Here is a 57,671-nt window from a genome sequence, read left to right as displayed (position 1 = left end):
TAGACCACGTCGGCACCGGCCGCGCGGATCTTGGTGACCACGGCGCTGAAGTCTTTCTCGCCGCGGGTCAGGCCTTCGTACAGCACTGGGGTCACGCCGCGCTTGGCCAACTGGGCCTTGGTGGCATCCGCCAGGCCTTGGCCGTAGGTGTCCTTGTCATGCAGTACCACGACTTTCTTGCCCTTGAGCACGTCGACGATGTAGTCCCCGGCGACAACGCCCTGCTGGTCGTCACGACCGCACATACGGAACATCGCGTTCAAGCCACGCTCGGTGACAGCCGGGTTGGTGGAACCCGGGGTGATGGCCATGATGTCGGCGTCACCATAGACTTCGGAGGCAGGGATGGTCGACGAAGAACAGAAGTGACCGACCACGGCGTTCACCTTGTCCTGGTCGACAAAGCGGTTGGCCACGGCCACGGCCTGCTTCGGCTCGCACGCGTCGTCGCCTTTCACCAGGACGATCTTCTCGCCGTTCACGCCGCCCTTGGCGTTGATTTCGTCCGCTGCCGCCTGCGCCCCTTTCATGTACTGCTCGCCGAATGCTGCGTTGGCGCCAGTCATGGGACCCGCTACACCGATCTTGAAGTCTGCATGGGCAAACGCGGAAACACCCATTGCCGCTGTAACGGCAAGGGCCAGAAAGCCTTTCTTGTAAAACGTCTGGGACATGAGGTGGTGCTCCAAGGTTTTTTTTAGTTGGCACTGCGACTTCACTGAAAAGCTCAGAGCAAGGGCCGTGCCAGCGGTTTTTTATTCTGAAAAAAGTCGCTGCTTTATTGTTATTTCGACTGTTTCGGGCCCTTTTTCATAGGGCGTGCAACCGTCTAAACCGCACAAGGTGCAACCCGTCGCTTAAATCAGTACAACCTTCCTTGAGCCATCATTGCAACCATCGCACGAAACGGCGTGCAACCAGCCTGTAACAACCTGCGTCACCGAACTGCACACTGCCGGTGCACAACTGCTACAACCCGCACCATAAGAGGCTAGACCCTACGCCGGAAAACGCCGGTTCCGGCAACACTTTTCAACACTCAAATGACGATGCGCAGGCACTGGCCCGCGTGATACAGCGAGAATCCCGCCTCATACAGGCAACTGCGTACGCCCGCCCCGGCCACTGGCTGCATCGGCGCAAAGGGAATCGGTAACGCTTTCGCGTCGCCATGGCACAGGTAATCGGCAAAGGCCTTGCCCACCACCGTCCCGGTGGTCACGCCCCTTCCGTTGTAACCGGTGACCGCCACCAATCCAGGCGCCGGCTCGAACAGGCGCATCAGATGGTCCGGAGTGAAGGCAATGCAGCCGGTCCAGGTGGACTCCCACTCCACAGACTTGAGATACGGGAAGTAGTGCTGCTGCACCCGGTCCGCCCAGGCCTTGAGGAACCAGATGGGCTTGCGGTTGCCATTGCCCAGGCTGCCGAGCAACAGGCGACCATCCTTGTCGCGGCGAATGCTGCTCAATACCTGACGCGTATCCCACGACCCCTGGCCGCCCGGCAGGATGCGTTGCGCCGCCTCGCCGGACAACGGGACGGACGCTACCTGGTAGTAATAGCCGGGGAAGAAATTGCGCCGCAGTTCAGTCCATTCACCTTCGGTGTAGGCATTGGAGGCGATGACCACCTGCTCGGCCAGTACCGAACCCTGGGCCGTCTGTACCGACCAGCGCTGCCCCTGGCGTTCCAGGCGTGTCACGGGGGAGTGGTCAAAAAGCTGTCCACCCAGGTCCGACGCTGCCTTGGCCAATCCGCTGACATAGGCCATCGGATTGAGCGTGCCGGCGCGTCGGTCCAGCAAGGCCGCGGCGATTTTCGACGTGCCCGTAGCTTCGACACAGGCCTGGCCGGTGAGCAGCTCCACCGGCGCGCCGCGGCGCTTCCATTGTTCTTCGCGGCTGCGCAGGTCTGCCTCGCCCCGGGCGTTATGGGCCATGTGCAGCGTGCCTTCGCGGCGTAACTGGCAATCGATGTTGTATTTGTCGACGAGACTGAACACCAGCGCCGGTGCCGCGCCCAGCATGCGGTTGAGCTGGCTGCCGACAGCTTCGCCGAAACCGGCCTCTATCTCGTCCGGTGGGATCCACAAGCCCGCGTTCACCAGCCCGACATTGCGCCCCGAGCCGCCATGTCCGGTTCGATGGGCCTCCAGCACCGCGACGCGCTTGCCTTGCTCCAGCAAATGCACCGCCGCCGACAACCCGGTGAAGCCAGCGCCGATCACGCAGACGTCTACCGTGACTTCACCCGTGAGCGCTAGATTTTCAGGCCTTTGCGGCGTCAGTTTTTCCCACAGACATTCTTCGCGTAACGGCATTGCCAGCTCCTGGTCAGGAGCAGCTGCAAGCTTCAAGCCTCAAGCTGCAAGCAGGGATCGCTTGCAGCTTGGAGCTTGTGGCTTGAAGCTGCTTAATCAAAGGTAATCCCCTGGGCCAACGGCAACTCCAGTGAGTAGTTCACGGTGTTGGTCTGGCGACGCATGTAGGCGCGCCACGAGTCGGAGCCGGATTCGCGTCCGCCGCCGGTTTCTTTTTCGCCACCGAAAGCGCCGCCGATTTCCGCGCCGCTCGGGCCGATGTTGACGTTGGCGATGCCGCAGTCACTGCCCACCGCAGACATGAACTGCTCGGCCTCACGCACATCGGTGGTGAAGATGCAGGAAGACAGGCCTTGCGGCACGGCGTTGTTCAGGTGCAGGGCTTCTGCGAAGTCCTTGTAGCCGACCACATACAGGATCGGTGCGAAGGTCTCGTGGCGGACCACGTCGCTCTGCTCCGGCATCTCGACGATGGCCGGCGACACGTAGTAGGCATTCGGGAACTGGTCTTCGAGCTGACGCTGGCCGCCGAATACGCGACCGCCTTCGCTCAAGGCCTGTTCGAGGGCGTCCTGCATGTTGTCGAAGCTGTGCTTGTCGATCAACGGCCCTACCAGGTTGCCTTCCAGCGGATGACCGATGCGTACTTTCGAATAGGCAGCCTTGAGACGAGTGACGATTTCTTCTTTCACCGACTCATGGGCGATCAGGCGGCGCAGGGTGGTGCAACGCTGGCCAGCGGTACCGACGGCGCTGAACAGGATGGCGCGCACGGCCATGTCCAGGTCGGCACTCGGCGCCAGGATCATCGCGTTGTTGCCACCCAGTTCGAGGATGCTGCGGGCAAAGCGCGCGGCGACTTTCGGCGCCACTTCCCGGCCCATGCGGGTGCTGCCGGTGGCGCTGATCAACGCTACGCGCGGGTCATCCACCAAGGCTTCACCGGCATCGCGACCGCCGATGATCACTTGGCACAGATACTCAGGCGCGTCGCCGAAATTCTTCAACGCCCGCTCGAACAGCGCCTGGCACGCCAGGGCGGTGAGCGGGGTCTTTTCCGAAGGCTTCCAGATCACCGAATCGCCGCACACCAGGGCCAGCGCGGTGTTCCAGGCCCAGACCGCGACAGGGAAGTTGAACGCACTGATCACCCCGACCACGCCCAGCGGGTGCCAGGTTTCACGCATATGGTGGCCCGGACGCTCGGAGGCAATGGTCAGGCCGTACAGTTGACGGGACAGGCCGACGGCGAAATCGCAGATGTCGATCATCTCCTGCACTTCACCCAGACCTTCCTGGGTAATCTTGCCGGCTTCCCACGACACCAGCTCGCCGAGATCGGCCTTGTATTCACGCAGCAGGTCGCCAAACTGACGCACCAGCTCGCCGCGACGCGGGGCCGGGACCTGGCGCCACAGATCGAAGGCACGCTGGGCGCGGCTGACCTGCTGCTCGACTTCGGCGGCGCCTTCCCAGTTCACCGCGCCGATACGACTGCCGTCGATGGGCGAGTGCACCGGCTGTGTGCCGTTCTGGTACAGGGCCGGGTCGACACCCAGACGATCAAGCAATGCAGCAACCATGGTCAATTCCTCAAGCGAAAGACGAAAATCGGCAGCCGGACGAACACGGCTGATCAGGACTGTAGTTGTAGCTGGCCCGAGTCTTGCCAACAAACGACCTTTAAGCGAGATATCATTCCGTTTATTCATGCTGCCCCATGAACGGATATGACGAGTCACCGCAAATAGGCCTCAGGATGCTCAATAAACGCTATTTACCATCGATTACGGCACTGCAATGTTTCGAAGCGGTGACCCGCCACCTGAGCTTCACCCGTGCGGCCGAAGAGTTGCACCTGACCCAGAGCGCCGTCAGCAAGCAGGTCGCGCAGCTCGAGGAGCTGTTGCAGCACTTGCTGTTCCGCCGCGTGCGTCGGCGCTTGCAGTTGACGCCGGCCGGCGACTTATACCTGGGTGAAGTCCGGAAAATCCTCTCCCAGGTCGAAATGTCCACCCACTACCTGCGCTCCTACGGTGGCGACACCGAAGTCCTGCGCGTCTCTACCCCACCGACCTTCGGTGCACGCTGGCTGGTGCCGCGCCTCAAAGGCTGGCGCCTGCGGCATCCGAAGATCCATCTGGACCTGTGCAGCGAACAGGAGCCTGACGACTTGCTGCAAGGGCGCAGCGACATGGCGTTCTACTTCGGCCAGGGCTCTCGGCCTGGCACCGAATCCCTGGAACTGTTCGGCGAAGAATTGGTGCCGGTCTGCGCGCCGGGCTGCCTGCCGGAGACCCCCTTTACCGACCCGACGCAACTGGCCGACCTGGTGCTGTTGCAGAACGCATCACGCCCCCAGGCATGGCATGACTGGTTCGCCGACCAGGGTTTGCATACCGAACACAGCTACCACGGACCTCGCTTCGAAACGTTCTACATGTGCATCCGTGCCGCCCAGGTCGGCTGCGGCGTCGCCCTGTTGCCGCGTTTCCTGGTGGAAGAAGAACTGGCAGATGGCAAACTGGTCATTGCGTGGCAGCACGCCATGCCCAGTACCAATGCCTATTACATGGCTTATCCTGAACACGCGGCAGAGGTGCCCAAGGTGAAACTGTTTGTGGAGTGGATGTTGGAGCAGATGGCTAATCCTGATGCACCACAGTAAGAGCTACCGCCACAGAAGAATGCTCTTGTCACAGGTAAAACTCCTGCCATCAGGAACGCTGCGACCAAAAAACACTGGCAATCACCCCAAGGGGTATGCGCCACTAGCACCACAAACCGCTGTCCGACGCTGCCCGCTGCAGCGAACTGTCTGGAGATATCCCTCATGAGCGAGAGTGTGTTTGCCGATCGCATCGTGCAGAACCTGCTCGACACCGACTTCTACAAGTTGACGATGATGCAGGCGGTCCTGCACAACTACCCCAACGTCGAAGTCGAATGGGAGTTTCGTTGCCGCAACAGCGAAGACCTGCGCCCCTATCTGGCGGAGATCCGCTTCCAGATCGAGCGCCTGGCCGAGCTCAACCTGAGCGCCGATCAGCTGGGTTTCCTGGAGCGCATCAGCTTCCTGAAACCGGATTTCCTGCGCTTTTTGGGCCTGTTTCGTTTCAACCTGCGCTACGTGTACACCGGCATCGAAAATGGCGAGCTGTTCATCCGCCTGCGCGGGCCGTGGCTGCATGTGATCCTGTTCGAAGTGCCGCTGCTGGCCATCGTCAGCGAAGTGCGCAATCGCTATCGCTACCGTGAGGTCATCCTGGAGCAGGCACGGGAGCAGTTGTATCGCAAGTTCGACTGGCTGACCGCCAACGCCAGCCGCGAGGAATTGTCCGACTTGCAAGTGGCGGACTTCGGTACCCGTCGGCGGTTTTCCTACCGCACCCAGGAAGAAGTGGTAAACGTGCTCAAGCACGATTTCCCCGGGCGCTTCGTCGGCACCAGCAATGTGCACCTGTCCCGGGAGCTGGACATGAAACCCTTGGGCACCATGGCCCATGAGTGGATCATGGCCCATCAGCAACTGGGCCCGCGGCTGATCGACAGCCAGATCGCCGCCCTCGACTGCTGGGTGCGCGAGTACCGCGGCCTGCTGGGGATCGCGCTGACCGACTGCATCACCATGGATGCCTTCCTGACCGACTTCGATCTGTTCTTCGCCAAGCTGTTCGATGGTCTGCGCCATGATTCGGGTGACCCGGTGGCCTGGGCCGAGAAAGCCATCGCCCACTATCACAAGCTGGGGATCGATCCGATGAGCAAGACCCTGGTGTTCTCCGACAGTCTGACCTTGCCCAAATGCCTGGAGATTTTCCGTGCATTGCGTGGTCGCATTAATGTCAGCTTCGGTATTGGCACCAACCTGACCTGCGACATCCCGGGCGTCGAACCCATGAGCATCGTGCTTAAAATGATCAGCTGTGACGGGCAGCCCGTCGCCAAGATTTCAGACGAGCCCGGCAAGACCCACTGCAAGGATCCGAATTTCGTCGCCTACATGCGACATGTTTTCCAAGTACCTGCCGCCCTTTCTGACATATCAAGCAAGGAGTGAATTCATGCAAGCCGTACAGCGTGAGATTGCTGAACAGCTCAAGGTCCAGCCACCGTTTGCCGATGACGCCGCTCTCAAGGCCGAAATCGCTCGCCGGGTCAGCTTCATCCAGGACTGTCTCGTCAACTCCGGGCTCAAGAGCCTGGTGCTGGGGATCAGTGGCGGAGTCGATTCGTTGACGGCCGGCCTGCTGGCCCAGCGCGCCATGCGCGAGTTGCGGGAGAAAACCGGTAACCCGGCCTACAAGTTCATCGCCGTGCGCCTGCCGTACGAAACCCAGTTCGATGAGCACGAAGCACAGGCCTGCGTGGACTTCATCACACCGGACGAACGCCACACCGTCAACATCGGCCCGGCGGTCAAGGCCTTGGCCAAGGAAGTCCTGGCATTCGAAGGCAAGACGCCAGGCGCGCGGGATTTCGTGCTGGGCAACTCCAAGGCGCGGATGCGCATGGTGGCGCAATATGCCATCGCCGGTGCCGAGCAAGGCCTGGTGGTCGGTACCGACCACGCAGCTGAAGCCGTGATGGGTTTCTTCACCAAGTTCGGTGACGGCGCCTGTGACCTGGCGCCCCTGAGCGGCCTGGTGAAAAATCAGGTCCGGGCCATCGCCCGCGACTTCGGAGCCCCGGAATCGCTGGTGGAAAAAGTCCCCACCGCCGACCTCGAGGACCTGTCCCCGGGCAAGCCCGACGAAGCCGCTCATGGGGTGACCTATGGGGAAATCGATGCCTTCTTGCACGGCCAGACCATTCGCGAAGAAGCCGCCCGGATCATCTGCGAGACCTATCGCAAGACCGAGCACAAGCGAGTGTTGCCGTACGCCCCTTGATTCTAAGGCGGCTGGACTGACGTCTTCGCGAGCAAGCCCGCTCCCACAAAGGATCTGCGTCAAACACCAGTGTGGGAGCGGGCTTGCTCGCGAAGAACGATGACTCGGTGATTTGCCGGACACAAAAAAGCGCCCTTGCAACGGGCGCTTTTTATGCCTGAAGATTACTTCAGGGTCACGGTGCCTTTCATCATCGAGATATGGCCCGGGAACGAGCAGAAGAAGCCGTACTTCTCAGCGGCATTGAGCTTCGACACGTCAAAGGTCACCGAGTCTTTCTCACCAGCACCGATGATTTTGGTGTGGGCAATGACGCGCTCATCACCTTCCTTCAGGTAGTTCTTGTCGATACCAGCGGTCAGGCCATCGGTCGCGATCGGCTGCATGTCAGCCTCTTTGCTCAGCACCCAGTTATGGCCCATGACGCTCTTCTGCGAGGTGCCCGAATGAGTCAGCTCAACGGTAAAAGTCTTGCAGCTCTTATCGATCTCGATGGCCTTGGTACTGAAGGTCATCTGATCGGTCGAGTCGATGGTGGTCTTGCACTCCGCTGCCATCAGTTGGCTGCTAGCCAGTGTCAACAGGGATACTGCTACAAGTTTGGCAAACATCATGAATCTCCAAGGCATGGTTAGAAAATCCCTTCAAAGGGGAAGACTGCCCTAATTTCAGACAAGTTCCTATGACCTGAATCAAAAAGTGTATACAACTTAAGGCTATCAGCCTGATGGACACAATCAACCGGCCAGAGGCACAAGGTCCGCCTATGATCGGCCCCATCAACCCAATGGAGTGCCAGTCATGAACCTCAACAGCCTGTTGTGCAGCCTGCTCGCCGCCTACGCCTGCGGCGCCAGCGGTACCTACGAAAAACCTGCGCGAGAGGTCTGATGCCTGCGCGCCCTTTGCACACGACAGCGGCCAGGCTTTACTCTGCAGCGGTTACCGACTCTGGAGAAAAGCATGGCCATCGCGTCTGTGTGTGTATTTTGCGGCGCCAGCATCGGCGCCAACCCCGCTTACCGTGAAGCGGCGCAAGCGCTGGGACGAGCATTGGCCGAACGCAAGCTCACCCTGGTCTATGGCGGCGGCGCCGTCGGCCTGATGGGCATCGTTGCCGACGCGGCCCTGGCGGCCGGGGGCGAAGTCATCGGCATCATTCCGCAAAGCCTGAAAGACAAGGAGATCGGCCATAGCGGCCTGACCCGCCTGGAAGTGGTGGACGGCATGCATGCCCGCAAGGCGCGCATGGCCGAACTCAGCGACGCCTTCATCGCCCTGCCCGGTGGCCTCGGCACCCTGGAAGAATTGTTCGAAGTCTGGACCTGGGGCCAGCTCGGCTACCACGGCAAACCGCTGGGCCTGCTGGAAGTGAATGGTTTCTACAGCAAACTCACCGGTTTCCTCGACCATATCGTCGACGAAGGTTTTGTCCGCGCAGCCCATCGCGACATGCTGCAAGTAAGCGCGTCAGCCCATGACCTGCTCGATGCGCTGGATGAATGGCAACCCTCGGTACAGCCCAAATGGGCCGAGCAAAAAGCCCCATGAGAAGCGGCGTGAGGGCTCTGGGCCCTCACGCTTGCAGGGCCTTGGCAATCGAGGCGCGATAACCTTCCGGCAGCTTGGCCGGTAAGCGGCCTGGCTCGAAGAGCCCGATCTCCTTGTGTTCATGGCTCACCGTCGGCACGAAGCCGCCCACCAACTGGCAGCGGTAAGTGGATATGAACACATGTTTGCCAGGGATGACTTCGAACAGGTAGGAATCCAGCGGCTCCCCCACGCTCACCTCCACCGCGAGTTCCTCGGTGATTTCCCGGGCCAGGCATTGCGCTGCCGTTTCGCCCAATTCGATTCGTCCGCCGGGCAATTCCCACTCGTCCCGCTCGTTGAGCATGAGCACGACCAGGCCTTCGGGGGATTGCAGCACGCCTTTGATGGAAACCGGGAACATATCACCCTCCAATGAAACACAGCGCCTATGAACCCACAGCCGTCCCTCAGAGCAAACCCTGAATCATTCCAGCGGCATCACGGTCACCCGAACCTCGGGATCGTGATTACCGCCCCCCAGGATCACCCCGCGTAACGGCGACACATCGGAAAAATCCCGGCCCCAGGCCAGGGTGATGTGCTCCAGGGCTGGCTGTACGTTGTTGGTCGGGTCGAAATCCACCCAGCCCAGTGCCGGACAGAACACCGAGATCCAGGCGTGGGACGCATCGGCGCCAATCAACCGGGGCTGGCCGGGCGGTGGCTGGGTCAGCAGGTAACCGCTGACGTAACGCGCCGCCAGCCCACGGGAACGTATGCAGGCCAGCATCAGATGGGCAAAGTCCTGGCATACGCCCCGCCGCCGTTCCAGCACCTCCACCAACGGCGTCGCCACCTGCGTCGCCTCGGCATCGAACGTAAACTCGTCGAAAATCTTCTCCATCAGCGCCCGGACACACCACATCAATGGGCGCCCCGGCGCAAAGCAGCTTTCGGAAAATTCGACGAAGCTGCGCTTGAGGTGCACATAAGGAGACTCGAAACGGTAGCGACACGCGTCCAGCAATGCCTCGGACAGCGGCCGGCTGCTGTAGGTCAGCGCCTGGCAGGTCGACTCCCAGGCTGGCGACAGGTTGAAATCAGGTTCAGGGCGAGCCAGCACTTCGATACTCAGGCGGGCATTGACCAGCAACTCATCATGGGGCCGTTCGAAAGCCAGGCGGGTCAGTGGATTACCGAAGACATCCAGCTCATCCCGACGGGTCGTCGGCTCGGGGCTGATCACCAACTGCTGGTCGGTGCAACGCTGCCACTCACAGGGCCGCGGCCACAGGTGGGCAAGCTGCTGGGCCAGGGATACCGGGCTGTCATAGTGGTAATGGGTGTCGTGGAGAATCTGGTAGCGGGCGCTCATCATACGGACACCGTGCGTTGGCTGACGTCATCGACGTGGGCAAAATGACGCAGGGCCAGGCGATCCGACACCTGGCCGCTGACATCGGCCACTTCCTGCAACAGGTCGGCCAGGCCATCGAGCGCGGCGCGCAGGCTGGCTTCGCCGAACAACGGATTTTCCAGGCATCGCAGGTCAAAGCGCGACAGGCGCGTCACCAACTCCGGCAACGCGGTTTCCCTCGGCGCGCCAAAGTCATCGTTCAGGCGCTTGAGGGTACGGGCCACCAGTTTCAACTGGAAGAGCACTGCATGGGGGTTCTGCTCGTCCAGCAGCAACAGGTCGAGCACCGGGATCAACTGGGCGACCGCCAGGTAACGCGAGCGGTAGGTGATGCTGCTGTTACCCAGCTCCAGCAGCCATTCCAGCCCGGCCTGATCGAACACCGCCTCCCCCCGCAGGAACGCGGCCAGGCTGCTGCTGAGAAACTGCAGGCGTTCCAGGCGCCGACCGATCATCAGGAAGCGCCAGCCCTCGTCGCGGGTCATGTCGTCCAGGGCGAATCCGGAAAGCGCCGCCAGAGACATCACCAATCGGTTGAGGAAATCCAGCAGCTCGCCGAAATCCGCTTCGCCGGTTTCCAGCTCCAGGGCCTCGCGCTGCAACTCCACCAGCGCCTGCCAGTTCTCCCGGGACAACTTGCCACGCACCTGCGAGGCCGCCCACTGCAGGCGCTGCAGGTTGGAGCGCAGGCTGAACGACCAATCGTCGCCCAGCAATGCCGCCAGCAGACGCTCAGGCAGTTCGCCCTCTTCGGGCAGCAGCATCAGGCTCTCACCCAGGGACACCGCCGATTGCAATGCCTGCGGATCATCGCCATCGACATAACGCGCCAGCATGATCCGCAGCAGCCGCGCACTGTCATCGCAACGTTCGCAATAACGACCAAACCAGAACAGGTTCTCCACCACCCGGGACGGCAGGTACGGATCCCGTCGAACCAGGTCATGAACGCCCACGGTGCGCTGGGCCTTCCACTGTTCGCTGCCAGGCGCCAGCTCTCCCAGCACCCAAGTGTCCTTGCTCGCGCCGCCACGTTGCATCGACACCACTTCGGCATCGGCCTCGGCCGCCACGCGGGTCAAGCCGCCCGGCAGCACCCGATAATCGTCCTTACCGGACACCGCGTACACACGCATGCCGATGGCCCGCGGCTGCAACAGGCCGTCCTCGGCCTGCCAGACCGGGGCCTGGGACAACTGCGCCAACTCCTGAGCCACGTAGGCGTAAGGCCGTGCCTGGATCCGCGCCGCCAGACGGTCGCGCTGCTCCTCGCTCAGGTCACGGCCGAACGCCGGCTTGAAGCTCTGGGAAGGGAAGGCCGGCCTGATCAACAGCTGAGGCAGCTTTTCCAGGGCCTGGGCCAGCACCGGCGGCTCGCCGCACCACCAAGTGGCGATGGAAGGCAGCAGCAGGTCTTCGCCGAACAGGAACTGGCAGATCTTCGGCAGGAACCCCAACAGGCCTGGCGATTCCAGCACGCCGCTACCCAAGGCGTTGCCCACCAGCACCCGCCCCTGGCGTACCGCCTCGAGCAGCCCCGGCACACCCAGGGCCGAATCGGTACGCAACTCCAGCGGATCGCAAAAGTCATCGTCGAGCCGACGCATGATCGCATGGACCCGACGCAACCCGCTGAGGGTCTTGAGGTAGACCGTGGCGTCGCGAACGGTCAGGTCGCCCCCCTCTACCAGCGGATAGCCAAGCTGGCGCGCCAGGTACAGGTGTTCGAAATAGCTTTCGTTGAAGCGCCCCGGCGTCAACAGCACCACCAGGGGCGGCTCACCCTCGCTGGGGGCTTGGCGGGCAAGGGTTTCCTGTAAGGTGCGGAAGAAACCGGACAGATGCTGGACCTTCAAGTCGCGGTACAGATCGGGAAAGGCGCGGGAGACGATCATGCGGTTTTCCAGCGCATAACCGGCCCCGGAGGGTGCCTGGGTCCGATCCGCCGTGACCCACCAGCGCCCATCGGGCGTGCGCGCCAGGTCCACGGCATACAAATGCAGGAAAATCCCTTCCGGAGGGCTGATGCCCTGGCAAGGCCAGAGGAAGTTGTTGTGCCCGAACACCAGTTCCGCCGGCAGCAGGCCTTCGCTGATCAACCGTTGCGGCCCGTAGAGGTCAGCCAGCACCGCGTTGAGCAACCGTGCACGTTGGGCAATACCGGCCGACAGCTGCTTCCATTCCTGCGCATCGATGACATGGGGCAGCAGGTCCAGCTCCCATGGCCGGTCGGCGCCCTTCGGATCGGCATAGACGTTATAGGTGACGCCGTTTTCCTGGATCTGCCGCGCCAGCAACGCCTGACGCTGCATCAGTTGGGCCGGCGTGCTGCGCTGCAACTGGTCGAACAGCCGCCGCCAGTGCGGACGCACCGCACCATGGTCGTCCAGCAATTCGTGATAAGTGCCCGTTGTCAGCGGGTAACGGTCAAGCAGGTCAGGCATGGAAAGCTCGGCAGGCGGCAGTGAAAGGTGAGACTAGCGCAAGGGCATGATGCGCGAATAGATACAATCTGTGCAGACTGCAACCTGATGTGGCCCCGCTGGGCTGCATAGCAGCCCCATACCAAACGCATCAATCACCCCGAAATAACCCATTGTCTTATTTTGGGGGCCGCTACGCGGGCCCAGCGGGGATAAATCCCCTCGCCACAGGATGTGATTACATGTTTTTCACCCCTGAAAAACGCCGCAGATCGAGCGTCAGAGGAAACTCGTCATCCACCGCCAGACTGGGTATCGGCAGTTTTCCAGGTGTATGCCCCAGACGGAAGAACCGCGCCATCCGCCGGCTCTCCGCCTCATTGGCGTTCACCGGCAGGCTCTCATAATTGCGCCCGCCCGGGTGAGCCACATGGTACTGACAGCCGCCCACGGAACGCTGCATCCAGGTGTCGAGCAGATCGAAAACCAGCGGCGCGTGGACCGCAATGGTGGGCTGCAGGCAACTGGCCGGCTGCCAGGCACGGAAACGTACCCCGGCGACGAATTCCCCGACCCGGCCAGTGGGTTGCAACGGCACCGGCACACCGTTGCACGTCAGCAGATACCGTTGCGGGGCCAGGCCATTGAGCTTGACCTGCAAGCGCTCCAGGGATGAATCCACATAACGCACGGTGCCACCGACTGAGCCCTCCTCGCCCAGTACATGCCAGGGTTCCAGGGCCTGGCGCAACTGCAACTCGATACCGCCTGCCGCATAGTCGCCCACTTTCGGAAAGCGGAACTCCATATGCGCGGCGAACCACTCAGCCCGCAGCGGGTAACCGGCGGCGTTCAGTTCTTCGATGACGTCGGCGAAGTCCTGTTCAATGAAGTGGGGCAACAGGAACCGGTCATGCAGTTCGGTGCCCCAACGCGCCAGTTTGGCCGGCGCATAGGGGTCGCGCCAGAACCGCGCCACCAGCGCTCGCAACAGTAATTGCTGAGCCAGGCTCATGCGGGCGTGGGGAGGCATTTCAAAGGCACGCAGTTCCAGCAGGCCAAGACGCCCTGTCGCGCCGTCCGGCGAATACAGCTTGTCGATGCAGAATTCAGCGCGGTGGGTGTTGCCGGTCACGTCGATCAGCAGGTTGCGCAACAACCGGTCGACCAGCCAGGGCGGGCATTCCTCGCCGGGCTCCGGCATTTGCGCAAAGGCGATTTCCAGTTCGTACAGCGCATCGTTACGCGCTTCGTCCACCCGGGGTGCCTGGGACGTCGGGCCGATGAACAATCCGGAAAACAGGTAGGACAGCGACGGATGGTTATGCCAGTAGCTGATCAGGCTGCGCAGCAGATCGGGGCGACGCAGAAACGGTGAGTCAGCCGGTGTCGCACCGCCGAGGACGAAATGGTTACCGCCGCCCGTGCCGGTGTGCCGGCCGTCGATCATGAACTTCTCGGTAGTCAGCCGGGTTTGCCGGGCCTGCTCGTAGAGGAATTCGGTGCGCTCGACCAATTCATCCCAAGACGCCGAAGGTTGCACATTCACTTCAATCACCCCCGGATCGGGCGTGATGCGAAAGTTGCCCAGGCGTGGATCGCTCGGCGGCTCATAGCCTTCCAACAACACCGGGCATTGCAGCTCCTCGGCGGTGGCCTCGATGGCGCTGACCAGTTCAAGGTAATCTTCGACGCGTTCCAGGGGCGGCATGAACAGATACAGCCGCCCCTCGCGGGCCTCAGCGCAGAAGGCGGTGCGGGTCAGCCAGTCGGCGGACACGTCGATTTCCGGTACGCGATCCTCTTCGACCAACGCCTCGCCGTGACGGGCCAGTTGTTCGGCGTCGGGCAACCCGGGTAAATCCTGGTTCGGATCGGTGGGGTGGATGAATGGATATTCGGCTGCCGTCACCCACGGCTGGGACGCCAGCGGCAAGCGATAGCCCAGGGGCGAATCCCCCGGCACCAACCGGCAGTGGTTGTCCCGCAGATACCAGCGACCGCTCTGCCATTGATCGCCCTTGGCGGTACGGGCCAGTGGCAGGACCTGGCCGATGACTTTGTTCAGGCCCTGGCTGAAGACCTTGCGCAAGCGCGCCCGCTCCATGGCATCGTCCAGGCGTGGGTCCTGGGCGCTGACATTCGAGGGCAACGCGCCTTCGCGCCAGAGGTAATAGAAGTTGTCTTCGTAGGCCGGAAACACGAAGCGCGGGGGAATGTTCAAACGCTCAGCGACGCTGGTCAGAAAACGCCCGGCCATCTCGCCATCGGCGCCGTAGTCTCGTTGTTCGTCCGCGATCAAGGCACTGTTGTGCCAGATCGGCACGCCGTCACGTCGCCAGTAGCAGTTGAGGGACCAGCGCGGTAGTTGTTCGCCGGGGTACCACTTGCCCTGGCCGAAGTGCACCAGCCCCTGGGGCGCGTAGTGCTTGCGCAGGCGCTGGAACAGCTCGGCGGAGAGTCGGCGCTTGTCCGGGCCGAGCGCCGCGGTGTTCCACTCGGCGCCGTCCGGGTCATCGATGGAAACGAAGGTCGGCTCGCCGCCCATGGTCAGCCGCACATCGCCTTGCAGCAGGTCAGCGTCGATTTGCCGGCCCAACGCCTGGATCGCCAGCCATTGCTCTTCGGTGTAGGGCTTGGTCACCCGCGGCGCTTCCCAGACCCGCTCCACGGACATTTCATGGCTGAATTCGCACTCGCAAGGCTCTACCAGGCCGGTGATCGGCGCCGCCGATGAAGGATCGGGGCTGCAAGCCAGCGGAATATGCCCTTCGCCGGCAAACAGGCCGGACGTCGCATCCAGGCCGATCCAACCGGCGCCAGGCAGGTAGACCTCGCACCAGGCGTGCAGGTCGGTGAAATCCACTTCGGTACCGGACGGGCCGTCGAGGCTTTTCACATCGGCGGTCAATTGGATCAGGTAGCCGGAGACGAACCGCGCGGCCAGGCCCAGGTGACGTAACAGTTGCACCAGCAGCCAGGCCGAGTCGCGGCAGGAACCGGACGCCTGTTCCAGCGTGTGTTCCGGGGTCTGGACACCGGGCTCCATGCGGATCAGATAGCTGATGTCGTCGTGCAGGCGCTGGTTGAGCGCCACCAGGAAATCCACCGTCGCCAACGGCGTGCGGTCGATGCCATCCAGGTAAGCCTTGAATTTCGGGGTGAGCGGCAACGTCTCCAGGTACGGCATCAGCTCGTGTTTCTCATCCGCCCCGTAGGCGAACGGAATCTTTTCGGCGTAGGGTTCGAGGAAAAAGTCGAACGGATTGAACACCGCCATTTCCGCCAGCAGATCGACCTCGATCCGCAGCTCTTCGGTTTTCTCGGGGAACACCAGGCGCGCCAGGTAATTGCCCTGGGGATCCTGCTGCCAGTTGATGAAGTGCTGCTCAGGCGAAACCTTCAGCGCATAGGAAAGAATCCGCGTACGGCTATGAGGCGCGGGGCGCAGGCGAACGATCTGCGGGCCGAGCTCGACGGCACGGTCGTAGCGGTAATGCGTGACGTGATGCAATGCGACATGGATCGACACGGCGTGCCTCCTGCAAACCTGGGCGGAATAGAAAGCGGCGCAAGACTTATGCCATGCAGGCTGGCCGGACACTTTCTTCGTCTACTCAAGGCAGTAGAGCACTAAAACGGAACGATGCCCGACTTCCCGTGCACAGAGGTGCACATAAATGTGGCGGGGATCGTAGCGAATCGACTCAGCGACGCGGGCGTGAGGCCTTTATCGCCTGGGAGAGACGTTCACGCTGATGGCGAATTTCGACCAGCTTGCTGCGCATTTCACGGTGGCGTTTGCTGTTGAGAAGGAGCAGAGCAAGCAATGAAAATAGCAGACTTAAACTGTAGATCAGTCTGTTGGGACGATATTCAATCGTAGGCAGTACGCATAAAAAGCAAAGCCCCAGCACTATTACCAATGGCACCACCCAGCGAGGACGTCCGCGCGCAATCATGAAATTGCAATGCACGATGACAAGGGTGAGGGCAATCCCACTCAGGAAAGACCACTTCGCACCTTCGGCCAGGGAAAGGTTGCGAAAATAGCTGTCAAAGAACAGCGGAATCGCACAAGCCAAAGCAAAGATCGATGCCAATATCGCCCCGATGAAAACGGGAAAATATCTGAATAGAAAACTGCGGATATTGGGTTGATCCTTCATTGGTCAATCTCTTCATACAGGCCTACGGCAATGGTGCGGACATTTCCGGAAATTGCGCTTCCGGTGAGGCCGATAGCAGCCCCCAAAGCGTCCCGTATCTGCGTGACCGTTGCATGCTTGAGCTGAGTCGATGTGAAGCGTTTGGGGAGTTCACCGGACAACTGCTTCAGCTTGAGCAGTTTTGAAGTCAAACGAGGGTCATTGATACTCAACAACTCCTTGGTCAATTTGGCCCGCTCTTGTCGATTGAGCCCCCTGAGCACCTCCCGCACACTTTTACCTGTCGTAGCTTTATTCAATCTGACCAGCTTGAGAGTCGTCAGCGAAGACGCACCCACCCCCACCAGGGACGCGGCGTCCAGCGCAATCATCGTGTACTGATACCACTCTTCACTGTCGAGCTGATCATTTCGGACAGGATTGCTTATTTCATTGCTTACGCGATAGCCGCTCGCAAAACACTGAGCAGTACTGGCGACGGCAGCCGTATAGCCGAGAGCAGCTATCACACTACTGGCGCCTGCTGAAAACGGGACGGCAACAGAACCGCTAAGTACCACGACCCAACCGATAACGGCTCCGGCACACGATAAACTGGTGTTAATTGCCTCCCCGACCAAACGCGACTCCCGAGGATTGTCCTGTACCTGTTGGGCAAACTGAGCCGGCGCGATGTACTTCTGCGCCTCGCGCAAAATGATCCGCTTGGGCTTGATGCTGCAGATCGGCTTGAATTCCCGCAGGGTCACCACGTTGAACTCCGCATCGATATACACCACGCCAGCACCGACAATGCCGGGGTCGGCGTCAATGGCGGCGAACAGCCGTGGCAGGTTGATCTGGCTTTCGATGCGTTGGCGAGCCATGAACTGGGAGGGGCTGTTGTCCATGCCAATGCCGGGTAACGGGGTACTCATGGGTCATCCTTGGGGTCTATAAGTCAAGTCGTTGGCACTGTGGCGAGGGGATTTATCCCCGCTGGGCTGCAGCGCAGCCCTACAACTAACACGCTGGTGTGCCAGATTGTTGAGTCGACAATTCTTTGGGACTGCTTCGCAGTCCAGCGGGGATAAATCCCCTCGCCACAAGGGCATCAGCGGCCTCATCGCCCGGGGCATGGGGCCGGCGCCACGATAGCAAAGGAGTAGCACTGCCGCTAGAAAGCAAAACGCCAGCACTTAGGCTGGCGTTTGCGGCAGGGTTTGGCCGATCAGCGCGGCACGACCGGCTTGCGCGCCGGCTTTGGCCCTTTGCCTTTGGCAGCGTCCTTGCGTTCCTTGGCCGCCTTCTGGTTGCGGGCGAACGCAGCGGCCTTGGCTTGCTCGCGCTTGTCCCAAGGGTTGCCGCCGTCGCTGGCACGTGGCGGCAGGCCGGTGTGCTGGGTCAGGATCTTGGTGGTTTCCTTGCCCACCTTGTGGCTGCCGGCCGGTGTCGAGTTCTTGCGACGGGCGCTCTGGTAGCTGTCGGTTGACGGCTGGTGCAGCGGGATCAGCTGATGCTTGCCCGGCCCGATCAGGTCGGCACGGCCCATGCGGGTCAACGCCTCACGCAGCATCGGCCAGCCCTTGGGGTCGTGATAGCGCAGGAAGGCCTTGTGCAGGCGGCGCTGTTCTTCGCTCTTGACGATGGTCACCCCGTCGCTCTTGTAGGTGACCTTGCGCAGCGGGTTCTTGCCCGAGTGGTACATCGCGGTGGCACTGGCCATCGGCGACGGGTAGAACGCCTGCACCTGGTCGGCACGGAACCCGTTGCCCTTGAGCCACAGCGCCAGGTTCATCATGTCTTCGTCGGTGGTGCCCGGGTGGGCGGCGATGAAGTACGGAATCAGGTACTGCTCTTTCCCGGCTTCCTTGCTGAACTTCTCGAACATCCGCTTGAACCGGTCATAGGTACCGATACCCGGCTTCATCATCTGGTTGAGCGGACCTTCCTCGGTATGCTCAGGCGCGATCTTCAGGTAGCCACCGACGTGGTGTGTCACCAGCTCCTTGACGTACTCCGGAGACTCGACGGCCAGGTCGTAGCGCAGGCCGGAAGCGATCAGAATCTTCTTCACCCCAGGCAACGCGCGGGCGCTGCGGTACAGCTGGATCAGCGAGGAATGGTCGGTGTTCAGGTTCGGACAGATGCCGGGGAACACGCAGGACGGCTTGCGGCACGCGGATTCGATCTCCGGGCTCTTGCAGGCGATGCGGTACATGTTCGCGGTCGGGCCGCCGAGGTCGGAAATCACCCCGGTGAAACCCGGCACCTTGTCGCGGATCTCTTCGATCTCGCGGATGATCGACTCTTCGGAACGGTTCTGGATGATCCGGCCTTCGTGCTCGGTGATGGAGCAGAACGTACAGCCGCCGAAGCAACCGCGCATGATATTCACCGAGAAACGGATCATCTCGTAAGCCGGAATCTTTTCCTTGCCATACGCCGGGTGCGGAACACGTACGTAAGGCATGCCAAACACGTAGTCCATTTCTTCGGTGGTCATCGGAATGGGCGGCGGGTTGAACCAGACATCGACCTCACCGTGCTTCTGTACCAGCGCCCGGGCGTTACCCGGGTTGGTTTCCAGGTGCAGCACGCGGTTGGCGTGGGCATAGAGCACGGGGTCGTTACGGACCTTTTCCACCGACGGCAGGCGGATCACGGTCTTGTCGCGGGTCATTTTCGGGCTCGCCAGGATCTGCACGACCTTGGCTTCGCTCGGGTCTTCAACCGGGCCTTTTTCCTGCTCGATGGCGCAGGCGGCGGTGTCCTGGGTGTTCACGTATGGGTTGATGATCTTGTCGATCTTGCCCGGACGGTCGATGCGGGTGGAGTCCACCTCGTACCAGCCTTGCGGCGTGTCGCGACGGATGAACGCGGTGCCGCGTACATCGGTGATGTCTTCGATCTTGTGGCCGTAGGACAGGCGCTGGGCGACCTCGACAATCGCCCGCTCGGCGTTGCCGTAGAGCAGGATGTCGGCGCTGGCGTCGATCAGGATCGAATTGCGCACCCGGTCCTGCCAGTAATCGTAATGGGCGATGCGACGCAGGGACGCTTCGATGCCGCCGAGCACGATGGGCACGTGCTTATAGGCTTCCTTGCAGCGCTGGCTGTAGACCAGGCTCGCACGGTCCGGCCGCTTGCCCGCCAGGCCACCCGGCGTATAAGCATCATCGGAACGGATTTTCTTGTCGGCGGTGTAGCGGTTGATCATCGAGTCCATGTTGCCGGCCGCGACACCAAAGAACAGGTTCGGCTCGCCGAGCTTCATGAAGTCGTCTTTGGACTGCCAGTTCGGCTGGGCAATGATCCCGACGCGAAAACCCTGGGCTTCCAGCAACCGGCCGATGATGGCCATGCCGAACGACGGGTGATCGACGTAGGCATCGCCGGTCACGATGATGATGTCGCACGAATCCCAGCCGAGCTGATCCATCTCCTCCCTGCTCATGGGCAGGAACGGCGCCGGGCCGAAACATTCGGCCCAGTACTTGGGATAGTCAAATAACGGCTTGGCTGCTTGCATGTCGATGACCGGTATAAAAGATGAAAAATCGCGGGGGCGGAATATAGCACAAAAAATGATCAAGTCCGACGGCTATGGTCGGAAATCGGCAGCGCCTCTGTGGGAGCGGGCTTGCTCGCGAAGGCGGTGTGTCAGTCGACACTGAGGTTTCTGGCACGCCGCCTTCGCGAGCAAGCCCGCTCCCACAGGTTATTCGTCGTCATCGAAATTGTAGCTGCCCGGCGCCAGGTTCTCGAACCGCGTGTACTTGCCGATGAATGCCAGGCGGATAAAGCCGATCGGGCCGTTCCGCTGCTTGCCGATGATGATTTCAGCGATGCCCTTGTGTTCCGTCTCGGGGTGATACACCTCGTCGCGGTACACGAACATGATGACGTCGGCGTCCTGCTCGATCGCTCCGGATTCCCGCAAGTCGGAGTTCACCGGGCGCTTGTTGGGACGTTGTTCCAGGGAGCGGTTCAGCTGGGACAAGGCCACCACCGGGCAGTTGAATTCCTTGGCCAGGGCCTTGAGGGACCGGGAGATTTCGGAAATCTCGTTGGTCCGGTTGTCACCACTGGAGCCCGGGATCTGCATCAGCTGCAGGTAGTCGATCATGATCAGCGCAATATCACCGTGCTCACGCACCAGGCGGCGGGTCCGGGCGCGCATTTCCGACGGGCTGATGCCGGCGGTGTCATCGATGAACAGCTTGCGGTCGTTGAGCAGGTTGACCGCCGAGGTGAGGCGCGGCCAGTCGTCATCTTCCAGCTGGCCGGAACGGACCTTGGTCTGGTCGATGCGCCCCAAGGACGAGAGCATACGCATGATCAGCGATTCGCCTGGCATCTCGAGGGAGTACACCAGAACCGCCTTGTCGCTGCGCAGCACAGCGTTTTCCACCAGGTTCATCGCAAAGGTAGTCTTACCCATGGAAGGACGGCCGGCAACGATGATCAGGTCGGCCGGTTGCAGACCGCTGGTCTTCTCGTCGAGGTCGGTGTAGCCGGTCGACAAGCCGGTGATGGCATTGTCGGTGTTGAACAGGGTGTCGATACGGTCGATGGCTTTGGTCAGCAACTCGTTGACCCCCACCGGGCCGCCAGTCTTCGGCCGGGCTTCGGCGATCTGGAAGATCTGCCGTTCGGCTTCATCGAGGATCTCTTCGGCGGTGCGGCCTTCAGGGTTGAAGGCGCTATCGGCGATTTCGTTGCTGATACCGATCAACTGACGCAACGTCGCCCGCTGGCGGACAATTTGCGCATAGGCCTTGATGTTGGCGACAGACGGCGTGTTTTTCGCCAGTTCGCCCAAGTAGCCGAGGCCACCGACCTGGGAAGTCTGACCTTCCTTGTCCAACTGTTCGGCCAGAGTGACCACGTCGATCGGCATGTTCTGATCGGCCAGCTTGGCGATCGCACGGAAGATCAGGCGGTGGTCATGCCGGTAGAAATCGCCATCGGAGACTTGATCGAGCACGCGTTCCCAGGCGTTGTTGTCCAGCATCAGGCCACCGAGCACGGCCTGTTCGGCCTCGATGGAATGTGGCGGCACCTTCAGGGCGGCGGTTTGCAGATCGTATTGCTCGGGAGCGGTGATTTCGTTCATGGCCACTTGATTCTTTGGGAACCCCAAGGGGTTATGAAAATCAGGAATTGCAGAAAGACAAAGGGCACGACCTGTAAACAGGATCGTGCCCGATGTTACCGGCTAGCACCCAAGGGTGCCAGCCGACAGCTATTGCTTAGGCTGCTACCACGACAACGCGTACGGTGGCTTCAACTTCAGCGTGCAGGTGCACGGCTACGTCGAATTCGCCTACGTTGCGGATGGTGCCGTTCGGCAGACGAACTTCGCTCTTCGCAACTTCAACGCCGGAGGCGGTCAGTGCGTCAGCGATGTCGTGGGTACCGATCGAACCGAACAGCTTGCCTTCGTCGCCAGCGGTGGCAGTGATGGTCACTTCCAGCTCGGCCAGTTGGGCAGCACGGCTTTCAGCCGATGCCTTACGGTCTGCGGCGGCTTTTTCCAGCTCGGCGCGACGCTCTTCGAACGCAGCCAGGTTGGCGGCGGTCGCAGCGGTAGCCTTGCCGAAAGGCAGCAGGTAGTTACGGCCGTAACCGGCCTTAACGTTTACTTTGTCGCCCAGGTTGCCCAGGTTGGCGATTTTTTCCAGAAGGATCAGTTGCATGTGAAAATCCTCTAACTTTTAACCTTCACCGTTCGCGCTGTCGGCGTCTTTCGACGCCATACGACCGCGAAAATCAATCAGGCTGTCGACGATGGCCAGGACCACCAGCAACGGATAGATCAGCTGCATGAACAGCAACAACGTGACGTACAACCCCACCAGCCAGAACCTGGCCAGTCGCTTTTGCGCCACCAGCCCGTGAATCAGGGCCAGGGCCGCGAAGACCAGCGGTACGCTGCACAACGGCGTGAGCATGGCCATCTGCGGACCGAAGTTCGGCCCCAGAAGCATGCCCGCCAGCAGCAACATCGCCAGCCCAAGCGGGAACCGGATGGCGCGAAACTCGCGACCAAAACCACCCGGGTTGTACAACAACGCCTGCCAGTAGCGCCCGACAATCAGGCTCAGCACACTGACGATTTGCAACAAGGCCGCAATCAGGCCGGTCAGGACCGGTGCGATCAGGGACGCAAAACGCGCCTGCTCCTCTGCCGACATCTGCCGGTAGAGATCACCGAGGGCCTCGGGCAGGATTTTTACCAAAGCCTGCGACAGCATCTCGATCTGGGGCGCGAAAGCCACCCCGAGCACCACTGAAAACACCACCCCTATCGCTATGCTGACCAGCAGCACGCGGTTCCAGGATTCGCTGGCGCGCAACACCAACGCCAGCGCCGAGGACCCCAGAAGCACCATCAGTGCCCGCGGGTCCGCGGCGTACAACCACCAGAGCAAGGCCGGCAGCAGTCCCAGAGCAAGAACGCTCGAGGCGTCCCTCAATCCGCGCCGCAGGAGTACGAGACTCCCGGCGGCAGCACCCAACCAATACAACAACGGCAATGCCGCACATCCAGCCACTACCAGAGTGGCCTGCATACGGCCGCGCATGATGAACTCAGCTATGGCGCGCATGCATTCAATCCTTTGCTACTTGTCGACTGCCCGGTCTCAGCGGCCGTGGCTGTCGGTGTAGGCCAACAGGGCCAGGAAGCGGGCGCGCTTGATAGCGGTGGCCAGCTGACGCTGATAACGAGCTTTGGTACCGGTGATGCGGCTTGGAACAATTTTGCCGGTCTCGGATACGTAGGCTTTCAGAGTGTTGAGATCTTTGTAATCGATCTCTTTCACGTCTTCAGCGGTGAAGCGGCAGAATTTACGACGACGGAAGAAACGTGCCATGTGATTGGCTCCTTAAAAGGTCCGTGGATTACTCGTCAGCGTTATCGCTGTTGTCGCTGTCGCTATCGCTGTCATCGCCATCGGCGCTGTCAGAGTGCTCAGGACGGTCGCGACGCTCACGGCGCTCACTGCGGTTTTCTTCAGCCTTGAGCATCTCGGATTGGCCGGTGATGGCTTCTTCGCGACGGATGACCAGGTTACGGATCACTGCATCGTTGTAGCGGAAGTTGTCTTCCAGCTCGGCCAGGGCCTTGCCGGTGCACTCAACGTTCAGCATCACGTAGTGAGCCTTGTGAACATTGTTGATTGCATAGGCCAGTTGACGACGGCCCCAGTCTTCCAGGCGGTGGATTTTGCCGCCGTCTTCTTCGATCAGCTTGGTGTAACGCTCAACCATGCCGCCGACTTGCTCGCTTTGATCCGGGTGGACCAAAAAGATGATTTCGTAATGACGCATGAATGCTCCTTACGGGTTGTAGCCTGCCGCTTGAAAACGGTCAGACAAGGAGTGAATGACACTTATGGACTTGTGGACGCTAGACACATAAGTGCCTGCCATCACAGCAAGGGGCGCAATTGTAGAGAAGGGTCGAGGCAGGTGCAAGGCAATTGAACAGACGCAAGCCACGAGCGACAAGCGGCAAGACAGAAGCGCAATGCTTCCAACTCGCTGCTTGAAGCTTATAGCTTGCGCGAAGCAGCCGCCTTGACGCTACGCTGGCGCAGCGCCTCGAACAGACACACACCGGTCGCGACCGAGACGTTGAGGCTGCTGACGCTGCCGGCCATCGGCAGCTTGACCAGGTAGTCGCAATGTTCGCGGGTCAGGCGACGCATGCCTTTGCCTTCGGCACCCATGATCAGGATCGTCGGGCCGGTCAGGTCCTGCTGATACAGGTCCTGTTCGGCCTCGCCCGCCGTGCCGACCACCCACAAGCCGCGCTGCTGGAGTTTTTCCAGGGTGCGCGCGAGGTTGGTCACGGCCACCAACGGAATCACTTCCGCGGCGCCGCAGGCGACTTTTCGTACGGCCGGCGTCAAGGTTGCCGACTTGTCCTTGGGAACGATCACCGCCAATGCCCCGGCCGCATCCGCCGAACGCAGGCAGGCGCCGAGGTTATGAGGATCGGTCACGCCGTCCAGCACCAGCAACAAAGGCGCGCCTTCGGTACGATCGAGCAGTTCCTCGAGCATCGCCTCGCCCCAGACCTGACTCGGGCTGACCTCGGCCACGACACCCTGGTGCACACCTTCGACCCAGGCGTCCATTTCGCGCCGTTCGGCCTGGCCGACCGCTACGCGATTTTCGTTGGCCAGTTCGACCAGGGTCTGGACCCGTGGCTCACTGCGGCTTTCAGCCAGCCAGATCTGTTTGACCCGCTTGGGGTGATGACGCAACAGCGCTTCCACGGCATGCACGCCGTAGATTTTTTCTAGCTGACTCATGACTTGGCCTTGGGTTTACGGGCTCCGCCACTTTTAGCCGGGGCCGAGCCCGCTTTCGACGGACCCTTACGGTGTTTGCTCGGTTTGCTGCTTGCGCTTTCGGGAGCCGACCGCCCGGTCTTTCCTCCCGACGCGGCTTTGCCACCTTTCTTGGCTTCGGCCAGCAACGCCTGCTTCATTTCGCGACTCTTGCGCACTTCGGCATTTTTCGCCGCGGCATCGCTCGGGCGATAGGCATCGCTGGCTTTTTCCTTGGCCGGGGCGCGACGGCTGGACTTGGTCGAGGCCGGCTCGGCAGCGGTCTTGGCCGCAGGCGCAGATGTCTCGGTGCCACGCTTCTTGCGTCCGATCGGTGCATCGATGGTTTTTTCCGCCATCTCGAAGTCGATCTTGCGCTCGTCGAGATCGACGCGCATCACCCGCACTTCGACGGTATCGCCAAGACGGAAGCTGCGCCCGGTGCGCTCACCCGCCAGGCGGTGGTGCACAGGGTCGAAGTGGTAGTAGTCACCCGGCAGCGCGGTGACATGCACCAGACCCTCGACATAGATATCGGTCAGTTCGACAAACAGGCCGAAACCGGTCACGGCGGTGATCACGCCCGGGAACGACTCGCCCACGCGATCCTTCATGTACTCGCACTTGAGCCAGTTCACCACGTCGCGGGTCGCTTCGTCGGCGCGACGCTCGCTCATCGAGCACTGCTCGCCCAACTGCTCCAGGGCCGCCTCGTCGTACGGATAGATGCGCGCCTTCGGAATGGTCATCGCACCGGCACGCCTGACGTGCGGTGTGTTCATCTTCGAATGGATCACGCTGCGGATGGCCCGGTGCGTGAGCAGGTCAGGGTAGCGACGGATCGGCGAGGTGAAGTGGGTATAGGCCTCGTAATTCAGGCCGAAGTGGCCCTGGTTATCGGCGCTGTACACCGCCTGACTCAAGGAGCGCAGCATGACGGTCTGGATCAGGTGGAAATCCGGACGATCCTTGATGTTGGCCAGTAACGCCTGGTAATCCTTCGGCGATGGACCTTCCTTGCCCTTGTGCAGGGACAGGCCGAGCTCACCGAGGAAGGCGCGCAGTTTTTCCAGGCGCTCTGGCGGCGGGCCGTCGTGGACCCGATACAGCGCAGGGATCTCATGCTTCTTCAGGAATTCGGCGGTAGCCACGTTGGCCGCCAGCATGCATTCCTCGATCAATTTATGCGCATCGTTGCGCACGGTCGGACGGATTTCGGCAATCTTGCGCTCGGAACCGAAGATGATCCGTGTTTCCTGGGTCTCGAAATCAATCGCCCCACGGACATGACGAGCCGCCAGCAGCACCTTGTACAACGCATAAAGCTGCTTGAGGTCCGGCAGCACCTCGTTGTATTCACCACGCAGCTTGCGCGATTCGGCCAGCTTCGGCGTCTCGAGCATGGCGCTGACCTTGTTGTAGGTCAGACGGGCGTGAGAATGAATCACCGCTTCGTAGAAGCAGTAGTCGGTCATCTCGCCGGACTTGGAGATGGTCATCTCGCAGACCATGGCCAGGCGATCGACATGGGGATTGAGCGAGCACAAGCCGTTGGACAGCTCTTCAGGCAACATCGGCACGACGCGCTCGGGGAAGTACACCGAGTTACCGCGCACCTGGGCTTCGGCATCCAGTGCCGAACCGAGCTTCACGTAGCTGGAGACGTCGGCAATCGCCACGTACAACTTCCAGCCGCCGGAGAACAGGCGCAGCTTGCCCGGCCGGGCTTCGCAGTAGACCGCGTCGTCGAAGTCCCGCGCATCCTCACCGTCGATGGTGACGAACGGCAAGTGACGCAGGTCGATGCGCTTTTCTTTGTCCTTTTCTTCGACTTCCGGCTTGAGTTTGGCGGCTTCTTTCAGGACCGCCTCAGGCCAGACGTGGGGAATGTCATAGGTACGCAGGGCAACGTCGATCTCCATGCCCGGCGCCATGTAGTTGCCGACCACTTCCACCACATCGCCTTGCGGCTGGAAGCGCGGGGTTGGCCAGTGGGTGATTTTCACCTCGACGAACTGACCGACCTTGGCGTTGGCGTTGCGGCCCGGGGTCACCAGCACTTCCTGCTGGATCTTCGGGTTGTCCGCGACGACAAAGCCGATGCCGCCCTCTTCAAAGTAGCGGCCGACGATGCTTTCGTGGGCACGGGACACCACTTCGACGATCACGCCTTCACGGCGACCGCGTCGATCCAGACCAGACACACGGGCCAGCGCCCGGTCACCGTCGAACACCAGGCGCATCTGCGCCGGGCTCATGAACAGGTCGTCACTGCCGTCATCGGGAATCAGGAACCCGAAGCCATCGCGGTGACCGGCGATACGGCCCAGGATCAGATCGAGCTTGTCCACCGGCGCATAGGTTCCGCGCCGGGTATAGATCAGTTGAGCATCGCGCTCCATGGCACGCAGGCGGCGGCGCAGGGCTTCGAGTTGATCTTCGGTCGTCAGCCCGAACTCTTCGACCAGCTCTTCACGGCTGGCAGGCGAACCCCGGTCGGCGAGATGCGCCAGGATCAGTTCGCGGCTGGGAATAGGGTTTTCATATTTTTCCGCTTCACGAGCGGCCTCGGGATCGAGGGACTGCCAATCGGCCATTAGAGAGTTTTCACCTTGTCTATATGCGGGTTAGTTTGGCATAGGCGTAATGAAACGGGAAATTTCAGGCATCCGAAGCCCTTTCTAAAGGTCTTTTACCCCTGTCTTCAAGCAGGGAAGGCACCGCTCGTGAAATTTCCCGTTTTTTTTATCAAGAGGGGTTTACAGTTAAAAACACGCTCCGTATAGTGCGCGCCATCGACGACGTACACACGTTGCCGATACTGCCCAGATGGTGAAATTGGTAGACACGCCAGCTTCAGGTGCTGGTGACCGCAAGGTCGTGGAAGTTCGAGTCTTCTTCTGGGCACCAATTTCGAGCAAGAGATCAACGATCTGCAAGCTCCCTAAAAACCCGCGAAAGCGGGTTTTTGCATTTCTACCCCACTGAAATCCACTTTCACAATTATTAAAACAAAAACAGGGGTTTACAGATTAAAACGCGCTCCGTATAGTGCGCCACATCGACAGCGGCAACGCTGAAGATGCTGCCCAGATGGTGAAATTGGTAGACACGCCAGCTTCAGGTGCTGGTGACCGCAAGGTCGTGGAAGTTCGAGTCTTCTTCTGGGCACCAATTCAAGCTTCAAGACCTGGTCTTGAAGCTCACAGAAACCCGCGAAAGCGGGTTTTTGCGTTTCTGGGCTGGGGAATTCCTGATGCCGCAGGGGATGAGGCGGCCGTCGGGCCGCCATCGCGAACAGGTTCGCTCCCACAAGTGGCCCAGACATAGGCCGGCCACGCATCAGGCCCTGAACTGCCCCAGGCTCGCCTTCAACTGCGCCGCCAAGCTGTCCAGCACCTTGCCGCTTGCCGTCGTCTCGACCACGGCCTGGGCCGCCTTTTCGGCCTGGGCATGAATAGTCTCCACCCGCCCACGCACTGCCTGCGCCCCCTGAGCCTGATGGGCCGCTGCCTGAGTCGCCAGGCCAATCGCCGCGTGCACCTGCTCCACGGAAGCCTGTACCGACTGCTGCAAGCGAGCACTGTCACGCAACACCAACAGGCCCTCGCTGGCCTGACGCCCGGCCTGGCCGATCGCGGCCACCGCCTCGCGGGCCCCCTGCTGCAATGCCACGATGTGGGCCTGGATGTCACCGGTTGAACTCTGGGTCTTGCTGGCCAATGCCCGCACTTCGTCCGCCACCACTGCAAAGCCACGCCCGGTTTCCCCGGCCCGCGCCGCTTCGATGGCCGCGTTCAGGGCCAGCAGATTGGTCTGCTCGGCAATGCCGTGAATGACCGTCAGCACCACTTCGATCTGCTCGCTCTGCTGCGCCAGCCGCTCGATCACCTTCGCCCCGGTGTCCACCTGCCCGGCCAACGCCTCGATCAGGCCACTGACCTTGGCCGAAGTCCGGGTGTTTTCGTCTGTGGCCTGGCGAATCTCGACCACCTGCTGCAGGGCCGCCTGCATCGCCTGGCTTTCCGACTGTGCTTCGTCAGCCATCTGCGACAACGCACGCAAACTCTCGGCCACCTCATCACGCTGCATCCCGGCCGCCGCATCGGCGCCGGAGTTGCGCAAAGTCATTGCACCGATTTCCACACCGGTGCGCTGGGCGACATCACCCGCCTCTCGCACAATGGGTTGCAACTTATCCACAAAGCGATTGACCGCCGAGGCCATGTCGCCGATTTCATCCTTGCTGTTGATCTGCACACGCTTGGTCAGGTCACCCTCCCCTGCCGCCAGATCATTCATTGCTGCGATCAGCAGCTTCAAGCGATTGACCACCCGGCGCCCCAGCACCACGGCCAACAGCAGCAATACGCCAAAGCCCACCAGCGCGAGGCCGAGGCCGATGCGCCAGCGCAAGGTACTCGCCGCTTCCTGCACCGTGCCGGAAGTGTTGGTCTGCATCTGCGTGGCGGTGGCCTGTGCCGACTGCAGGCGGCCGCGCATGGCAGCGGCACTGTCGGCGGCGGCCCCCTTGAGGCTGTCACCGACCAGTTGATCGCTGCTGGCGATCAATGCCGAAAAGCGCTGATCCAGCGCCTTCAGATCGGATTCCACCGAAGCAGTGGAGACTCCCATCAATACTTTGCCGATTTCCACCCCATTGGGATTGATCGATGCCTCAAGGTAGTACACCGATGGATCGGTCTTCGCAGCGTCCAGCACCTTGTCCAGTGCCCGCTCGCCCTTACCCTTCTCCAGCAAAGCCTTGTTGATCGCGTTATCCCGGTTCAGGTAACGGGTCAGGTGCTCACCGTTGGCATCATCGTAGATGACGAACAAGACATTGGGATTACGCTGGGCCCGGCGGGCGAACTCGGAAAGCGTCGGTATGTCACTGTCCCACATGGCGCGGGGAGCGACGGAAGCCAGGAGCTGCGCCATATCATTGGCGGAGTCCTTGAGTGCTTTTTCCAACGTCGTGCGCAGCTGCGACTGCTCATCTTTCAGGCGCGTGGATAAGCCCGCGTTCAATCGCTGGCGGGTACTGGCGGACAAACTGTCCAGGCTTGAGGTGACCTCCCGCCCAGCCTGCTCCAGCTCGCCGGAGAGTTTCTGGCTGTCAGCACCCAGGCGTGAGCCCAGGTCGGTTTCGAGCGCCGTGACCGTGCTGCGGGTCAGAGCAACCGCCACCAGCACCTGCACCAAAAGGGCGATACCAAGGGTAACGAACACAGGCCGTAGTAAACGGCTTTGTAACAGGGAGAGAACGGCCGACACGGGAAATCCCTCTACGAACGCCATTAAATTGGTGGCACTCGTCAAGATGTGCCAGTAATGGAGTTGCATAGCAAGTGTTGTGCCGTCGGCAGGCAGAAACGACAAAGGACCCATAGGAGGGTCCTTTGTCTTTTACATCAGCGACTTATCAACCAAACGGGTGGCGCAGAACGATGGTTTCGTTGCGGTCAGGCCCCGTCGAAATAATGTCGATAGGCGCGCCCACCAGTTCTTCGAGGCGTTTGATGTAGTTGCGGGCCGCCGCAGGCAGCTCTTCCAGGGTCTTGGCACCCACGGTCGATTCGGTCCAGCCTGGCATCTGCTCATACACCGGCTCCAGGCCGATGTAGCTGTCAGCGTCGGTCGGTGCGTCGATGACCGCGCCGTCCTGATTCTTGTAGCCCACGCAGATGTTGATGGTTTCCAGGCCGTCCAGCACGTCCAGCTTGGTCAGGCACAGGCCCGAGATGCTGTTGACGTCGATGGCGCGACGCAGGATGACGGCATCGAACCAGCCGCAACGACGGGCACGACCGGTGGTGGCACCGAACTCGTGGCCGCGCTTGGCCAGGAAGGCACCGACGTCGTCGAACAACTCGGTCGGGAACGGACCCGAGCCCACGCGAGTGGTGTAGGCCTTGGTGATACCCAGGATGTAGTCCACGTACATCGGACCGAAGCCCGAACCGGTGGCGATGCCGCCGGCAGTGGTGTTGGAGCTGGTAACGTACGGGTAGGTGCCGTGGTCAATATCCAGCAGCGAACCCTGGGCGCCTTCGAACATGATGTCCTTGCCCGCGCGACGCAGCTCATGCAGCTCGGCGGTGACATCGAGCATCATCGGCTTGAGCAGCTCGGCGTATTCCATGCACTCGTCCAGGGTCTTCTGGAAGTCGATGGCCGGTTCTTTGTAGTAATTGACCAGGACAAAGTTGTGGTAGTCCAGCAACTCGCCCAGCTTGGCGGCAAAACGCTCGCGGTGGAACAGATCACCGATGCGCAGGCCACGACGGGCCACCTTGTCTTCGTAGGCCGGGCCGATGCCGCGGCCGGTGGTGCCGATCTTCATCTCGCCACGGGCCTTTTCACGGGCTTGGTCCAGCGCAACGTGGTAGGACAGGATCAGCGGGCAAGACGGGCTGATACGCAGGCGCTCGCGCACCGGTACGCCCTTCTCTTCCAGCTTGACGATTTCCCGCAGCAGGGCGTCGGGGGCAACCACGACACCGTTACCGATCAGGCATTGCACGCCTTCGCGCAGCACGCCCGATGGAATCAGGTGCAGGACGGTTTTCTCACCGTCGATCACCAGGGTGTGACCGGCGTTGTGGCCACCCTGGTAGCGCACTACGGCGGCAGCATGTTCGGTCAGCAGATCGACGATCTTGCCTTTGCCCTCATCACCCCACTGGGTGCCCAGGACTACGACATTCTTACCCATAACACTTGTCCTCATTCGCGCAAACTTGGTGCCGGCCGCAGCCGGCAGGAAAACTCAAGAAGCCAGCGGCAGTACCTGCCAAAGCCCGTTGTGCTGAATCAATTGCCGGTCGCAGTCCGCTTCACGGGCGGCGGCCAAAGGCTGCCCAGGCAACGCCTGGACGACACGCTGACCCTCACTGCGCAACTGGCAGACCGTCTGCCAAAGAGCCGCATCCGTACTGTCAGGCATCCAGATACCGCCGGACGGTAACTCGACTTCAGCACGCCCCAGGGTCACCAGGGTTTTCAGATCGGTAGAGAAACCGGTCGCGGGACGAGCGCGACCGAAGTCGGCGCCGATATCGTCGTAACGGCCACCCTGGGCGATGGACTGGCCCACGCCCGGCACGAACACAGCGAACACCACGCCGGTGTGGTAGTGGTAGCCACGCAACTCACCCAGGTCGAAATACAACGGCAGCTCGGGGAAACGCACCGACAGACGCTCGGCGATCGCCAGCAGGTCGTCCAGCGCCGCCAATACAGGCGCCGGCGCATGGGCCAGGCGCTCACGCGCCGCCGCCAGCACTTCACGGCCGCCGCACAGGTCTACCAGCGCCCGCAGCATGTCGGACAGATCGGCCGGCAAACCTTCGGTCAGGCTGATGACCTCATCGATGGCCTTGCGCTGCAAGGCGTCGAACAACCGCTGCTCCACTTCACCGGACAGACCGGCCGCACGGGCCAGGCCGCGATAGATGCCGACGTGACCCAGATCCATGTGGACATCCGGCACATCAGCCAGTTGCAGCATGGCCAGCATCAGGCTGATGACTTCCACGTCGCTGCTCGGGCTGGCATCGCCATACAATTCGGCACCCAGCTGGATCGGGCTGCGCGAGGACGACAGGGCGCGGGGCTGGGCATGCAGTACACTGCCGGCGTAGCACAGGCGACTGGGGCCTTCACGGCGCAGGGTATGGGCGTCGATACGCGCTACCTGGGGCGTGATGTCGGCTCGAAAACCCATCTGTCGGCCCGACTGCGGATCGACGACCTTGAAGGTGCGCAGGTCCAGGTCCTGGCCCGCGCCGGTCAGCAGGGATTCCAGGTACTCGATATGCGGAGTAACGACGAACTCGTAACCCCAGCTCTGGAACAGATCCAACACCTGCCGACGCGCTACTTCGATACGCGCAGCTTCCGGTGGCAGTACTTCTTCGATGCCATCTGGCAGCAGCCAGCGGTCTACCGTTGCCATTACGCCATTCCCCTATGGTCCGGGCGGCCAGCCTTCGGGCAAGCCTTGAGTGAAGCAGAAAGCGCCCATGCCCTACGCAAAAAACGCGCAAGGGCGACGTGACGAATGGCCCGGAATCGGCCTCGTCCAGCACTTTCCTCGAAAAGCCTGTCGAGTCGTTCAACCCGACGCCTGCAACCAAAACCGCAATCGAACGTGCAGACGCAAAAAAGCCGGGAATTTCCCGGCTGCCGCATCATACACCCGTTTTCCCAAAGGATCACCCCGCCAGACGTTTTAGCCGCCGGGCGGAGTGCCTCGGGTCAACGTGGCATCAAGGCTTGGCCTTTTCCAGGTAGCGGAAAAACTCGCTGCTCGGGTCCAGGACCAACACGTCGGATTTGTGCGCGAAGCTTTCACGGTAGGCATGCAAGCTACGGTAGAACGCGTAGAACTCCTGGTCCTGGCCGTAGGCCTTGGCATAGATCGCCGCGGCCTGGGCATCGCCATCACCGCGAACCTCTTCCGACTCACGATAGGCTTCGGCCAGCAATACGCGACGTTGACGATCGGCGTCGGCACGGATGCCTTCGGCCAGCTCGTTACCCTTGGCGCGATGCTCGCGGGCTTCACGCTCACGCTCGGTGCTCATCCGCTCGAATACGCTGCGGTTCACTTCCTTAGGCAGATCGATGGCCTTGACCCGGACATCGACCACTTCAATACCCAGTTCCTTTTCCGCCATGGCATTCAGCGAACGGGTAATGTCGGCCATGAGCGCATCACGCTCACCGGACACCACCTCATGCAGGGTGCGCTTGCCGAACTGGTCACGCAAACCCGACTCCAGGCGGCGGGACAGGCGTTCGTCAGCGATCTGCTTGAGACCCGAGGTGGCCGTGTAGAAGCGCTCGGCATCCTTCACGCGCCACTTGGCGTACGCATCGACCATGACCGCTTTCTTTTCCAGTGTCAGGAAGCGTTGCGTCGGCGCATCCAGCGTCATCAGGCGAGCATCGAACTTGCGCACCTTGTTGACATACGGCACTTTCACATGCAGCCCCGGTTGGACATCCGTCTCGACCACGCGACCGAACTGCAGCAACACTGCCCGCTCGGTCTGGGACACGATGTAGAAGCAATTCCAGGCAGCGATCGCCACGACGACGCCAACAATAAGGGCGATCAGCGATTTATTGCTCATCAGCGACTCTCCCTGGTACGTGCTTGCTGTTGCTGCTCCACCGCGGCGCGAGCATTCGCTTCATTGCTGGAGGCTGCCGTGCTGGCCGCTGGCGTGCTGGTGTTGCGACCGCTTTCGACCATCTTGTCCAACGGCAGGTACAGCAGATTGCTCTGGCCATTCTTGTTGCCGGTCACGAGGACCTTGCTGGTATTGCTGAAGACTTCCTGCATGGTGTCCAGGTACAGACGCTCACGGGTCACCTCTGGGGCCTTGCGATACTCGGCCACCAGCTTGGTGAAGCGATCGGCCTCACCCTTGGCACGGGAGACCACTTCGTCACGGTAACCATTGGCATCCTCGATGATGCGTTGGGCCTGACCACGGGCTTCCGGCACGACGCCGTTGGCATAGGTCTCGGCCTGGTTGCGCGAACGCTGCTCGTCTTCACGGGCACGGATCACGTCGTCGAAGGCTTCCTGGACTTCACGCGGCGCCGCGGCGCTCTGCACGTTGACCTGAGTGACGGTGATACCGGTGCGATAGGTATCGAGGAACCGCTGCAGGCGCTCCTTGATTTCGCTGGCCATCAGCTCACGACCCTCGGTCAGCACCTGGTCCATGGCGGTGGAACCCACCACATGGCGCAACGCACTCTCGGTGGCATGCTGCAGGCTGACTTCCGGCTGGTCGACGTTCAGTACGAAGTCCTGCAGGTTGGTGATCTTGTACTGCACGGTCAGCGGCACTTCGACGATGTTTTCGTCTTCCGTGAGCATCTGGCCCTGCTTGGTATAGGCACGCTCACGCGTGACGTTCTCCATGTACTTCTGATCGATTGGCGGGAAGTAGATGTTCAGGCCCGGGCCGACGGTTTCGTAGTACTTGCCGAAACGCAGCACCACGGCCTGCTCCTGCTCGTCCACGACATACACCGCGCTGTACAACCAGATAGCCGCGAGCACGACCAGGCCGATGCCGAGCAGGCCGAAACCGCCGCCCTTGCCTGGACGACCACTGCCGTCATCACCGCGTTTCTTACCACCACCGAACAAACCGTTCAGGCTTTCCTGCAGCTTGCGGAAGGCCTCGTCGAGATCCGGTGGCCCCTTGCGGTCGCCGTTGTTACGACGCTTGCCGCCCCAGGGATCCTGGTTATTCGAGTTGCCACCCGGCTCATTCCAAGCCATAGCGCTCTCCATCTGATAAAGCAAAGACGCACCCACGGCGCGCCGGCCAATGCTACAGAATGCCTGACACAGCTTTCTCAGGCTTTTATTGCAAAGTGTGTTGCTCGATGAATTCCACCGGTTTCAGTCCTTCACGACTGACCAGCCGATTCAGCTCCGACCGCGGCAGGCGAACCGCCAGCAGGCAAGTGCCTTCTTCGTCATGCTCTTCTTTCTGCACCGCACCCAGCTCGAAGAACTGGGCACGCAGGCGGGCGAACCGTTGCGGCAGCTTCAAGGTACCGACAAACAGATCGCTGCCCAATAACTCCGCCACCGCCTGCTGGAGCAGTTCGAGACCGGTGCCGTCCCGGGCCGACAACCAGACCCGCTGCGGCTTGCCATCGGCATCGCGCTGGATCTGCGGCTCCACGCCTTCGAGCAAATCGAGTTTGTTGTATACCTCCAGGATCGGCAAGTCCTGGGCTCCGATCTCACCGAGCACCACCATGACCTGCTCGATCTGCAGCATACGGTCCGGCTCAGCGGCATCGATCACATGCAGCAGCAGGTCGGAGTTGCTCGACTCTTCGAGCGTAGCCCGGAAAGCCTCGACCAGTTTATGCGGCAGGTGGCGGATGAAACCCACGGTGTCGGCCAGCACGATCGGCCCGAGGTCGTCCAGGTCGAGCCGACGCAGGGTCGGGTCGAGTGTGGCGAACAACTGGTCGGCGGCATAGACGTCCGACTGGGTCACGTTATTGAACAGCGTCGATTTGCCGGCGTTGGTGTAGCCCACCAGGGAAACCGTCGGGATGTCCGCACGCTTGCGGCCGCGCCGTGATTGCTCGCGCTGGCTGCGGACCTTCTCCAGGCGCCCCTTGATCTGGCGCAAGCGAATCCGCAACAGACGTCGGTCGGTTTCCAACTGGGTTTCACCCGGACCGCGCAGACCGATACCACCCTTCTGCCGCTCAAGGTGGGTCCAGCCACGCACCAGCCGCGTGCTCATGTGCTCGAGCTGGGCCAGTTCGACCTGGAGCTTGCCTTCATGGGTACGGGCGCGCTGGGCGAAGATATCGAGAATCAGGCCCGTACGGTCAATCACGCGACACTCGAATACGCGTTCGAGGTTACGCTCCTGACTGGGCGTGAGGATGTGATTGAAGATCACCAGATCGGCTTCTTCGGTCTTGACCAGGTCGCGCAGTTCCTCGACCTTGCCGCTGCCGATCAGGAATTTGGCGGTTGGCCGATGACGCGGCACGTTGAAAAACGCGACGGTCTCGGCGCCGGCCGAAAGTGCCAACTCCTGAAACTCCTGCGGGTCTTCGCGCGCCTCAGGGTCCTGTCCATCCAGGTGAACGAGAATGGCCCGCTCACCACCACCGTGGCGCTCAAAGAACAAAGGAGACTCCTATCAGGCGTTACCCGGCTCAGCGTCACCGCTTTCGGATTCGGTTGCGCTTGGCAGACGAATTGGACGGACCGGCACGACTGTCGAGATAGCGTGTTTGTAGACCATCTGGCTGACGGTGTTTTTCAGAAGGATGACGAACTGGTCGAAAGACTCGATCGTGCCTTGCAGTTTGATCCCGTTGACCAGATAGATGGACACCCCGACTTTCTCTTTACGTAAAGTGTTCAAGTAAGGGTCTTGTAGCGAATGCCCTTTTGACATGTGCCGCACTCCTTTAAGGATCAATAATAAAAATCGGAATCAGATGACTCTGGCCGTCACACCCCCAAGGATAGACGGCAATTGCAAGGACTCAGCTCAATATGGAGACGGTCCCCAGGTATTTCAAGGCGCGTGGCAGATTGTCGCAATCAAGGCTGTCGAGCCAATGCAGGTCAGTCCAGCTGCGCAACCAGGTGAACTGGCGCTTCGCCAACTGGCGCGTGGCTATGATCCCACGCTCCTGCATCTCGGCTGACGTCAGCTTGCCGTCCAGGTAATCCCAGACTTGTCGATAACCCACCGCACGTATAGACGGCAACCCGGCATGCAGGTCACTTCGCTCACGCAGGGCTACGACCTCGTCTATGAATCCCTGTTCCAACATTAATGTGAATCTTTGTTCAATTCGACGATGCAGCACTTGCCGGTTCGCCGGGGCGATGGCCAGATTCGCGACAGTATAGGGTAATTGTTGCAGTCCCGAAGCGGCTGCTTCAGTACTTTGCGCAGATTGTCGCTGGCGCAGGGCCGTCATACTCTGGCCGCTGACCCGATAAACCTCCAGGGCGCGGCTCAGGCGCTGGGGATCGTTGGGGTGAATACGCGCCGCCGACTCCGGGTCGATGACCGCCAATTGCTCGTGCAGGGCCTGCCAGCCCAGGCGCGCGGCCTCCGCTTCTATTTGCGCGCGCACGTCGGGATCGGCCGCCGGCATGTCGGCCAACCCATCGATCAAGGCCTTGTAATACAGCATCGTCCCACCCACCAGCAGCGGGATCTTGCCCCGCGCGGTGATGTCGGCCATGGCCTGGAGGGCATCGCGGCGGAAATCCGCGGCCGAGTAGGCCTCGGCCGGGTCCAGGATGTCGATCAGCCGATGGGGGAATTCCGCCAGCAGCGCTTTTGAAGGTTTGGCCGTGCCGATGTCCATGCCCCGGTAGACCAGCGCCGAGTCGACGCTGATCAGCTCGCAGGGCAGGACTTTGGTCAGCTCGATGGCCAGGTCGGTCTTGCCGGCGGCGGTCGGGCCCATCAGGAAAATCGCAGGGGGCAGTTGGCTCATCAACGACCACGCAGGAACAGTTTGTCCAGGTCATCCAGGCCCAGTTGGGTCCAGGTCGGCCGGCCGTGGTTGCATTGGCCACTGCGCTCGGTGTTTTCCATGTCCCGCAGCAAACCGTTCATTTCCGGCAGGGCCAGGCGCCGGTTGGCGCGTATCGCACCGTGGCAGGCCATGGTGCCGAGCAATTCGTTCAGATGCGCCTGGATGCGGTCGCTGGTGCCGTATTCCATCAGGTCCGCCAGCACATCGCTGACCAGTCGATTGGCCTCGGCCTGCTTGAGCAAGGCTGGGATCTGCCGGATCGCCAGGGTTTCCGGGCCCAGCCGTTGCAGTTCGAAGCCCAGGCGCTGGAACCAGCTCACGTGCTCTTCGGCGCAATCGGCTTCACGCTGGCTGACTGCCAGGGACTCAGGCACCAGCAACGGCTGGCCGCTCAGGCCTTCGCTGGCCATGGCGATCTTCAGCCGCTCGTACATGATCCGCTCGTGGGCCGCGTGCATGTCCACCAGGACCAGGCCCTGGGTGTTTTCCGAGAGGATATAGATGCCTTTGAGTTGCGCCAGGGCGTAACCCAACGGCGGAATGTCACCTTGGCCGTCGGGCAACGAGGGCGCTGCGCTTTCTGGCAAGGGTTTGAAGAATTCGCGATAGGCAGCCTGGGCCTCGGCTGCTGGCACGTTCGATTGCGGGCGCGGCGTGTATTGGTACTGATAGCCGCTGCCTGCACCGCTGCCCGGTGCGTTGTAGCTCGGCTGGGCCTGGGGCTGCTCCAACAACGTATTGGATGCCAGGCGCATCTCGCCTTGGGGCCCGAATTCGCCGGCTTCCAGCCCGGTCGGTCGGACCATGCCGGCCACCGCAGCCGGCGCCGCCAGCTGGTCTTCCGGACGCACATCGCCCAACGCGCGGTGCAAGGTGCCGTAGAGGAAATCGTGCACCATGCGTCCATCGCGAAAGCGCACTTCGTGCTTGGTCGGGTGCACGTTGACGTCCACCACCGACGGGTCGACTTCGAAAAACAGCACGAAGGTCGGATGCCGGCCGTTGAACAACACGTCGCGATAGGCCTGGCGCACCGCATGGGCCACCAGTTTGTCGCGCACCGCCCGACCATTCACGTAGAAGTACTGCAGGTCAGCCTGACTGCGGGAAAAGGTCGGCAACCCGACCCACCCCCACAGGTGCAGGCCGTTGCGCTCGACCTCGATGGGCAATGCCTGCTCCAGGAAGCCCGCACCACACACCGCGCCCACACGGCGGGCACGGGCCGCGTCGTCACGGGCCTCGTGCAGGCTGAGGATGGTCTTGCCGTTATGGCGCAAGTGGAACGCTACGTCAAAACGCGCCAGGGCCAGGCGCTTGATGACTTCCTGCAGATGATCGAATTCGGTCTTTTCGGCCTTGAGGAACTTGCGGCGGGCCGGGGTATTGAAGAACAGGTCGCGCACTTCCACCGAAGTGCCCACCGGATGGGCCGCAGGCTGGACGCGAGACGCCATGTCCCGACCTTCGGTCTCGACCTGCCAGGCCTGCTCGGCATCGCGGGTGCGCGAGGTCAACGTCAGACGCGACACCGAGCTGATGGAGGCCAGCGCTTCGCCACGAAACCCCAGGCTCATGACCCGCTCGAGGTCTTCCAGGTCGCGGATCTTGCTGGTGGCGTGACGCGCCAGGGCCAGCGGCAGGTCGTCGGCAGAAATACCGCCACCGTCATCGCGCACTCGCAACAACTTGACGCCACCCTGCTCGACATCCACGTCAATGCGCTTGGCCCCGGAATCGAGGCTGTTCTCCAGCAATTCCTTGATGACCGACGCCGGGCGCTCCACCACCTCACCGGCGGCGATCTGGTTCGCCAGCCGAGGGCTGAGCAGTTCGATGCGCGCGTTGCTGCCGATCACTTCATCGCTCATTGCTTGGACGCCACTTCGTTGCCGGGAATGGTCAGGGTCTGACCGATCTTCAGCTCATCACTCTTGAGGTTGTTGACGCTGCGCAAGGTCGCGGGCGACACCTGGTAGCGCACAGCGATCATTGCCAGGGTTTCGCCGGCGCTGACCCGATGGTCCCGTGGCCCCTGGGCGATCTTGCCGGAATCGCGCAGCCAGGCAATGTAGGTGCCCGGCGGCGGGTTTTGCTGGAAGAACTGGCGCACACCGCTGCTGATGGAACGGGCCAGCGCTTGCTGATGGCTGGACGACGACAGCTTGGAGGCTTCGTTGGAGTTGGAGATGAAGCCGGTCTCCACCAGGATCGATGGGATGTCCGGGGACTTTAGCACCATGAACCCGGCCTGCTCGACACGCTGTTTGTGCAGTGGCGTGACACGGCCAATGTTGCTCAGGACTTTCTGGCCGACGTTCAGGCTGGAGGTCAGCGAGGCGGTCATCGACAGATCGAGCAACACGCCAGCCAGCATCCGGTCCTTGTCGTCGAGGCTGACATTGCCGGCACCACCGATCAGGTCGGAACGGTTTTCGCTGTCGGCCAGCCAACGGGCGGTCTCGGAAGTAGCGCCACGGTCAGACAGGGCAAACACCGAGGCGCCGAAAGCCGCCGCCGAAGGGGCCGCATCGGCGTGGATGGAAACGAACAGGTCAGCGCCTTTCTTGCGGGCGATTTCGGTACGGCCACGCAACGGGATGAAGTAGTCGCCGGTACGGGTCAGTTCGGCACGGAAGCCTTTCATGCCATTGACCTGGCGTTGCAGCTCGCGGGCGATGGACAGCACCACGTCTTTTTCACGCTGGCCCCGCGAGCCTGACGCGCCCGGGTCTTCGCCGCCGTGACCGGCGTCGATCACCACGATGATGTCGCGCTTGCCGGCCGGGGCCGGTGGCAGCTTGATCGCAGGCTCGGTCGGCGTGACCGGCACCGCCGGCACCGTGGCGACATTGGTCGGCGCCGGTGGAGGCGGCGCGGCGTCGGCCGGGTTGTCGAACAGGTCCACCACCAGCCGGTTGCCGTACTGGGCGTTCGGGGCGAGGGTGAAGCTTTTCGGGGTCACGGCTTTTTTCAGGTCGATGACCACCCGCAGGTCGGTCGGCGTACGCTGGGCCGAACGCATCGCGGTAATCGGCGTGTTGGCGGTCGCCACGTTCAACGGCGCGCCAAGGGATGCGCCATTGATGTCGATCACCAGGCGATCCGGGGCGGTCAGAGTGAATACGCTGTGTTGCACAGGGCCGGTAAGGTCGAACACCAGCCGCGTGTTGTCCGGCGCCCGCCAGAGGCGAACGCTGTTGACCTTTGTCTCAGCCACAGCATCGACGGCCAGTGCCGTAAGCAACAGTCCTACGACAGCAACCACCGCGCGAAAGCGCATACCAAACCCCATCATCAATTAGTTTTCCAATGCCAAAGCGGCACACCACGACTCGCCACGCGAGCCTTGCGGCGTCAGTTTCAGCGAACGCCCGCCGTTCTGCGCGCCAATGGTAATGGTCAGGTCAGGCTTTGGCAAAAAGCCTGCACCCTTATCGGGCCATTCGATCAGACACAAGGCGTCATCCTCGAAATAATCGCGAATGCCGAGGAACTCCAGTTCCTCGGGGTCTACCAATCGATACAGGTCAAAATGAAACGCACGGATGTCGCCGATCTCGTAGGGTTCGACCAAGGTGAACGTGGGGCTTTTTACCGCGCCGACGTGCCCGAGGCCGCGAATGATGCCCCGGGACAAGGTGGTCTTGCCCGCGCCAAGGTCGCCGACGAGGAAAACCAGACCGTGGCCCGCCGTGATACGCGCGATACGGGCACCGAATGCCGTCATGGCTTGTTCGTCAGCCATATACAGGGTTACTTCAGACAAGGTGATTGCTCCTCCAACAACTGACGAATGGCCGGAATCAGATCGGTCGCCGCCAGCCCCCGGCCCGACCGACCGGCTTGCGTGCCGGCATTGGCGTGCAGCCACACCGCCAGGCACGCGGCCTCGAAGCCCGCCAACCCTTGGGCGAGCAACGCACCGACCACTCCGGCCAGCACATCCCCCAGACCAGCGGTCGCCATGGCAGGATGACCCTGGCTGCAAACGGCCAGGCGACCGTCCGGGCTGGCAATCAGACTGCCGGCGCCCTTGAGAATCACCGTAGCTGTGTATTTTTTGCTCAAAGCCTGTGCGGCAGCCGGGCGATCCGCCTGCACCTGGGCCGTGGAGATATCCAGGAGCCGCGCAGCTTCGCCCGGATGCGGGGTGATCACACAGCCTTCCGGCAGGCTGACCGCACCGACACTCAGCAGATTCAGTGCATCGGCGTCCCATACCTGGGGCAACGGCGCATTGGCCGCCGCCGACAACAGACTGCGGCCCCACGCAGCCTGGCCCAGTCCGGGCCCGACCACCAGCACACCGGCCTGCTTGAGCAACCCCATCAGTTGGTTCGCCGAATGAGTGCCTTGCACCATGACCTCCGGCAAACGGGTCAGCGCAGCGCCGACATGCTCGCTGCGGGTTGCCATGGAGACCATGCCCGCACCGCAACGCAGGGCGCTTTCGGCACTCATCTGGATAGCGCCGCCAAACCCACGGTCGCCACCGATCAACAGGACATGCCCGAACGAGCCTTTGTGGGAAGTAGGCGCGCGAGGCGTCAGACGCGGCAGATTATGGGGTGAGAGCAATCGGGCAGTGACCGGCGCCGCTTCAACGATGTCAGGATCGGCGTGGAGGTCGTTGAAGACCAACTCACCGACCCGGTCCGCGGCATCGCCGGTGAACAAGCCCAGCTTCAGGCCAATGAAGGTCACGGTCAGATCGGCGTTCACCGCAGTGCCCAGCACCCGTCCGGTATCGGCACACAGCCCCGAGGGGATATCCACCGCGGCGACCGGGAGGCCACTGACGTTGATCGTATCGATGGCCCGGACATAAGGCTCACGCACCTCGCCGCTCAAGCCGGTCCCGAGCAACGCATCCAGCAGCACACCGCGCAATTCCGACTCATCCGACCAGGGTTCTACCGGTACACCAACCGCGACGGCCTCGGCATGGGCGTTGGCGGCGTCACCCAGCAGACGGCGGGGCTCGCCCACCGTCAGGACCCGCACCGACCAACCGGCACGCCGGGCCAGGGTAGCCACCAGGTAACCGTCGCCGGCGTTGTTGCCATGGCCGGCGAGCACGGTCAGTTCACTGGCATCAGGCCAGCGTCGGACGATGGCCCGCCAAGTGGCGCGAGCCGCTCGTTGCATCAATTCAAAGCCGGTGGTGCCTGCCGCAATCAGCTGTGCATCAAGGGCCCGGACCTGCGCGGCACTGTACAGTGCGTCGGGAAAATCATCTTTAGTGTGCGGCATGCGTCTTCAGGCTCCGATGTCTGGCAGAATTATACGCATCTCAGCTCCGGTTTCTCTCGCCTCATGCCTGCCATTCCCACCGATCTCCCCGCCCTCGCCCAATCCATCAAGGACTGGGGCCGCGAGCTGGGTTTCCAGCAAGTCGGCATCAGCGGACTGGACCTTGGCGAGCATGAGCAACACCTGCAGCGCTGGCTCGATGCGGGTTACCACGGTGAAATGGATTACATGGGCGCCCATGGCAGCAAGCGCTCGCATCCCGACGAACTGGTGCCTGGCACGCTGCGGGTGGTGTCGCTGCGCATGGACTACCTGCCAGGCGACACGCACATGGCGCAGATGCTCGGCCAACCGGAAAAAGCCTACGTCTCGCGTTATGCGTTGGGCCGCGATTACCACAAATTGATCCGTAAACGCGTGCAACAATTGGCAGAAAAAATCCAGGCGGTCATCGGCCCCTTCGGCTACCGCGCCTTCGTCGACAGCGCACCGGTCCTGGAAAAAGCCATCGCCGAACAGGCCGGCCTCGGCTGGATCGGCAAGAACACCCTGGTACTGAACCGCAAGGCCGGCAGTTATTTCTTCCTGAGCGAACTGTTTGTCGACCTGCCGCTGCCGGTGGATCCGCCCCACGCCAGCGAACACTGTGGGAAATGCACGGCATGCCTGGACATCTGTCCGACCAATGCCTTCATCGGCCCCTACGTACTGGACGCCCGCCGCTGCATTTCCTACCTGACCATCGAGCTGAAAAGCGCGATTCCTGAAGAGCTGCGCCCCTTGATCGGCAACCGGGTGTTCGGCTGCGACGACTGTCAGATCGTTTGCCCGTGGAACCGTTTCGCCCGGCCATCCGGAGAAAATGACTTCAAGCCACGCCACAACCTGGACAATGCCGGGCTGGCCGAGCTGTTCCTGTGGGACGAGGAAACCTTTCTCAAGAGCACCGAAGGCTCACCGCTGCGCCGTGCCGGCTATGAGCGCTGGCTGCGCAACCTGGCGGTAGGCCTGGGCAACGCACCGTCAACGATTCCAGTGCTTCAGGCACTGGAGGCACGCCGCGATCATTCCTCGGCGCTGGTGCGTGAGCATGTGGAATGGGCGCTACGCCAGCACGCGCAGCGTCAGACCTCGTCGTTGTAGACGAACTTCGGCATTTCCCAGTGAAAGCGGATCGCCAGGAGCCGCAGCAGGAAACCGCCGAACAAGGTGATGAGCACAGCCTGTTCACTGGGCAAAGCCAGGTAGACGCACAGTAGATAACACCATGCGGCGGCAAACGAGACACTGGCATACAGCTCGCGCCGGAAGATCAGCGGAATATCGTTACAGAAGATGTCGCGCAGAATACCGCCAAACACGCCGGTAATGACGCCACTGACCGACGCCACCAACATGCCATGCCCCATTTCCAGGGCCGTCATGCAGCCGATCAGCGTGAATGCCACCAGGCCCACGGCGTCGAGCACCAGGAACATCGAGCGCAGATGACGCATCCAGCGCGCCAGGAACACCGTCAACATTGCCGCCGCCGTGGTCAGCACCAGGTATTCCGGGTGCTTGACCCAGGTGAGCGGGTAATGCCCAAGCAACACGTCGCGCACCGAGCCGCCACCCAGCGCCGTGACGCAGGCGATCAGTACCACGCCGAACCAGTCCATGCCCCGCCGCCCGGCGGACAGGGCGCCGGTCATGGCTTCGGCGGTGATGGCGATCAGATAGAGCATCAACAACATGATGGCGGTCCTTGCAGGAAGGCGCGCAGTCTAGCCATTTCGGGCAGGCACCAAAAGAGGGCAGTCATCGCCCCGGCAAGCGCAGAACTTGTGGCGAGGGGATTTATCCCCTCGCCACAAAATGCTCTTTTACCGGTGATGACTGTTTAAAACTTGATGAAATGCTTACGGTAATGCTGCAGCTCGGCAATGGACTCGCGAATGTCGTCCAGGGCCAGGTGGCTGCCACCCTTCTGGAAGCTGTCACGCACTTCAGGTGCCCAGCGGGCGGCCAGTTCCTTGAGGGTGGAGACGTCCAGGTTGCGGTAATGGAAATAGCTTTCCAGGGACTTCATATGGGTATAGAGGAAGCGCCGGTCCTGGCAGATGCTGTTGCCACAGATCGGTGACTTGCCCTTCGGCACCCACTGCTCCAGGAAGGCGATGGTCTGGGCCTCGGCCTCGGCCATGCTGATTTTGCTCTCGCGTACCCGCTGGGTCAGGCCCGAGCCGCCGTGCTGGCGGGTATTCCATTCGTCCATGCCGGCCAGGACCTCGTCGCTATGATGGATCGCGATCACCGGGCCCTCGGCCAGGGTGTTGAGATCACTGTCGGTGACGATGGTGGCCATTTCGATGATGACGTCGGTGTCGGGGTTCAGACCGGTCATTTCCAGGTCGATCCAGATCAGGTTCTGCGGGTTTTGCATAGGAAGGGCTCCTCGGAGTAGCTGCGCAGTTTAGCCTAGGCAAGCCTGCGGGCGTGCTAAACTCGCCGCCGTTTTACCTAATCGCTGCATTTTCATACGGAACACCCATGGCCAAACGCCAACTCAATCGTCGTCAGAACTGGCGCATCGAAAAGATCCAGGGCGAACGCGCAGCCCGCGCCGCCAAACGCGAATCCAGTGCGGTGCAAGCCCTGGAAGGCGGCGACCTCGGCCCCGAACAGACCGGCCTGGTGATCGCCCACTTCGGCGTGCAGGTCGAGGTCGAGGCCCGTGAAGGCGAGTTGGCCGGCCAGGTATTCCGTTGCCACCTGCGGGCGAACCTGCCGGCGCTGGTCACCGGCGACCAGGTGGTCTGGCGTGCCGGCAACCAGGGTATTGGCGTGATCGTGGCACAATTGCCGCGCCACACTGAACTGTGTCGCCCGGACAGCCGAGGCCAGCTCAAGCCGGTGGCGGCCAACGTCGACATGATCGTCATCGTCTTCGCCCCGCTGCCGGAGCCCCATGCCAACCTGATCGACCGCTATCTGGTGGCGGCCGAACACGCCGGCATCCGTCCGTTGTTGCTGCTCAACAAGTTCGACCTGATCGACGAGCAGAATGCCCCGGCGTTGAACGCCTTGCTGGCGGTCTATCGGCAACTGGGTTACCCGGTGCTGGAAGTCTCGGCCCACCACGGCAATGGCATGGAACAATTGCAACGGCAGTTGGACGGGCGCATCAGCGTGTTCGTCGGCCAGTCCGGTGTCGGCAAGTCTTCGTTGGTCAACAGCTTGCTGCCGGAGGTCGAAACCCGGGTCGGGCCGCTGTCCGAACTGTCGGGCCAGGGCACCCACACCACCACTACCGCGCGGCTGTTCCACTTTCCCGGCGGCGGTGAGCTGATCGACTCGCCAGGCATCCGCGAGTTCGGCCTGGGCCATGTCAGCCGGGCCGATGTAGAGGCCGGGTTCATCGAGTTCAACGACCTGATCGGCACCTGCCGCTTCCGTGACTGCAAGCACGACCGCGAACCCGGCTGCGCCCTGCTCAAGGCACTGGAAGACGGTCGCGTGCAGCAGCAACGGATGAACAGCTATCGCTCGATCATCGCCAGCTTGCCGGAAAGCAGCTACTGACCCAAAGGGATGTAAGCCAGACACAATTGTGGCGAGGGGACTTGTCCCCTCGCCACAGGTATCGGCGGCTGGATTATTGTGCAGGCGTTCCCGGCGGTTTCGGCGCGGCATCGTCGAACAGATTCAGACGCTCGCGCAACTCATGGGCCGGCACCGGTTGCTGATCGGCCGGCAAGGCGTTCGGATCGGCCGCAGCCCCCGGCGTCGCCGCCGGTGCTTCGCCCGGGGCCCTCTCGCCCTGGGCCGGGTCGGGTGCCGGATCGTCGGTCTGCGAACCTTCGATGGCCTTCTGGGCCTTCTTGGTCAACACCACGATATCGATACGCCGGTTGACCGGATTGAACGGATCCTTGCGGTCGAACAACGCCGAAGAGGCATATCCGACCACCCGCGCCACCTGCTCATCCGGATAGCTGCCGGCCACCAGGGCACGACGTGCCGCGTTGGCGCGGTTGGCGGAGAGTTCCCAGTTGCCGAAGTCGCCCTTGCCGACGTACGGCTTGGCGTCGGTGTGGCCGCTGATGCTGATCTTGTTCGGCACCGCCTTGATGGTGTCGGCCATGGCCAGCAGGATGTCCTCGAAATAAGGCTTCAGGCGTGCGCTGCCGGAATCGAACATCGGCCGGTTCTCGGCATCCGTGATCTGGATGCGCAAGCCGTTCGGCGTGATCTCGAACAGGATCTGGTCCTTGAATTTCTGCAGTTGCGGGTTCTCGTCGACCTTGTTCTGCAACTCCTGCAACAACAATTCCAGACGTTCGCGCTCGACCTGCTCGGCCATACCCTCGACCTGCTCGGAATCCACCGTCACCTTGTCGGGCTGCGGCTGGGACTTGACCTCGGGGTTGAGCGTATTTTCCGGCGCGAGGGTCGGCGATCCGCCCAGGTCGATGATGTAGGGCGTGCCGCTTTCGGAGAAGCCGACCGGGTCCTTGAAGTAACCGGCGATGGCGATCTTCTGTTCCGGGGTCGCGGTGGACAGCAGCCATAGCACCAGGAAGAACGCCATCATCGCCGTCGCGAAGTCGGCGAAGGCGATTTTCCAGGCGCCCCCGTGGTGTCCAGCGGCTATGCGCTTGACACGCTTGATGATGATCGGCTGGTTGTTCTCCATGGCTTAGCGACCGCGAACCGCTTGTTCCAGCTCGGCAAAGCTTGGACGGTGCGCCGGGTACAGGACCTTGCGGCCGAATTCCACGGCCAGCGAAGGAGGCATGCCCGAGGCCGAGGCCACCAGGGAGGCCTTGATGGCCTCGTAGGTGTTGAGTTCTTCCTTGGCATCATGGGCCAGGGAATGGGCCAGGGGACCGAAGAAACCATAAGCGGCCAGGATACCGAAGAAGGTACCGACCAGCGCCGCACCCACGTGCAGGCCGATGGACTTCTGGTCGCCATCGCCCAGGGAAGCCATGGTCACCACGATACCCAGTACCGCCGCGACGATACCGAAGCCGGGCATGGCGTCAGCGATGCCGGTCACGGCGTGGGACGGATGCTCAAGGTCTTCCTTGAGGCTGTACAGCTCCATGTCGAACAGGCCTTCGAGCTCATGGGGGGCCATGTTGCCGGACGACATGATGCGCAGGTAATCACAGATGAACGCCGTCATGCGGGCGTCCTTGAGCACTGCCGGGTACTTGGCAAAGATCGGGCTGGCGGCGGCGTCTTCGATATCGCCCTCGATCGCCATCATGCCTTCGCGGCGGCTTTTGTTGAGGATCTCGTAGATCAGCCCCAGCACCTCGAGATAGAAGGTGTGGCTGAAGCGCGAACTGAACATGCCCAAGGATTTCTTGAGCACGTGCATCGTCATGTAGCCGGGGTTGGCCTGCAGGAATGCGCCAAGGGCCGCACCACCGATGATCATGACCTCGAAGGGTTGGATCAGGGCGGCAATCTTGCCATGGGAGAGCACGTATCCGCCGAGCACGCTCGCGAACACGACAATGATGCCGATAATTTTAGCCATAGATTGAAAGTACTTATTTAAGTCGGGTTCAAGGTCATATTCGGAAGCTGGAAAATCTCTTCTTCTACTTATCGGCAAAACTGCGCCAGACTATAGCCAGTTCTGGCGAAAAGCCAGTTTGCCACGTTGCAGCATGCGATGATCACGTCCAGCCATGGCTAACGAAACGAAGGTTCCAACCCCACGACCGACCACCCTCGAAGGCTGGGTAAAACTGCTCGAGGGCGTGCATTTGCCGGTGCCCCAGACCAGTCATGACCAGGTCTGCAAGGCCGTCGCCGATAGCCGCCGCTCGCTACGTGACATCGCCGAGCTCATGCAGGACAGTCCTGCCCTGGCCCTGAGCGTCATCCGCGAAGCCAACCATCATACCCACGGCAGCCTCACTGAGCCGGCGGAAAACCTCGAAGTCGCCATCAACCGCCTCGGCCTCAAACGTACCGAGGAGTTGCTCGCCCGCCTGCCCTCGCTGCCGGAGCAGGAGATCCCCGTCACCCTGCGCCAGTTGCAATTGATCAGCCAGCACGCCACGCAACAGGCCAATGGCTTCTTTGCCAGCCGCCTGGCGCGGCTGTGGCAAGACATCCACTGGGGCAGCCTGCTGTTCCTGTCACCGCTCTGGCCCCTGGCCCTGACGCACCCGCGGTTGCTGGGGGAATGGGAGATGCGAGTGATGCATAGAGGCCAGTCGGCCAGCAAGGTGGAACGCGAACTGTTCGGTGTCGGCCTGCTGGAGATCTGTCTCGCGGTGGTGGAAGCCTGGCGCTTGCCGATCTGGGTGGCCCAAGGCTATCGCCTGCTGCTCAACGAACGTCGTGAACTGGTGAAGGTGTTACGCATCGCCCGGGACAGCGAACATCCGTTGCGCCAGCAGAATCGCCTGGACGATGATCCGACCCTGCGACGTTGGCTCAACCAGCCGGCCAATACCGTGCTGCTGGCGAACGGCCTGGCACTTTCGGCGCATCAGGCCTGGGACTGTCCCCACAACCTCCGCTGGCAATACCTCACCAGCCTGTACCTGCAGATGCCCATGGATGAGCTTCAGCAACAGATGCACCAGCAGGCCGCCAACAGTGCCCGCCACCACGCCATGCCGGACCTCTGGCACCCGGCCGAGGCACTGCTCTGGCCGCCCGGCAGCCGTCGCGTCCAGGTCGCAGGGCCTTCCGTCGCCCAACCCAGCGCCGAAGACCTGGCCCTGTGGCGCAAGCGATGCGCGGCGTTGCTGGTGGAACCGAGCCCGTTCAGCAACGCCATGCACCTGACCACCTCGGCCCGGGATGCGCTGGTGGCGTGCGGCATGCGCAGGGTGTTGATCCTGATGGCCGACCGCAGCCAGACCAGCGTGCGCGTGCACCAGACTGCCGGCCTGCCCCCCGAGGCGGCGGCCATGAGTTTCTCCATCGACCAGAGCAAGGTATTGCAACGGTTGCTGGCACAGCAGGCCCAGGTCCGCCTGAACCCGGAGAACAATGCGCAGTTCTCGGCCCTGCTGCCACCGGGCCTGCGCGCCCTGTTCAAGGGCGAGCACATGCTGTTGCGCTCTTTGACCTGCAATGGCCGGGTGATCATGCTGGTGGCCGTGGACCAGGGCGGCGGCCCCTTCACGGATGTAACGGTGCAAGCCTTCGGCAGGACCGTGCAGTGCATCGAGCGAGCCCTGCACACCTTTACCAACCGCGGTCGCTGAACTTGCTACAATCGCTTCCTTTTGTGCCCCTGGAGACCTGACATGCCTGACTTCTCTGGCTTGCCGCTGGTGATCGAGCCAAGCGATCTGCTCCCGCGTCTCGAAGCCCGCGAACTGATTCTGGTGGACCTGACCAGCGCCGCGCGCTACAGCACCGGTCACATTCCCGGCGCACGCTTCGTCGATCCCAAGCGCACCCAATTGGGCCAGCCGCCAGCTCCGGGGCTGTTGCCGGCCAAAGCCGATCTCGAGACACTGTTCGGCGAGCTCGGGCACAACCCGGATGCGGTCTACGTGGTCTATGACGACGAAGGTGGCGGCTGGGCCGGACGCTTTATCTGGCTGCTGGACGTGATCGGCCATTCGAAGTACCACTACCTCGACGGCGGCCTCCTGGCGTGGCTGGACGAAAGCCTGCCGGTCAGCACCGATGTACCGGCCTCCGTCGGCGCCCCGGTGCAACTGACGCTGCGCGACGAACCCACCGCCACCCGCGAATACCTGCAAAGCCGTCTCGGCGCCGCCGACCTGGCGATCTGGGACGCGCGCGGCCCGCTGGAATATTCGGGCGAGAAAGTCGTGGCGGCCAGGGGTGGTCACATTCCCGGCGCGATCAATTTCGAATGGACCGCGGGCATGGACAAGGCGCGCAGCCTGCGCATCCGCCAGGACATGCCGCAGATCCTCGAACAACTGGGCATCACGCCGGACAAAGAGGTCATCACCCACTGTCAGACTCACCACCGTTCCGGCTTCACCTATCTGGTGGCCAAGGCGCTCGGTTACCCACGGGTCAAGGGCTACGCCGGTTCCTGGGGCGAATGGGGCAACCACCCCGACACCCCGATCGAGCTTTGAAGGTTCCTAAGGACATTTAATGAAAAACCGTTTGTTCATCATCACTCAGTACCTGCTGCCCCACCACTTGCTGTCACGCCTGGCCGGCTGCATTGCCGAATGCCGCGTGCGCTGGTTCAAGAACGCGTTCACCCAGTGGTTCGCCAAGCGTTATCAAGTGGACATGTCCCAGGCTCTGGTGGAAGACCTGACCGCCTATGAGCACTTCAACGCGTTCTTTACCCGCGCCTTGAAAGAAGGCGCGCGGCCGCTGGATGAAACGCCGGGCGCGGTCCTCAGCCCTGCCGACGGCGCCGTCAGCCAGCTCGGCCCGATCGAGCATGGCCGGGTCTTCCAGGCCAAGGGCCACAGCTTCAGCGTGCTGGAACTGCTGGGTGGCGACTCGGCCAACGCCGCGCCATTCATGGGTGGCGATTTCGCCACCATCTACCTGTCGCCCAAGGATTATCACCGCGTGCACATGCCGCTGGCCGGCACCTTGCGGGAAATGGTCTACATTCCGGGCCGCATCTTCTCGGTCAACCAGACCACCGCCGAAAACGTTCCGGAGCTGTTCGCCCGCAACGAACGGGTGGCGTGCATTTTCGACACCGAGCGCGGGCCGATGGCCGTGGTGCTGGTGGGCGCGATGATCGTGGCCTCCATCGAAACCGTCTGGGCCGGGCTGGTCACGCCACCCAAGCGCGAACTGAAGACCTTCCGCTACGACGAAGCCGCCCGCGCGCCGATCCACCTGGAAAAAGGCGCCGAGCTGGGCCGCTTCAAACTGGGCTCGACCGCCATCGTGCTGTTCGGACCAGGCCAGGTGAAATGGGCCGAGGATCTGGTGGCCGGCTCGCCGGTGCGGATGGGCCAGGGGCTGGCGCTTCCCAGCGCCTAAGGCCACTGCCCCTCCCTGTGGGGGTGAGCCCTGCTCGCTCCCACGGTTGCCTTCGGAACAGATCGGACGCTGCTTTGGGCAACACCTGCTAGAGTTGAAGGCATCCCCTTCATTTCCAGCCGGAGCCGTCCACGGCATGAATGAGACCAGCCCTCTCCAGCTATTGCGTGTCTCGACCCCGACACAGTCACGCCTGACATTCTGCGATGCCACGCCGCGCGACCTCAAGCGCTGGATCGCCAACCTGCCCAAGGCCAACATCGGCGAAACGGCTCGCCTGCTGTACCAGGCCATCGGCGAACTCAATCTGCTGCTCACACCCAGCGAGAACCGCCTGCAGCTGCTCGAATTGCTGCGGCCCGAGGTGTACTACGTCTGCAAGCACCTGGAGCGGCATTTCCTGCAGCAGGCCATCGTGCTCGATGACCGCTCGCGCAAGATCGTCAACCTGTGCCAGGCCCTGCAAAATCACCTGGCGATGGGCTACAAACAGATCGTGGCGCGCATCGTACCGAAGTTCACCAAGGACCGGGCCCGCCTGCTGAGTACCGCGCTGCAAAGGGCGATGCATGCCCTCAACGGTCCCCTGCTGCGCGCCACCGAGTTGTACAGCCCGGTGCCTGAAGGGCTATGGCTCGATCTGCACCAGCTGTACCGGATCGCTTGCCAGTACCGGTTGCAACATCAAAGTGTCAACGATGACCTGGTCAGCCAGGTCCAGCAGCTGAGTGCCGAGCAAACCTACGTCGTAGCCCTGCTGCTGGGCGCATCACGCAGCAATCAGCTGCGCCAGGGGCAGATTGCACGACTGGCCGAAGTGCTGGAAGCCTGGAGCCAACGGATCAAGCTGGACCCGACCGGCACGGCCACCAGCCTGTTCGCCGTCGCGCCGGAGCTGGATATCGGGCCGCGCTACCGCTCCAAGTTCAGGACCGAGCAACAGCCGGGCCTGCTGGGCGTCGACCTTGAGCCGCTGGTGCGCGCTATTGCCATCCACCTGGAGCGACCTGCCGAACATACCCTGCCGGTACCTGGCGGCATGAACACCGATACCTTGCAGCACCTGCAGGCCGCCTGGGGTGAAGCCGTCGAACGCAGCTTCCAGCGCACCGAAGGCAATGGCACGCTGACCCTATGCGTAGGCATGAGCGCCTTGCACTATTACCTTGGCGGTGAACGCTCCTTCAGCGAAATCCTGAAGACCCCCGCTACCCGCAAGGCCCGCTTCGAAGCCTCGCCCAGCAAGACCAACGATACCTGGAAGCAAGCCTTCGACGCCGCCCCCACGGGGGACAGCGACATGCTGCCCTACGAAGAGATCGAGTACCCGGTCAACCCGGCCGATGAAGAGGGTAGCGGGTCGGACAACCAACACCACTTCCCCACCTACCAATTGCCGATCGTCAACCACAGCCCCGGGGGTTACTGCCTCGGCTGGCCGAAAGAAGTACCGGAACAACTGCAGGCCGGGGAAATGATCGGCATTCGGGACACCGATGATCAAGCCTGGAGCGTCGCGGTGGTGCGCTGGATCCGCCAGGTTCGCGGTGGCACCATGCAGATGGGCATCGAGCTGGTCGCGCCCTATGCCCAGCCTTGCGGCGTGCAATTGCTCCGGGAGAAGAATGAACCCAGTCATTATCTGCGGGGGTTGTTATTGCCCGAGATCAGCGCCATCGAACTCCCCGCGACCATGATCGCCCCGCGTCTGCCGTTCCAGGAGGGACAACAGGTCCTGATCAACACCAATGGCCAGGAACTCCGGGCCGGCCTGGACCAACGAGTGACCAGCACCCACAGCTTCAACCAGTTTGCCTATCACCAGGAGGATGCCGGCCCCGCCGAGGGTGGCGATGACCGGGATGGGGATTTCGATTCGTTGTGGAAGTCGCTTTAACGGGCAACAGATACCTTGTGGCGAGGGGATTTATCGAAACGTCGCACCGCCCCGCTGGGCTGCAAAGCAGCCCTGAATCCTGACACTTCGCTGTGTCAGGTTGGTGAGGGGTTGGCTGTATTGGGGCTGCTGCGCAGCCCAGCGGGGCGGTGCGACGTTTCGCTGAATCCCCTCGCCACAGATAAATACCTCAGCACAAGGATAAATTCCTCAGCCACAAGCAATAGGGGTAGCTGCGTGTTAGAGCTGCCCGTCACGATCCCTGAAACCGAGCAGGTACAACACCCCATCCAGCCCCAGAGTCGAGATCGCTTGCCTGGCCGATTGCTTGACCAGCGGCTTGGCCCGGAACGCCACGCCCAGGCCCGCTATCGCCAGCATCGGCAGGTCATTGGCACCGTCGCCCACGGCGATGGTCTGCTCCAGGCGCAGGCCTTCTTTCTCGGCCAGTTCCCGCAGCAGGTCTGCTTTGCGCTGGGCATCGACGATAGGCTCGACGGCCACGCCGGTCACTTTACCGTCCACTACTTCCAGCTCATTGGCGAATACGTAGTCGATGCCGAGCCTGGTCTGCAACTGCTTGGCGAAGTAGGTAAAACCGCCGGACAGGATGGCGGTCTTGTAGCCCAGGCGCTTGAGCTCGGCGAACAGGGTCTCGGCGCCTTCGGTCAGGCGCAGGGAAGCACCAATGGAATCCAGCACGCCGACGTCCAGACCTTTAAGCAGGGCCAGGCGCTCCTTGAAGCTGGCACGGAAATCCAGCTCGCCGGCCATGGCCCGCTCGGTGATGGCCGAGACCTTGTCGCCCACGCCGGCAGCCTTGGCCAGTTCGTCGATGACTTCGGCTTCGATCAGGGTCGAATCCATGTCGAACACCGCCAGGCGACGGTTACGCCGGAACAGCGAGTCTTCCTGGAACGCGATGTCGACGTTCAGCTCCTGGGCCACGCTCAGGAACTCGGCACGCAACGCCTGGGGATCGGCCGGCTCGCCGCGCACGGAAAATTCGATGCAGCCCTTGCCCTTGTCCGCCGGGGTGTCCAGCGGCATGCGCCCGGACAAGCGGTCGATGTGATCGATGTTCAGGCCGTATTGGGCGGTGATCGAACTGACGCGCTGCAACTGCTCGGCGCTGACCTTGCGGGTCAACAAGGTGACGATGTGCCGTTTCTTGCCCTGGCCGGCTACCCAGTGCTGGTAGTCCGCTTCGGACACCGGCGTGAAGCGTACCTGTTGATCGAGCTTGTAAGCGGTGAACAGGATGTCCTTGAGCACCGATTTGCTCTGTTCGGCATCCGGAATTTCAACCAGGATGCCAAACGATAGCGTGTCGTGGATCACCGCCTGACCGATATCGAGAATGTTCACACCACCTTGGGCCAGAACGCCGGTAATGGCCGCAGTCAGACCCGGACGGTCGCTGCCAGTGATGTTTATCAGGACGATTTCGCGCAAGGCGCACCCCCGCAGGTGGAAAAAAACCGCATTCTACCCATATTCAGTGACCATCGGGCACCGCCAGTGCTTTGCCGGTCATGGGGCTGTCGCTATACTGCGCGTCAATTTCACGGACAAAGAGCCGAGCTCAGTGAACCGGCCCACGCCAGTCAAAACCGACAACTTCTTCCTGCTGATCTTCCGTGCACTGCGCCACCGTCGTGTGCCGATTGCATTGCGCATTGCCAGCCATAACGTGATTCTGGTCGCATTGGCCCTGGTCATCTATGCCTGCGTAATGGGCCTGCAGTTCAAACAAGCCATGCACGAGCAGGCCGATGCCCTGGGTGAAAGCCTGACCACCCAGACCGCCACGTCCGCCACCGAGCTGCTGGTGTCCAACGACATCCTCAGCCTCAACGTGCTGCTCAACAACCTGACCAAGAACAAGCTGGTGGCCCATGCCGCCATCTACAGCGTCGACAACCGCATCCTCGCCGAGGCGGGGCAGCGGCCCAAGCCTGGGCTGCTGGGCGAGTCCGGCGGCATGTACCAGAGCAAGATCACCTTCCAGGACGTGACCGCCGGGCAACTGCGCATCAGCCTGGACATGGACCAGTTCCAGCAACCGATGACCATCAGCCTGCAAAGCATGGGCATCCTCAGCGCAATATTGCTGGCCCTGGCGCTGGCCTTGAGCCTGCGCCTGGGGCGGCATCTCTCCACGCCACTGCTGCAGTTGCGCGTCTGGCTACGAGACATCGACGAACACACCCCGGCCACCCAGCGCCAGGACGAAATCGGCGATCTGGCGCGGCAACTGCACGCCAGTTTCGCGCCGGAACCTGCACCCGTGCCGGAGCCCGAGGACATCGACTACATCGACGATGAGGCCGAACCGGAATTCGAGGTGCGCAACCTGCGCGATCCCGGCTTCGACGAAAGCCAGCCGATGCCGACCTCCAGGCCCGCGCCTCGCCATGTGGTACGGGCGGTCGAAGACGAAGAAGACGACGAGGCCTTCGCCGACCTGCGGGACGAGTCGATTGCCGGGCAACCGCAACCACTCGCCAGGCCCGCCGTATCGAACCTGCCACAGCACAGTGCCGTGCTGGCCGTGCAATTGGGCGCCCAGGACCAACTGCGTCGCCTGCCCCAGGCCCGCCTGAAGGAACTGCTCGAACGCTACCGCGATTGCCTTGACCAGGCCGCCTCGCTCTACCAGGGTGAATTGCACACCCTGAACGACGGCAGCACCCTGATGCTGTTCCATACCGAAGACAGCGGTGACGATTACCTGACCAATGCCATTTGCTGCGGTGAATTGCTGCGGGCCCTGGGTCATCAGTTACAGATCGAAGTCGCCGACAGCGGCATTACCCTGCAACTGCAACTCGGCCTGACCCTCGGCGACGACCTGTTCGGCCTGAGCCAGATCGACCTGTTGCTGACCGAAACCGCCCAGGACGCCCTGGCGCTGTCGCAACACAGCCGCAACCTGCTGCTGGTGGAGCGCAAGATCAACGACGATGCCCTGATCCGCCAGCGCGCTCGCATCCGCCCTATCGCCAGCCCCGAAGGCGCGTGCTGCGTGGAGCGCCTGATGGAGCCGTACCCGTCGATGCTGGAGCGGCAACTGGCGCGGATGCATGAGCGCCAGGCCTGAGTCCCGGTCGCCGGAATGACGAAGCCCGCAGATGAGTGATTGTCTGCGGGCTTTTTTGTGGCCTTCACTGGCCTCATCGCGAGCAGGCTCGCTCCCACAAGAACCGCACTGAACCCGTGGGAGCGAGCCCTGCTCGCGATGAGGCCAGCACAGGCGCCGAAGATCCATCCCTCAGAAACAACAAAGCCCGCATTAACGCGTAATGCTGTTCACTTAAGCGGAGCGGCCTTACGATCTACCGGATACCGAGTTTTGGAAATCTTCACTGTCCTCGGCCGCCCTGGCCTTGGACG

At 61.9% G+C, this 57,671-nt stretch carries 46 protein-coding genes, 2 tRNA genes and 1 pseudogene (1 of these 49 running past the window's edge); 13 read left to right on the top strand and 36 right to left on the bottom strand.

The genetic code is table 11. The features are described from left to right. The 3 genes from FBY02_RS13910 to FBY02_RS13900 all read right to left on the bottom strand — a co-directional run. Positions 1–674, bottom strand: the 5' portion of a protein-coding gene (locus tag FBY02_RS13910) for an ABC transporter substrate-binding protein (RefSeq protein WP_047700307.1). The gene continues 463 nt to the left of window position 1, outside the view; only the first 674 of its 1,137 coding nucleotides appear in the window; its start codon is at positions 672–674; its stop codon lies beyond the left edge, outside the window. Between the two features lie 365 nt (positions 675–1,039). Continuing rightward, a complete protein-coding gene (locus FBY02_RS13905; RefSeq protein ID WP_144928446.1) occupies positions 1,040–2,323 on the bottom strand; it encodes an FAD-binding oxidoreductase in 1,284 nt (427 codons plus the stop codon). A gap of 92 nt (positions 2,324–2,415) precedes the next feature. Next, positions 2,416–3,906, bottom strand: a complete 1,491-nt coding sequence (locus FBY02_RS13900; RefSeq protein WP_144928444.1) for an aldehyde dehydrogenase family protein — start codon at positions 3,904–3,906, stop codon at positions 2,416–2,418. Between the two features lie 176 nt (positions 3,907–4,082). Between FBY02_RS13900 and FBY02_RS13895 the strand changes: the two genes are divergently transcribed. From FBY02_RS13895 to nadE, 3 genes are all read left to right on the top strand, one after another. Next, positions 4,083–4,991 carry a LysR family transcriptional regulator gene (locus tag FBY02_RS13895; RefSeq protein WP_144928442.1) on the top strand — a complete coding sequence of 303 codons (909 nt, stop codon included), beginning with the start codon at positions 4,083–4,085 and terminating at the stop codon, positions 4,989–4,991. 165 nt (positions 4,992–5,156) lie between these two features. Beyond that, on the top strand, positions 5,157–6,383 hold the full coding sequence (gene pncB / locus FBY02_RS13890; protein ID WP_144928440.1) for a nicotinate phosphoribosyltransferase: 1,227 nt from the start codon (positions 5,157–5,159) through the stop codon (positions 6,381–6,383). 4 nt (positions 6,384–6,387) lie between these two features. Further along, positions 6,388–7,215: an ammonia-dependent NAD(+) synthetase gene (gene nadE, locus FBY02_RS13885; RefSeq protein ID WP_144928438.1), complete on the top strand. Its 828-nt coding sequence runs from the start codon at positions 6,388–6,390 to the stop codon at positions 7,213–7,215. A gap of 164 nt (positions 7,216–7,379) precedes the next feature. Here nadE and azu read toward each other — a convergent pair whose 3' ends face one another. Further along, positions 7,380–7,826 carry an azurin gene (gene azu, locus FBY02_RS13880; protein WP_144928567.1) on the bottom strand — a complete coding sequence of 149 codons (447 nt, stop codon included), beginning with the start codon at positions 7,824–7,826 and terminating at the stop codon, positions 7,380–7,382. 352 nt (positions 7,827–8,178) lie between these two features. On the opposite strand from azu, the gene FBY02_RS13875 reads away from it, so the two are divergent. Continuing rightward, positions 8,179–8,766 (top strand): TIGR00730 family Rossman fold protein, encoded by a 588-nt coding sequence (locus FBY02_RS13875; RefSeq protein ID WP_144928435.1) that lies wholly within the window; start codon positions 8,179–8,181, stop codon positions 8,764–8,766. Between the two features lie 25 nt (positions 8,767–8,791). On the opposite strand, the gene FBY02_RS13870 is transcribed toward FBY02_RS13875, so the two are convergent. The 14 genes from FBY02_RS13870 to rnr form a co-directional block, all read right to left on the bottom strand. Continuing rightward, positions 8,792–9,169, bottom strand: a complete 378-nt coding sequence (locus FBY02_RS13870; protein ID WP_144928434.1) for an NUDIX domain-containing protein — start codon at positions 9,167–9,169, stop codon at positions 8,792–8,794. A 63-nt stretch (positions 9,170–9,232) separates the two neighbouring features. Further along, the gene (locus tag FBY02_RS13865; protein WP_144928431.1) at positions 9,233–10,123 is read right to left on the bottom strand and encodes a transglutaminase family protein; all 891 of its coding nucleotides are present in this window, start codon (positions 10,121–10,123) and stop codon (positions 9,233–9,235) included. Then, positions 10,123–12,609 (bottom strand): circularly permuted type 2 ATP-grasp protein, encoded by a 2,487-nt coding sequence (locus FBY02_RS13860; RefSeq protein ID WP_144928429.1) that lies wholly within the window; start codon positions 12,607–12,609, stop codon positions 10,123–10,125. The genes FBY02_RS13865 and FBY02_RS13860 overlap by 1 nt, the downstream gene beginning before the upstream one ends. A gap of 217 nt (positions 12,610–12,826) precedes the next feature. Continuing rightward, positions 12,827–16,120 carry a DUF2126 domain-containing protein gene (locus FBY02_RS13855; protein WP_144928427.1) on the bottom strand — a complete coding sequence of 1,098 codons (3,294 nt, stop codon included), beginning with the start codon at positions 16,118–16,120 and terminating at the stop codon, positions 12,827–12,829. 175 nt (positions 16,121–16,295) lie between these two features. Beyond that, positions 16,296–16,757 (bottom strand): hypothetical protein, encoded by a 462-nt coding sequence (locus tag FBY02_RS13850; RefSeq protein ID WP_144928425.1) that lies wholly within the window; start codon positions 16,755–16,757, stop codon positions 16,296–16,298. After that, positions 16,754–17,674, bottom strand: a complete 921-nt coding sequence (locus FBY02_RS13845; protein ID WP_144928423.1) for an NAD synthetase — start codon at positions 17,672–17,674, stop codon at positions 16,754–16,756. The genes FBY02_RS13850 and FBY02_RS13845 overlap by 4 nt, the downstream gene beginning before the upstream one ends. A 293-nt stretch (positions 17,675–17,967) precedes the next feature. Continuing rightward, positions 17,968–20,268 carry a YgiQ family radical SAM protein gene (locus tag FBY02_RS13840; RefSeq protein WP_144928421.1) on the bottom strand — a complete coding sequence of 767 codons (2,301 nt, stop codon included), beginning with the start codon at positions 20,266–20,268 and terminating at the stop codon, positions 17,968–17,970. Positions 20,269–20,457: 189 nt separating this feature from the next. Next, a complete protein-coding gene (gene dnaB / locus FBY02_RS13835) occupies positions 20,458–21,855 on the bottom strand; it encodes a replicative DNA helicase (RefSeq protein ID WP_047700335.1) in 1,398 nt (465 codons plus the stop codon). A gap of 136 nt (positions 21,856–21,991) precedes the next feature. Next, positions 21,992–22,438: a 50S ribosomal protein L9 gene (gene rplI / locus FBY02_RS13830; protein ID WP_003186385.1), complete on the bottom strand. Its 447-nt coding sequence runs from the start codon at positions 22,436–22,438 to the stop codon at positions 21,992–21,994. 18 nt (positions 22,439–22,456) lie between these two features. After that, positions 22,457–23,350 carry a hypothetical protein gene (locus FBY02_RS13825; protein ID WP_144928419.1) on the bottom strand — a complete coding sequence of 298 codons (894 nt, stop codon included), beginning with the start codon at positions 23,348–23,350 and terminating at the stop codon, positions 22,457–22,459. 36 nt (positions 23,351–23,386) lie between these two features. Continuing rightward, positions 23,387–23,617, bottom strand: coding sequence for a 30S ribosomal protein S18 (gene rpsR / locus FBY02_RS13820; protein WP_002551829.1), 231 nt, complete (start codon positions 23,615–23,617; stop codon positions 23,387–23,389). 28 nt (positions 23,618–23,645) lie between these two features. Beyond that, positions 23,646–24,074 carry a 30S ribosomal protein S6 gene (gene rpsF / locus FBY02_RS13815; RefSeq protein ID WP_144928417.1) on the bottom strand — a complete coding sequence of 143 codons (429 nt, stop codon included), beginning with the start codon at positions 24,072–24,074 and terminating at the stop codon, positions 23,646–23,648. A 224-nt stretch (positions 24,075–24,298) separates the two neighbouring features. Next, positions 24,299–25,063, bottom strand: coding sequence for a 23S rRNA (guanosine(2251)-2'-O)-methyltransferase RlmB (gene rlmB, locus FBY02_RS13810; RefSeq protein ID WP_144928415.1), 765 nt, complete (start codon positions 25,061–25,063; stop codon positions 24,299–24,301). Then, positions 25,060–27,678, bottom strand: a complete 2,619-nt coding sequence (gene rnr, locus FBY02_RS13805) for a ribonuclease R (RefSeq protein ID WP_144928413.1) — start codon at positions 27,676–27,678, stop codon at positions 25,060–25,062. The genes rlmB and rnr overlap by 4 nt, the downstream gene beginning before the upstream one ends. A gap of 226 nt (positions 27,679–27,904) precedes the next feature. Between rnr and FBY02_RS13800 the strand changes: the two genes are divergently transcribed. Continuing rightward, a tRNA-Leu gene (locus FBY02_RS13800) sits at positions 27,905–27,991 on the top strand. A 177-nt stretch (positions 27,992–28,168) separates the two neighbouring features. Beyond that, positions 28,169–28,255: transfer RNA gene (locus tag FBY02_RS13795), tRNA-Leu, on the top strand. 168 nt (positions 28,256–28,423) lie between these two features. On the opposite strand, the gene FBY02_RS28775 is transcribed toward FBY02_RS13795, so the two are convergent. The 13 genes and pseudogenes from FBY02_RS28775 to FBY02_RS13735 all read right to left on the bottom strand — a co-directional run bounded on the left by FBY02_RS28775 (position 28,424) and on the right by FBY02_RS13735 (position 43,414). Further along, on the bottom strand, positions 28,424–29,128 hold the full coding sequence (locus FBY02_RS28775) for a methyl-accepting chemotaxis protein (RefSeq protein ID WP_370873794.1): 705 nt from the start codon (positions 29,126–29,128) through the stop codon (positions 28,424–28,426). 201 nt (positions 29,129–29,329) lie between these two features. Then, positions 29,330–29,383 (bottom strand): annotated as a pseudogene (locus FBY02_RS28770) (hypothetical protein); the annotation flags it as partial. Positions 29,384–30,506: 1,123 nt separating this feature from the next. After that, on the bottom strand, positions 30,507–31,799 hold the full coding sequence (locus tag FBY02_RS13785; protein WP_047700344.1) for an adenylosuccinate synthase: 1,293 nt from the start codon (positions 31,797–31,799) through the stop codon (positions 30,507–30,509). Between the two features lie 54 nt (positions 31,800–31,853). Further along, positions 31,854–33,041 (bottom strand): ATP phosphoribosyltransferase regulatory subunit, encoded by a 1,188-nt coding sequence (locus tag FBY02_RS13780; protein WP_144928409.1) that lies wholly within the window; start codon positions 33,039–33,041, stop codon positions 31,854–31,856. A 313-nt stretch (positions 33,042–33,354) separates the two neighbouring features. Then, positions 33,355–34,224: a protease modulator HflC gene (gene hflC, locus FBY02_RS13775; protein ID WP_144928407.1), complete on the bottom strand. Its 870-nt coding sequence runs from the start codon at positions 34,222–34,224 to the stop codon at positions 33,355–33,357. Further along, positions 34,224–35,393: an FtsH protease activity modulator HflK gene (hflK, locus tag FBY02_RS13770; RefSeq protein WP_144928405.1), complete on the bottom strand. Its 1,170-nt coding sequence runs from the start codon at positions 35,391–35,393 to the stop codon at positions 34,224–34,226. The genes hflC and hflK overlap by 1 nt, the downstream gene beginning before the upstream one ends. Positions 35,394–35,478: 85 nt before the next feature. Further along, positions 35,479–36,780 carry a ribosome rescue GTPase HflX gene (hflX, locus tag FBY02_RS13765; protein WP_144928403.1) on the bottom strand — a complete coding sequence of 434 codons (1,302 nt, stop codon included), beginning with the start codon at positions 36,778–36,780 and terminating at the stop codon, positions 35,479–35,481. Between the two features lie 12 nt (positions 36,781–36,792). Beyond that, entirely contained in the window at positions 36,793–37,053 is a 261-nt protein-coding gene (hfq, locus tag FBY02_RS13760; protein WP_144928401.1) for an RNA chaperone Hfq, read from the bottom strand. Between the two features lie 91 nt (positions 37,054–37,144). Then, positions 37,145–38,116, bottom strand: coding sequence for a tRNA (adenosine(37)-N6)-dimethylallyltransferase MiaA (gene miaA, locus FBY02_RS13755; RefSeq protein ID WP_144928399.1), 972 nt, complete (start codon positions 38,114–38,116; stop codon positions 37,145–37,147). Further along, positions 38,116–40,029, bottom strand: a complete 1,914-nt coding sequence (gene mutL, locus FBY02_RS13750) for a DNA mismatch repair endonuclease MutL (protein ID WP_144928397.1) — start codon at positions 40,027–40,029, stop codon at positions 38,116–38,118. Before mutL ends, miaA begins: the two co-directional genes overlap by 1 nt. Next, positions 40,026–41,456, bottom strand: coding sequence for an N-acetylmuramoyl-L-alanine amidase (locus tag FBY02_RS13745; protein ID WP_144928395.1), 1,431 nt, complete (start codon positions 41,454–41,456; stop codon positions 40,026–40,028). Before FBY02_RS13745 ends, mutL begins: the two co-directional genes overlap by 4 nt. Positions 41,457–41,459: 3 nt before the next feature. Further along, the gene (tsaE, locus tag FBY02_RS13740; protein ID WP_047700359.1) at positions 41,460–41,927 is read right to left on the bottom strand and encodes a tRNA (adenosine(37)-N6)-threonylcarbamoyltransferase complex ATPase subunit type 1 TsaE; all 468 of its coding nucleotides are present in this window, start codon (positions 41,925–41,927) and stop codon (positions 41,460–41,462) included. Next, positions 41,915–43,414: an NAD(P)H-hydrate dehydratase gene (locus FBY02_RS13735; protein ID WP_144928393.1), complete on the bottom strand. Its 1,500-nt coding sequence runs from the start codon at positions 43,412–43,414 to the stop codon at positions 41,915–41,917. Before FBY02_RS13735 ends, tsaE begins: the two co-directional genes overlap by 13 nt. A 63-nt stretch (positions 43,415–43,477) precedes the next feature. On the opposite strand from FBY02_RS13735, the gene queG reads away from it, so the two are divergent. After that, the gene (gene queG, locus FBY02_RS13730) at positions 43,478–44,557 is read left to right on the top strand and encodes a tRNA epoxyqueuosine(34) reductase QueG (RefSeq protein WP_144928391.1); all 1,080 of its coding nucleotides are present in this window, start codon (positions 43,478–43,480) and stop codon (positions 44,555–44,557) included. On the opposite strand, the gene FBY02_RS13725 is transcribed toward queG, so the two are convergent. Beyond that, positions 44,539–45,153, bottom strand: a complete 615-nt coding sequence (locus FBY02_RS13725) for a trimeric intracellular cation channel family protein (RefSeq protein ID WP_178111847.1) — start codon at positions 45,151–45,153, stop codon at positions 44,539–44,541. The two genes, queG and FBY02_RS13725, sit on opposite strands and share 19 nt — an antisense overlap. Positions 45,154–45,296: 143 nt before the next feature. Then, positions 45,297–45,839, bottom strand: a complete 543-nt coding sequence (gene orn, locus FBY02_RS13720) for an oligoribonuclease (protein ID WP_047227302.1) — start codon at positions 45,837–45,839, stop codon at positions 45,297–45,299. Positions 45,840–45,946: 107 nt separating this feature from the next. Between orn and rsgA the strand changes: the two genes are divergently transcribed. Then, positions 45,947–46,978: a small ribosomal subunit biogenesis GTPase RsgA gene (gene rsgA / locus FBY02_RS13715; protein WP_041020802.1), complete on the top strand. Its 1,032-nt coding sequence runs from the start codon at positions 45,947–45,949 to the stop codon at positions 46,976–46,978. A gap of 73 nt (positions 46,979–47,051) precedes the next feature. Here the strand turns inward: rsgA and motB are convergent, their stop codons facing one another. Then, positions 47,052–48,092, bottom strand: coding sequence for a flagellar motor protein MotB (gene motB, locus FBY02_RS13710; protein ID WP_144928387.1), 1,041 nt, complete (start codon positions 48,090–48,092; stop codon positions 47,052–47,054). Positions 48,093–48,095: 3 nt separating this feature from the next. Next, positions 48,096–48,947, bottom strand: coding sequence for a flagellar motor stator protein MotA (motA, locus tag FBY02_RS13705; protein ID WP_024780812.1), 852 nt, complete (start codon positions 48,945–48,947; stop codon positions 48,096–48,098). Between the two features lie 154 nt (positions 48,948–49,101). On the opposite strand from motA, the gene FBY02_RS13700 reads away from it, so the two are divergent. The 4 genes from FBY02_RS13700 (at position 49,102) to FBY02_RS13685 (ending at position 54,275) form a co-directional block, all read left to right on the top strand. After that, on the top strand, positions 49,102–50,640 hold the full coding sequence (locus FBY02_RS13700) for an HDOD domain-containing protein (RefSeq protein ID WP_144928385.1): 1,539 nt from the start codon (positions 49,102–49,104) through the stop codon (positions 50,638–50,640). A 42-nt stretch (positions 50,641–50,682) separates the two neighbouring features. Continuing rightward, on the top strand, positions 50,683–51,498 hold the full coding sequence (gene rhdA, locus FBY02_RS13695) for a thiosulfate sulfurtransferase (RefSeq protein ID WP_144928383.1): 816 nt from the start codon (positions 50,683–50,685) through the stop codon (positions 51,496–51,498). Between the two features lie 19 nt (positions 51,499–51,517). Continuing rightward, the gene (gene asd, locus FBY02_RS13690) at positions 51,518–52,378 is read left to right on the top strand and encodes an archaetidylserine decarboxylase (protein ID WP_144928381.1); all 861 of its coding nucleotides are present in this window, start codon (positions 51,518–51,520) and stop codon (positions 52,376–52,378) included. A gap of 136 nt (positions 52,379–52,514) precedes the next feature. Next, the gene (locus tag FBY02_RS13685; RefSeq protein ID WP_144928379.1) at positions 52,515–54,275 is read left to right on the top strand and encodes a molecular chaperone; all 1,761 of its coding nucleotides are present in this window, start codon (positions 52,515–52,517) and stop codon (positions 54,273–54,275) included. Between the two features lie 240 nt (positions 54,276–54,515). Here FBY02_RS13685 and serB read toward each other — a convergent pair whose 3' ends face one another. Beyond that, the gene (gene serB, locus FBY02_RS13680; RefSeq protein ID WP_144928377.1) at positions 54,516–55,730 is read right to left on the bottom strand and encodes a phosphoserine phosphatase SerB; all 1,215 of its coding nucleotides are present in this window, start codon (positions 55,728–55,730) and stop codon (positions 54,516–54,518) included. 133 nt (positions 55,731–55,863) lie between these two features. Here serB and FBY02_RS13675 point away from each other — a divergent pair, with 133 nt between their 5' ends. Next, positions 55,864–57,378, top strand: a complete 1,515-nt coding sequence (locus tag FBY02_RS13675) for an AhpA/YtjB family protein (RefSeq protein WP_144928375.1) — start codon at positions 55,864–55,866, stop codon at positions 57,376–57,378. Positions 57,379–57,671 lie beyond the last annotated feature (293 nt).

Source organism: Pseudomonas sp. SJZ078 (genome assembly GCF_007828255.1).
GTDB lineage: Bacteria > Pseudomonadota > Gammaproteobacteria > Pseudomonadales > Pseudomonadaceae > Aquipseudomonas.
Note: the sequence above shows the minus strand (reverse complement) of the source record. Positions and strands in the feature narration are given on the sequence as shown.

What these genes read in the sequence shown, in the direction of transcription:
- rplI (WP_003186385.1), bottom strand. Translation starts at nt 22,438, where the DNA reads ATGCAACTGATCCTTCTGGAAAAAATCGCCAACCTGGGCAACCTGGGC.
- FBY02_RS13700 (WP_144928385.1), top strand. Translation starts at nt 49,102, where the DNA reads ATGGCTAACGAAACGAAGGTTCCAACCCCACGACCGACCACCCTCGAA.
- miaA (WP_144928399.1), bottom strand. Translation starts at nt 38,116, where the DNA reads ATGAGCCAACTGCCCCCTGCGATTTTCCTGATGGGCCCGACCGCCGCC.
- FBY02_RS13780 (WP_144928409.1), bottom strand. Translation starts at nt 33,041, where the DNA reads ATGGCAACGGTAGACCGCTGGCTGCTGCCAGATGGCATCGAAGAAGTA.
- FBY02_RS13745 (WP_144928395.1), bottom strand. Translation starts at nt 41,456, where the DNA reads ATGATGGGGTTTGGTATGCGCTTTCGCGCGGTGGTTGCTGTCGTAGGA.
- orn (WP_047227302.1), bottom strand. Translation starts at nt 45,839, where the DNA reads ATGCAAAACCCGCAGAACCTGATCTGGATCGACCTGGAAATGACCGGT.
- FBY02_RS13785 (WP_047700344.1), bottom strand. Translation starts at nt 31,799, where the DNA reads ATGGGTAAGAATGTCGTAGTCCTGGGCACCCAGTGGGGTGATGAGGGC.
- hflC (WP_144928407.1), bottom strand. Translation starts at nt 34,224, where the DNA reads ATGAGCAATAAATCGCTGATCGCCCTTATTGTTGGCGTCGTCGTGGCG.
- rpsF (WP_144928417.1), bottom strand. Translation starts at nt 24,074, where the DNA reads ATGCGTCATTACGAAATCATCTTTTTGGTCCACCCGGATCAAAGCGAG.
- FBY02_RS13845 (WP_144928423.1), bottom strand. Translation starts at nt 17,674, where the DNA reads ATGAGTACCCCGTTACCCGGCATTGGCATGGACAACAGCCCCTCCCAG.
- queG (WP_144928391.1), top strand. Translation starts at nt 43,478, where the DNA reads ATGCCTGCCATTCCCACCGATCTCCCCGCCCTCGCCCAATCCATCAAG.
- dnaB (WP_047700335.1), bottom strand. Translation starts at nt 21,855, where the DNA reads ATGAACGAAATCACCGCTCCCGAGCAATACGATCTGCAAACCGCCGCC.
- motB (WP_144928387.1), bottom strand. Translation starts at nt 48,092, where the DNA reads ATGGAGAACAACCAGCCGATCATCATCAAGCGTGTCAAGCGCATAGCC.
- rsgA (WP_041020802.1), top strand. Translation starts at nt 45,947, where the DNA reads ATGGCCAAACGCCAACTCAATCGTCGTCAGAACTGGCGCATCGAAAAG.
- FBY02_RS13735 (WP_144928393.1), bottom strand. Translation starts at nt 43,414, where the DNA reads ATGCCGCACACTAAAGATGATTTTCCCGACGCACTGTACAGTGCCGCG.
- pncB (WP_144928440.1), top strand. Translation starts at nt 5,157, where the DNA reads ATGAGCGAGAGTGTGTTTGCCGATCGCATCGTGCAGAACCTGCTCGAC.
- rnr (WP_144928413.1), bottom strand. Translation starts at nt 27,678, where the DNA reads ATGGCCGATTGGCAGTCCCTCGATCCCGAGGCCGCTCGTGAAGCGGAA.
- rhdA (WP_144928383.1), top strand. Translation starts at nt 50,683, where the DNA reads ATGCCTGACTTCTCTGGCTTGCCGCTGGTGATCGAGCCAAGCGATCTG.
- azu (WP_144928567.1), bottom strand. Translation starts at nt 7,826, where the DNA reads ATGTTTGCCAAACTTGTAGCAGTATCCCTGTTGACACTGGCTAGCAGC.
- hflK (WP_144928405.1), bottom strand. Translation starts at nt 35,393, where the DNA reads ATGGCTTGGAATGAGCCGGGTGGCAACTCGAATAACCAGGATCCCTGG.
- hfq (WP_144928401.1), bottom strand. Translation starts at nt 37,053, where the DNA reads ATGTCAAAAGGGCATTCGCTACAAGACCCTTACTTGAACACTTTACGT.
- rpsR (WP_002551829.1), bottom strand. Translation starts at nt 23,617, where the DNA reads ATGGCACGTTTCTTCCGTCGTCGTAAATTCTGCCGCTTCACCGCTGAA.
- FBY02_RS13900 (WP_144928444.1), bottom strand. Translation starts at nt 3,906, where the DNA reads ATGGTTGCTGCATTGCTTGATCGTCTGGGTGTCGACCCGGCCCTGTAC.
- mutL (WP_144928397.1), bottom strand. Translation starts at nt 40,029, where the DNA reads ATGAGCGATGAAGTGATCGGCAGCAACGCGCGCATCGAACTGCTCAGC.
- nadE (WP_144928438.1), top strand. Translation starts at nt 6,388, where the DNA reads ATGCAAGCCGTACAGCGTGAGATTGCTGAACAGCTCAAGGTCCAGCCA.
- FBY02_RS13850 (WP_144928425.1), bottom strand. Translation starts at nt 16,757, where the DNA reads ATGAAGGATCAACCCAATATCCGCAGTTTTCTATTCAGATATTTTCCC.
- FBY02_RS13865 (WP_144928431.1), bottom strand. Translation starts at nt 10,123, where the DNA reads ATGAGCGCCCGCTACCAGATTCTCCACGACACCCATTACCACTATGAC.
- FBY02_RS13905 (WP_144928446.1), bottom strand. Translation starts at nt 2,323, where the DNA reads ATGCCGTTACGCGAAGAATGTCTGTGGGAAAAACTGACGCCGCAAAGG.
- FBY02_RS13825 (WP_144928419.1), bottom strand. Translation starts at nt 23,350, where the DNA reads ATGCGCGCCATAGCTGAGTTCATCATGCGCGGCCGTATGCAGGCCACT.
- FBY02_RS28775 (WP_370873794.1), bottom strand. Translation starts at nt 29,128, where the DNA reads ATGGCTGACGAAGCACAGTCGGAAAGCCAGGCGATGCAGGCGGCCCTG.
- FBY02_RS13870 (WP_144928434.1), bottom strand. Translation starts at nt 9,169, where the DNA reads ATGTTCCCGGTTTCCATCAAAGGCGTGCTGCAATCCCCCGAAGGCCTG.
- FBY02_RS13895 (WP_144928442.1), top strand. Translation starts at nt 4,083, where the DNA reads ATGCTCAATAAACGCTATTTACCATCGATTACGGCACTGCAATGTTTC.
- asd (WP_144928381.1), top strand. Translation starts at nt 51,518, where the DNA reads ATGAAAAACCGTTTGTTCATCATCACTCAGTACCTGCTGCCCCACCAC.
- FBY02_RS13840 (WP_144928421.1), bottom strand. Translation starts at nt 20,268, where the DNA reads ATGCAAGCAGCCAAGCCGTTATTTGACTATCCCAAGTACTGGGCCGAA.
- FBY02_RS13860 (WP_144928429.1), bottom strand. Translation starts at nt 12,609, where the DNA reads ATGCCTGACCTGCTTGACCGTTACCCGCTGACAACGGGCACTTATCAC.
- rlmB (WP_144928415.1), bottom strand. Translation starts at nt 25,063, where the DNA reads ATGAGTCAGCTAGAAAAAATCTACGGCGTGCATGCCGTGGAAGCGCTG.
- FBY02_RS13875 (WP_144928435.1), top strand. Translation starts at nt 8,179, where the DNA reads ATGGCCATCGCGTCTGTGTGTGTATTTTGCGGCGCCAGCATCGGCGCC.
- FBY02_RS13685 (WP_144928379.1), top strand. Translation starts at nt 52,515, where the DNA reads ATGAATGAGACCAGCCCTCTCCAGCTATTGCGTGTCTCGACCCCGACA.
- motA (WP_024780812.1), bottom strand. Translation starts at nt 48,947, where the DNA reads ATGGCTAAAATTATCGGCATCATTGTCGTGTTCGCGAGCGTGCTCGGC.